This window comes from Allomuricauda sp. NFXS6 (assembly GCF_040148835.1).
GTDB lineage: Bacteria > Bacteroidota > Bacteroidia > Flavobacteriales > Flavobacteriaceae > Flagellimonas.
Genome location: NZ_JAGEMG010000018.1, coordinates 1 through 41,100 on the forward strand (window position 1 = coordinate 1; position 41,100 = coordinate 41,100).

At 41.5% G+C, this 41,100-nt stretch carries 37 protein-coding genes and 1 tRNA gene; 14 read left to right on the forward strand and 24 right to left on the reverse strand.

All coding sequences use genetic code 11. The features are described from left to right. Positions 1–143: 143 nt before the first annotated feature. The 8 genes from J4E06_RS18030 to J4E06_RS18065 all read right to left on the reverse strand — a co-directional run bounded on the left by J4E06_RS18030 (position 144) and on the right by J4E06_RS18065 (position 10,088). Positions 144–2,759, reverse strand: a complete 2,616-nt coding sequence (locus J4E06_RS18030; protein WP_349525384.1) for a M14 family metallopeptidase — start codon at positions 2,757–2,759, stop codon at positions 144–146. 134 nt (positions 2,760–2,893) lie between these two features. Next, on the reverse strand, positions 2,894–3,301 hold the full coding sequence (gene arfB / locus J4E06_RS18035) for an alternative ribosome rescue aminoacyl-tRNA hydrolase ArfB (protein WP_349525385.1): 408 nt from the start codon (positions 3,299–3,301) through the stop codon (positions 2,894–2,896). Continuing rightward, on the reverse strand, positions 3,279–4,280 hold the full coding sequence (locus tag J4E06_RS18040; protein ID WP_349525386.1) for an ABC transporter ATP-binding protein: 1,002 nt from the start codon (positions 4,278–4,280) through the stop codon (positions 3,279–3,281). The genes arfB and J4E06_RS18040 overlap by 23 nt, the downstream gene beginning before the upstream one ends. A gap of 138 nt (positions 4,281–4,418) precedes the next feature. Further along, positions 4,419–6,575, reverse strand: a complete 2,157-nt coding sequence (locus tag J4E06_RS18045) for a prolyl oligopeptidase family serine peptidase (protein WP_349525387.1) — start codon at positions 6,573–6,575, stop codon at positions 4,419–4,421. 77 nt (positions 6,576–6,652) lie between these two features. Next, positions 6,653–7,666, reverse strand: coding sequence for an aspartate-semialdehyde dehydrogenase (locus J4E06_RS18050; RefSeq protein ID WP_349525388.1), 1,014 nt, complete (start codon positions 7,664–7,666; stop codon positions 6,653–6,655). Positions 7,667–7,856: 190 nt separating this feature from the next. Next, positions 7,857–8,264, reverse strand: a complete 408-nt coding sequence (gene mscL, locus J4E06_RS18055; RefSeq protein WP_349525389.1) for a large-conductance mechanosensitive channel protein MscL — start codon at positions 8,262–8,264, stop codon at positions 7,857–7,859. Positions 8,265–8,341: 77 nt separating this feature from the next. Then, on the reverse strand, positions 8,342–9,451 hold the full coding sequence (alr, locus tag J4E06_RS18060; RefSeq protein ID WP_349525390.1) for an alanine racemase: 1,110 nt from the start codon (positions 9,449–9,451) through the stop codon (positions 8,342–8,344). Further along, entirely contained in the window at positions 9,444–10,088 is a 645-nt protein-coding gene (locus J4E06_RS18065) for a thymidine kinase (protein WP_349525391.1), read from the reverse strand. Before J4E06_RS18065 ends, alr begins: the two co-directional genes overlap by 8 nt. Before the next feature lie 156 nt (positions 10,089–10,244). On the opposite strand from J4E06_RS18065, the gene J4E06_RS18070 reads away from it, so the two are divergent. Both J4E06_RS18070 and rsmI read left to right on the forward strand, forming a co-directional pair. Next, a complete protein-coding gene (locus tag J4E06_RS18070) occupies positions 10,245–10,934 on the forward strand; it encodes a DUF8457 domain-containing protein (protein ID WP_349525392.1) in 690 nt (229 codons plus the stop codon). 48 nt (positions 10,935–10,982) lie between these two features. Beyond that, on the forward strand, positions 10,983–11,657 hold the full coding sequence (gene rsmI, locus J4E06_RS18075) for a 16S rRNA (cytidine(1402)-2'-O)-methyltransferase (RefSeq protein WP_349525393.1): 675 nt from the start codon (positions 10,983–10,985) through the stop codon (positions 11,655–11,657). On the opposite strand, the gene J4E06_RS18080 is transcribed toward rsmI, so the two are convergent. The 5 genes from J4E06_RS18080 to J4E06_RS18100 all read right to left on the reverse strand — a co-directional run bounded on the left by J4E06_RS18080 (position 11,654) and on the right by J4E06_RS18100 (position 14,275). After that, a complete protein-coding gene (locus J4E06_RS18080) occupies positions 11,654–11,851 on the reverse strand; it encodes a helix-turn-helix transcriptional regulator (RefSeq protein ID WP_349525394.1) in 198 nt (65 codons plus the stop codon). The genes rsmI and J4E06_RS18080 overlap by 4 nt on opposite strands. Further along, entirely contained in the window at positions 11,848–12,258 is a 411-nt protein-coding gene (locus J4E06_RS18085) for a hypothetical protein (RefSeq protein WP_349525395.1), read from the reverse strand. The genes J4E06_RS18080 and J4E06_RS18085 overlap by 4 nt, the downstream gene beginning before the upstream one ends. 88 nt (positions 12,259–12,346) lie before the next feature. Beyond that, positions 12,347–12,931: a Crp/Fnr family transcriptional regulator gene (locus tag J4E06_RS18090; RefSeq protein WP_349525396.1), complete on the reverse strand. Its 585-nt coding sequence runs from the start codon at positions 12,929–12,931 to the stop codon at positions 12,347–12,349. Positions 12,932–13,011: 80 nt separating this feature from the next. After that, the gene (locus J4E06_RS18095; RefSeq protein ID WP_349525397.1) at positions 13,012–13,593 is read right to left on the reverse strand and encodes a hypothetical protein; all 582 of its coding nucleotides are present in this window, start codon (positions 13,591–13,593) and stop codon (positions 13,012–13,014) included. A 79-nt stretch (positions 13,594–13,672) separates the two neighbouring features. Then, positions 13,673–14,275, reverse strand: coding sequence for a carboxymuconolactone decarboxylase family protein (locus J4E06_RS18100; protein ID WP_349525398.1), 603 nt, complete (start codon positions 14,273–14,275; stop codon positions 13,673–13,675). A gap of 55 nt (positions 14,276–14,330) precedes the next feature. Here J4E06_RS18100 and J4E06_RS18105 point away from each other — a divergent pair, with 55 nt between their 5' ends. The 4 genes from J4E06_RS18105 (at position 14,331) to J4E06_RS18120 (ending at position 18,488) form a co-directional block, all read left to right on the forward strand. Beyond that, complete coding sequence (locus J4E06_RS18105; RefSeq protein WP_349525399.1) at positions 14,331–14,753, forward strand: OsmC family protein; 423 nt, start codon at positions 14,331–14,333, stop codon at positions 14,751–14,753. A 100-nt stretch (positions 14,754–14,853) separates the two neighbouring features. Continuing rightward, positions 14,854–15,525 (forward strand): lysoplasmalogenase, encoded by a 672-nt coding sequence (locus J4E06_RS18110; RefSeq protein WP_349525400.1) that lies wholly within the window; start codon positions 14,854–14,856, stop codon positions 15,523–15,525. An 8-nt stretch (positions 15,526–15,533) separates the two neighbouring features. Further along, positions 15,534–17,222 (forward strand): single-stranded-DNA-specific exonuclease RecJ, encoded by a 1,689-nt coding sequence (recJ, locus tag J4E06_RS18115; RefSeq protein ID WP_349525401.1) that lies wholly within the window; start codon positions 15,534–15,536, stop codon positions 17,220–17,222. A gap of 6 nt (positions 17,223–17,228) precedes the next feature. Next, the gene (locus tag J4E06_RS18120; RefSeq protein ID WP_349525402.1) at positions 17,229–18,488 is read left to right on the forward strand and encodes an MFS transporter; all 1,260 of its coding nucleotides are present in this window, start codon (positions 17,229–17,231) and stop codon (positions 18,486–18,488) included. Between the two features lie 165 nt (positions 18,489–18,653). On the opposite strand, the gene J4E06_RS18125 is transcribed toward J4E06_RS18120, so the two are convergent. The 4 genes from J4E06_RS18125 to J4E06_RS18140 all read right to left on the reverse strand — a co-directional run bounded on the left by J4E06_RS18125 (position 18,654) and on the right by J4E06_RS18140 (position 22,241). Next, positions 18,654–19,427: a UDP-2,3-diacylglucosamine diphosphatase gene (locus tag J4E06_RS18125; protein ID WP_349525403.1), complete on the reverse strand. Its 774-nt coding sequence runs from the start codon at positions 19,425–19,427 to the stop codon at positions 18,654–18,656. A gap of 95 nt (positions 19,428–19,522) precedes the next feature. Further along, positions 19,523–20,296 carry an enoyl-CoA hydratase/isomerase family protein gene (locus J4E06_RS18130; RefSeq protein WP_349525404.1) on the reverse strand — a complete coding sequence of 258 codons (774 nt, stop codon included), beginning with the start codon at positions 20,294–20,296 and terminating at the stop codon, positions 19,523–19,525. A 97-nt stretch (positions 20,297–20,393) separates the two neighbouring features. Then, on the reverse strand, positions 20,394–21,728 hold the full coding sequence (locus J4E06_RS18135; RefSeq protein ID WP_349525405.1) for an MATE family efflux transporter: 1,335 nt from the start codon (positions 21,726–21,728) through the stop codon (positions 20,394–20,396). A gap of 12 nt (positions 21,729–21,740) precedes the next feature. Continuing rightward, positions 21,741–22,241, reverse strand: a complete 501-nt coding sequence (locus J4E06_RS18140) for a GNAT family N-acetyltransferase (protein WP_349525406.1) — start codon at positions 22,239–22,241, stop codon at positions 21,741–21,743. A 53-nt stretch (positions 22,242–22,294) separates the two neighbouring features. Between J4E06_RS18140 and J4E06_RS18145 the strand changes: the two genes are divergently transcribed. Together J4E06_RS18145 and J4E06_RS18150 are read left to right on the forward strand one after the other, a co-directional pair. After that, positions 22,295–23,092, forward strand: a complete 798-nt coding sequence (locus J4E06_RS18145; RefSeq protein WP_349525407.1) for a universal stress protein — start codon at positions 22,295–22,297, stop codon at positions 23,090–23,092. A 58-nt stretch (positions 23,093–23,150) separates the two neighbouring features. Next, a tRNA-Ala gene (locus tag J4E06_RS18150) sits at positions 23,151–23,227 on the forward strand. Positions 23,228–23,711: 484 nt separating this feature from the next. On the opposite strand, the gene J4E06_RS18155 is transcribed toward J4E06_RS18150, so the two are convergent. Next, complete coding sequence (locus tag J4E06_RS18155; protein WP_349525408.1) at positions 23,712–24,572, reverse strand: helix-turn-helix domain-containing protein; 861 nt, start codon at positions 24,570–24,572, stop codon at positions 23,712–23,714. A 119-nt stretch (positions 24,573–24,691) separates the two neighbouring features. On the opposite strand from J4E06_RS18155, the gene J4E06_RS18160 reads away from it, so the two are divergent. The 3 genes from J4E06_RS18160 (at position 24,692) to J4E06_RS18170 (ending at position 27,790) form a co-directional block, all read left to right on the forward strand. Then, entirely contained in the window at positions 24,692–26,056 is a 1,365-nt protein-coding gene (locus tag J4E06_RS18160) for a nucleoside hydrolase-like domain-containing protein (RefSeq protein ID WP_349525409.1), read from the forward strand. Between the two features lie 10 nt (positions 26,057–26,066). Next, positions 26,067–27,104, forward strand: a complete 1,038-nt coding sequence (locus tag J4E06_RS18165; RefSeq protein ID WP_349525410.1) for a DUF1593 domain-containing protein — start codon at positions 26,067–26,069, stop codon at positions 27,102–27,104. Between the two features lie 194 nt (positions 27,105–27,298). After that, on the forward strand, positions 27,299–27,790 hold the full coding sequence (locus tag J4E06_RS18170; protein ID WP_349525420.1) for a DDE-type integrase/transposase/recombinase: 492 nt from the start codon (positions 27,299–27,301) through the stop codon (positions 27,788–27,790). Positions 27,791–27,978: 188 nt separating this feature from the next. Here the strand turns inward: J4E06_RS18170 and J4E06_RS18175 are convergent, their stop codons facing one another. After that, entirely contained in the window at positions 27,979–28,833 is an 855-nt protein-coding gene (locus J4E06_RS18175; RefSeq protein ID WP_349525411.1) for a CPBP family intramembrane glutamic endopeptidase, read from the reverse strand. A 79-nt stretch (positions 28,834–28,912) separates the two neighbouring features. Beyond that, positions 28,913–29,782 carry an RluA family pseudouridine synthase gene (locus tag J4E06_RS18180; RefSeq protein WP_349525421.1) on the reverse strand — a complete coding sequence of 290 codons (870 nt, stop codon included), beginning with the start codon at positions 29,780–29,782 and terminating at the stop codon, positions 28,913–28,915. A 225-nt stretch (positions 29,783–30,007) separates the two neighbouring features. On the opposite strand from J4E06_RS18180, the gene J4E06_RS18185 reads away from it, so the two are divergent. Together J4E06_RS18185 and J4E06_RS18190 are read left to right on the forward strand one after the other, a co-directional pair. Continuing rightward, complete coding sequence (locus J4E06_RS18185) at positions 30,008–30,439, forward strand: hypothetical protein (protein WP_349525412.1); 432 nt, start codon at positions 30,008–30,010, stop codon at positions 30,437–30,439. Positions 30,440–30,675: 236 nt separating this feature from the next. After that, the gene (locus J4E06_RS18190; RefSeq protein ID WP_349525413.1) at positions 30,676–31,386 is read left to right on the forward strand and encodes an SDR family oxidoreductase; all 711 of its coding nucleotides are present in this window, start codon (positions 30,676–30,678) and stop codon (positions 31,384–31,386) included. Here the strand turns inward: J4E06_RS18190 and J4E06_RS18195 are convergent, their stop codons facing one another. The 4 genes from J4E06_RS18195 to J4E06_RS18210 form a co-directional block, all read right to left on the reverse strand. Beyond that, entirely contained in the window at positions 31,387–34,119 is a 2,733-nt protein-coding gene (locus J4E06_RS18195; RefSeq protein WP_349525414.1) for a PD-(D/E)XK nuclease family protein, read from the reverse strand. A gap of 63 nt (positions 34,120–34,182) precedes the next feature. Then, the gene (locus J4E06_RS18200) at positions 34,183–35,541 is read right to left on the reverse strand and encodes an OmpA family protein (RefSeq protein WP_349525415.1); all 1,359 of its coding nucleotides are present in this window, start codon (positions 35,539–35,541) and stop codon (positions 34,183–34,185) included. A 123-nt stretch (positions 35,542–35,664) separates the two neighbouring features. After that, the gene (gene kbl / locus J4E06_RS18205) at positions 35,665–36,858 is read right to left on the reverse strand and encodes a glycine C-acetyltransferase (protein ID WP_349525417.1); all 1,194 of its coding nucleotides are present in this window, start codon (positions 36,856–36,858) and stop codon (positions 35,665–35,667) included. A gap of 197 nt (positions 36,859–37,055) precedes the next feature. Continuing rightward, on the reverse strand, positions 37,056–40,214 hold the full coding sequence (locus J4E06_RS18210; protein WP_349525418.1) for a UvrD-helicase domain-containing protein: 3,159 nt from the start codon (positions 40,212–40,214) through the stop codon (positions 37,056–37,058). 89 nt (positions 40,215–40,303) lie between these two features. Here J4E06_RS18210 and J4E06_RS18215 point away from each other — a divergent pair, with 89 nt between their 5' ends. Continuing rightward, positions 40,304–40,912, forward strand: a complete 609-nt coding sequence (locus J4E06_RS18215; protein WP_349525419.1) for a superoxide dismutase — start codon at positions 40,304–40,306, stop codon at positions 40,910–40,912. The last annotated feature ends 188 nt before the right edge of the window (positions 40,913–41,100 follow it).

The window sequence follows — 41,100 nt, forward strand, 5'->3', positions numbered from 1 at the left end:
TAGGCCTCACTTGAGTCTTCAGATGAAAACACCTAACTTTATTCATGAAAAAACCTGTGAAGAAAACTCCACAGGTCTATTAAATAATTATACTTAAAAACTGTCAACCTATTTTAGGACGACACAGACTAATATATTTTCTGCTATTCCGAAGCGCCTTCGTAAATCGCATTAAAGATCAGCTTGTAGGTTCCGCGCGGTTGCGCCCTAAATTGTGGTCGGAACGCAAACAAGATGGCAGCACCTTTGCCGTATTTGGCTTTTACCATCGCAGGTTTTTTAGCGATATATCGGTCTTCACCCATGGCCCAACCGCTCATCAACAAGTCTTTGTCCGCGTAAGTGGCAATTACCTCAACCTCGGGCTCGGGAGCATCTGCAATATCCTCTTCACCGCCTTCCCCGGATTTTCTTTGTTTGTCTATCCTGAAAGCCCTACTTCTATTAAAGGAAACAGCAACCGTATCCTTCATGCCAAAAGCCAATGGATGCGAAGTATCCACACCAGCTTTGATCAATGATCCCGGAATAAAGAAGTCGTTGCTATCTGCACCAGCTACGGCATCGCGCAAGGGCAATCCAAATTGTTCGATTACAAAATTACTGGCTTCATCAAAAGCGATCAAGGTTCCGCCTTCGTTTACATAATCACTAAGTGCGACCGAACCTTTAAGGCCAATTCCGCCCGTGAACTTTTCGGGCATGCTCAAATTACTGTGCCCGTGCAAAATGGAACCTGGTCTTTGCGATGGGATAATGATGGCATCATACTGGGACAAATCTTTGGTTTTGATATCGGCATCGTGCAGGGTGTCCATATCAAATTCGTATTCATCCATTATGTAGCGTGTCCATCCTTCGTCCATATTGGCCACCCAGGATTTGTACAAGCCTACTTTGGGCAAATGGATTTTTTTCAATTGCACCTCTGGTTTAGCGGACAAACCTGTAAATTCAAGACCGTACTCATCGGCCAAGGACTCCATCATTTCTTTATTTCCGGAAACAATGTAAGAACCTGCTGGGAAAGTTTCTTTGCCCACTTTAAATTCGGTCATGCTCTTGTATGCTGTTCCTCCCGCTTTCAACACTTTGTTAGTGGCAACCACTGAAGCGTTGGTGTTAACGCTAAGTGCATATCCAAAAGAACCATTTCTATTTACATCACCTTCGTAATATTTTACAAGACTTGTTACTTTTTCCGTAGGAGCTTTGAAGGATTCAGCAATTTTATCCACATCAATTCCCATTTGCATGGGCAAGGTCCATCCGGCCAAATCGTAAGGTGTGTCCGGAGGCCCACCTGGATATTGAAAACGTGTAGGATAGTTTTGTTTTTCCATAAGATCTAATAAATACGGTCTAAAGGCTTGTGCCGTGTAAATCACATAAGACCCTTCTTCGTATTCTTTTCCATTGACCGTAAAGTCCCTGGTTGCTTTTTCAATTTCGATTCCACCTTGGAGCAATACGTTTACCAAGTTTACGGCCTCAAAAGAATCCCACTGCTCTTTACTGATGATATAGGCGAACAAACCTTCGGATGTTCCTTTTTCAACAGCAGATTTACCCATTTTATAAATATTGTGCAGGTAATTGCTCTTTCGGTCTGCCGCAAGGTCCAAAGTGGCCCAAGTGGCCGTTAGCATATAATCAACTGCATCTCTAAAGTGAGATTCGCCCCCTTTCCATGGATCTGGGTACATAATGTCCGTTCCATCTGTTGGTGTGCCCCCAGCTACTGTCTTTGGAAGTTTCTCAGGATCGTAGAATCTTGGGGTTGGGGTGGTGTGCCCCGTTTCCGTTAAAATACCGATCATGTTATGGTAGTAAGGCACCGTACGCCCACCGCCGTTCCAGAACATGGTGTAGAAGTTGTCGGCAATGGCCCCTGGCATATTTTCCAATGAAAAACGCTTGGTCATGGCGGAACCTACCTCGCTAACACCTGCTGTGATTGCTGGATGGATTCTTGGGTTTACCGGATCCGCGTAGGGAGGAAGTGAAATCTTTGTCCAAGAAGGAGAAGATTGGTGGTGATTGTAAACGATCTGTGGATACCATTCGTTGTACAATATTTTGGTCACGTTATAGGTTTCTGGCATTATGTTCATAAACCAGTCCCTGTTGTTATCGTGACCCATGTAGTAGTGATACAAAATCGGAGGACGGGAGGTTTCATAAGCTGTACCTTGATTTTTTCGGTACCAGTCCACTACAATGTCCAAACCATCGGGGTTCATTACCGGCATTAAAAGGGTAATCACATTTTCCCTGATTTTTTGCATTTCCGCCGTTTCGGATGTCGCTAGGGTATAAGCCAGTTCGGATGTCATTTGTCCGTGGGCCAGCTCCGTGGAGTGCATTCCACCATCTACCCAAACAATTGCCTTACCTTCTTGTGAAAGTTTAACGGCTTCTTCGTCGTCAACTTGAACGCGGGCAAGTTTGGTGCTGATGTCTTTCCACTTATCAAGTTGGGCTAAGTTTTCTTCCGTGGAGATGAACAACAGGTACATTTTACGACCTAAAACGGTCTCTCCAATCTCAATTTTTTTAACCCGGTTGGAAGCAGCGTCCAATTTGGACAGGTAATCTTCAATTTGGGAATAGTCGGCTAATTTGTAATCGGCCCCAACCTTAAATCCATATACGTCTTCGGGGGAGGGAACATTTTGTGCTACGGCAAACGCAGCGCAAGACAAAGACATCACTGCAGAGAGCAGCAATGTTTTGAAGTTTGCTGTTTTAGAAATCATTTTTTTGAATTAGTTATAATTTGACTGAAATTTAAGCATTTGAAATGAGGATATTAAATCCAGCTCTCCAGAATTGCTTTGATCTCTCCTTTTTTGATGATTTTTAATCCAGTGGATTGAAATAGGACAAATCTTTATTTCCCCAAATCAGGTTTTTTGCGGTATGCTTTTTTCTCGGCGGTCTTCTTTTTGGACTTTATCCGTTTTTCTTTCGAAGACCTGGTCGGTTTGGTCGGTTTTCGTTTCTTGGGAATGGTTACGGCTTTTTTGAGCATTTCAAAAAAACGTTTTACCACAAGGTCTTTGTTTCTATGTTGACTTCGGGCTTCATCACACTGAAGAACAATGGCGCCCTCATTGGTCAGGCGCGATTTTAATTTTAATTGAATTCTCTGTTTTTCCCTGTCGGATAACCCTTCAGAAGCAGGCACATTAAAAGTAAGCTCCACTTTGGATGAAACTTTGTTTACGTGCTGTCCGCCCGCTCCGCTACTCCGCATAGCCTTAAACTGTAATTCCCTATGTATTTGTTTTTTGTCCAACTTGGAGTCTTCTGTTGATGGTTTCCAAAGATACATTAAGAAAAATGGTCACTCCCTTTTCCTGTTTTTTATCGGAATTAAAAAAGATGACAGTGCCATCATCGGCAACCCCTTCGTTTAAGTGATGGCTTCCTTTAAAAAAGGAATGAATCACCGATACTTTTAGTCCTGAAGAGTCAGAAAATTTGAATTCATTTGGGTAGACTAAAACGGAGGAGTCGATTTCCGCGTAAGACTTTAAAAGCTTTATGGGAACCTCGTTCACTTGCCCAAACAATGAAGCCGTGTAGTAGTTGGGAGGTTTTTTGTACAAGTCTTGGGTATTTTGATTGGCAATAATGTTTCCCTTCTCCAAAATTAGGGTACGCTCTGCAAAAGGGAGCACATCACTTGGGTCGTGACTTGCGGTTAGTACAGTTATGCCTTGTTTTTTGAGATATAAAAATAGATTTCTTCGGAGGGAGTTACGTTTAAAGTTATCAATATGGCCAAAAGGTTCGTCCAACAGCAAAATTTCGGGCTCTTGGGCCAATACGCGAGCAAGTGCCACGCGTTGCTGCTGTCCTCCGCTAAGGTATTTCACCTTGGTTTTGGCAAAAGGTTTCATTTCAATCAAATCCAAGAGTTCGTTGATTCTTTCTTCGTGCGTTTCACGCTCAAAAACGGAAAGAAATTGACCAATGTTTTCCTCAACAGATATGAAAGGCATCAAGTCAAAATCCTGTGCCAAATATTTCATGTAGGCCTCACCGGGAACCAGATTAAAATTGGGTCCGAGGGCTTCAGTGTCTCCCCAAAAAACCGAACCCTCTTCCACGTGTAGGAGACCATAGATAATTTTTAGCAAGGTGCTTTTGCCCGAACCACTTTCCCCCATCAATGCCACGTGCTCCCCTGGGGATACTTCGAAAGAAATATCCTTTAAAATAGTTTGGTCTTGATAACCGAAAGAATCTATTTGGACTTTTAGCATAAACATGTAAAAAGCTGTTCAGAAGCTACGTTTGTAAACCTGAACTTGTTTCAGGCTCTCACATTACTTTGTTTTTAATGTATGAGATTCTGAAATAAATTCAGAATGACGTTTTAAGTTACTTTCTGAACAGCCTATAATATATCAATCTTTAAATTCTTTGAGTACGGCCTGGTTGGGTAATTCATCGTATCCCATATTATAAAAGGTAAACCCAAAGATATCAGCATATTGCTCAATGGTTTTGCTCACTGGTGTTCCAGCTCCATGCCCTGCATTGGTCTCTATTCGGATAAGGGTAGGTTGCTCACCAGCTTGTTTTTCCTGTAGTTCTGCCGCAAACTTAAAGCTGTGCGCAGGAACCACACGGTCGTCGTGGTCTCCGGTTGTCACCAAAGTAGCCGGATATGCTGTTCCTTCTTTTACGTTGTGCACTGGGGAATAGCCTTTAATATATTTAAACATTTCTTCGTTATCCTCGGAAGTTCCATAATCGTAGGCCCATCCTGCTCCTGCGGTAAAGGTATGGTAGCGCAGCATATCCAATACACCGACCGCTGGCAATGCTACTTGCATTAGGTCGGGACGCTGGGTCATAGTGGCACCTACCAATAAACCTCCATTGGAACCGCCACGAATGGCCAAATATTCTTTGGAAGTGTACTTGTTGTCAATCAAATATTCAGCGGCGGCGATAAAGTCATCAAAAACGTTCTGCTTTTGAAGCTTGGTGCCTGCAATGTGCCATTTTTTACCGTATTCTCCACCTCCCCTAAGGTTGGGAACGGCATATACACCGCCTTGCTCCATCCAAACGGCATTTACAATGCTAAAGGACGGTGTTAAACTAACATTGAAACCGCCATAACCATAAAGGATGGTGGGGTTTTTACCGTTAAGTTCCGTTCCTTTTTTATAGGTGATGATCATCGGTACTTTAGTGCCGTCTTTTGAGTTGTAGAACACCTGTTTTGATTCGTAATCATTTGGATTGAAATCAATTTGAGGCTTCCAATATTGCTCGTACTCGCCAGTCTCCACATTGTATTTGTACAACGAGCCCGGCGTGTTATAATTGGTGAAGGAGAAATAAAATTCCTTGTCCTCTTTTTTGCCGCCAAAACCTCCTGCGCTTCCCACGCCGGGCAAGGTTACTTCGCGGACCAAATTTCCTTCATAATCATACTGAAGCACTTTGGAAATGGCATCCACCATATATTCGGTAAAGAAATAGCCTCCACCGGTACCCGCAGTCAATACGTTTTCGGTTTCTGGAATCAGGTCTTCCCAATTATCGGGCGTAGGGTTGGAAGCATCCACAACCACCACTTTTTTGTTGGGGGCCTCACGATTGGTAACCAAATATAATGTAGCGCCTTCGTTGTCGATAACGTAGGTGTCGGAATCGGTATCGTCCAAAATAGTGATGAGTTCTGGATTGGTTTTAGAAAGGTCCATCATAAACAATTTGTTGCCAGATGTGGAAACTGATGCTGAGATGAACAGGTATTTTTGATCTTCGGAAACGGAACCGCCAACGTAGCGGTGCTTTTCTTCAGCTGTACCCCCAAAGATGATTTTGTCTTCTGATTGAGGAGTGCCCAATTTGTGGTAGTATAACTTATGTTGGTCCGTTTTTGCGGAAAGTTCGCTTCCCTCAGGTTTGTCGTAGCTGGAATAGAAGAAACCATCGTTTCCTTTCCAAGAAACACCACTAAATTTGATATCAATCAAAGTATCTTCTACAATTTCCTTGGATTCTGCATCAATGGTAATCGCTTTTCTCCAGTCGCTTCCTCCTTCGGAAATAAGGTAAGCAGCTTTGGAACCGTCTTTGGTGAAGCTGAGCCCCATCAAGGATGTGGTGCCGTCCTCAGAAAATGTGTTGGGGTCCAAAAAAATTTCTTCATCGCCATCATCCTTTTTACGGTAAACCACATATTGGTTTTGTAACCCGTTGTTTTTATAATAATAGGTATAGTCACCTTCCTTGAACGGAGAACCTACTTTTTCGTAGTTCCAGAGTTTTTCCAATCGGTTTTTTAAGTCTTCCCGGAAAGGAATTTTTTCCAAATACCCAAAAGTGGCCGAATTTTGTTTTTTTACCCAAGCTTCGGTCTCTTCGCTACGGTCGTCTTCCAACCAACGGTAGGGGTCGGGGACTTCGGTTCCAAAATAATTATCTACGGTGTCAACTTTTTTGGTAGCGGGGTAGTTCACGGTTATGGGGTCTCTTTTTTTAGTTTCTACTTGGCAGGCTGCAAATAAAACCAGTACAGCCAACAGACTTATGTTTTTCATGTTTTCTCGGATTGATTCCGATAAAAATACCATAAAAGACACAAACCAATTGGCTGCAATCGCTGCTTTAACGTATTTTATGAAATTGCTTCAGAGGTATTTGAAACCAAATTATTCTCCACCAAATACTCCGCAATCTGAACGGCATTGGTAGCTGCCCCTTTTCTGAGGTTGTCCGCTACGATCCACATGTTCAACGTATTGGGTTGGGTTTCATCCCTGCGGAGTCTGCCGACAAAAACATCGTCCTTACCATTGGCAAAAACAGGCATGGGGTAGGTGTTGGTTTCAGGATTGTCCTGCACCACGATTCCGGGGGTTTCACTAAGCAGTTTTCGAACTTCGGCCAAATCAAAATCGTTGTGGAATTCGACGTTCACCGATTCTGAGTGTCCGCCAGCGGTTGGAATACGAACGGCAGTGGCAGTAACAGAAAACGTTCTGTCGTCCAATATTTTTTGTGGCTCACGGGCCAATTTCATTTCTTCTTTGGTGTATCCGTTTTCCAAAAACACATCGCAATGGGGTAATGCATTGCGGTTGATTGGATGAGGATAGGCCTTTTCGCCCTCGATTCCTGCAGCTTCGTTCTCCATTTGCTCCACGGCCTTAACCCCGGTTCCAGAAACAGATTGGTAGGTGGAGACCACCACACGTTTCATCTGATATTTTTTGTGCAAAGGGTCCAAGGCCAATACCATTTGAATGGTGGAGCAGTTAGGGTTTGCTATGATTTTGTCATCAGCAGTCAATTCATCGGCATTGATTTCCGGCACCACCAATTTTTTGGTCGGGTCCATGCGCCAAGCGGATGAGTTATCGATGACTGTTGTACCCACCTCGGCAAATTTTGGCGCCCATTCCAAAGAAGTGTCGCCCCCTGCGGAGAATATGGCAATGTCCGGTTGGGCAGCAACAGCGTCTGCCAATCCGATTACGATGTGCTCTTCATTTTTATAGGTGAGTTTTTTACCTACGGAGCGCTCCGAAGCAACCAACAACAATTCTGTAATAGGGAAGTTACGTTCTTCCAATACTTTCAACATTACTTCGCCTACCATTCCGGTGGCTCCAACAACTGCTACTTTCATTATAAAATTATTTCTTGTCGCAAAGGTACTTTAGTCAGCGACTTAAACAAGCTTTTTAATCATCAATCAATAAAAAATAACAAAATGTTATAAATAAAACAACCATCAACATGTTAGCGAAACACATTGATGGTTTTAAAGGTTATTGTGATGTAGCGGCGATACCGAAACTATTCGGTACCAACGATTTTTATTTCTTCAACAAATCGCGGATTTCTGCCAACAATTCCTCTTGGGTTGGTCCCTTTGGAGGTTCTGGAGCAGGCTCTTCTTTTTTCTTCATTTTGTTCACGGCTTTAACCACAAGGAACATAACAAAGGCCACGATGATGAAGTCGATTACATTGGTTAAAAATGCGCCGTAAAGTACCGCTATTTCTCCAACAATTTCACCTGCATCATTGGGCGTACCTTCGGTAATCACATACTTCAGATCGTTGAAATCTGAATTGAACAATAAACCGATCAAAGGTGAAACTATGCCTCCCGTGAACGATGAAACCACTTCTTTAAAAGCGGCACCCATGACGAAACCTACGGCGATATCCACCAGGTTTCCTTTCATGGCAAACTCTTTAAATTCTTTTACAAATCCCATTTTTATAGTTGAGTATTGGTTAATCAGAGACAAATTAAGCAAAAAAGTGGTTGACTTAACCCATCAATCTTAGAAAATCACTGATGTACAACGACTCTTTTTACACGTTGTGATATGGCCGTTAGGATTTCATACGAAATTGTGTTGGCGGTTGCAGCAAATTTTTCTGCGGATTTTTCTGGACCAAAAACGATGGCTTCATCGCCTTCTTTGCAATCAATCCCCGTAACATCTACCATAATCATATCCATACAAACATTGCCCAGTATGGGTGCTTTTTTTCCGTTGATGATTACGGAACCCCTCCCTTTTCCGTACTGTCGGCCAATACCATCGGCATGCCCAATAGGCAAAGTGGCACTTTTTATGGGTTGGTGGGATTTAAAAGCCCTATTGTACCCTACCGATTCGTGGGCTTCAATCTGATGGATTTGCGAAATAATGGTTTTTAGGGTGGCCACAGGTTTTAATTGCGCATCCACTTCGGCTTCATTGCCATATCCGTACAGCCCTATTCCGCTGCGGACCATTTCAAACTGCGCTTCGGGGTAATTGATGATACCCGAAGTGTTGAGCATATGTCGAATTAAAGGGTAGCCCAAGGCTTCGATGAGTTTGCTGCTCAAATTTTTGAAGGAGTTGATTTGCTTCAAACTAAAATCCCTTTCATTGGAATCTTCGGAGGCGGCCAAATGTGAAAATGTGGACACTATTTTGATGCATCCGCTGTGCTGAGTTGCCTTGGCAATAAAGTCAACATCATCTTCAGCAAAACCCAAACGGTTCAATCCCGTGTTGAATTTAATATGGACGGGATAGTTAGACTGTTGCTTTGCTTTGGCAACTTTAACGAATTGGTTCAAGATATGTTTGGAGTATAGACTTGGTTCCAAGCACCGGTCTATCATTTCTTCAAAATTGGACACTAAAGGGTGCAACACTAAAATGGGTGTTTTGACACCTGCATTGCGAAGCAAAACCCCTTCGTTTACATAAGCCACGGCCAAATAGTCGGCGCCCAATTGTTCCAGTTTTTGGGCAATGGTCACCATGTCGCTTCCGTAGGCAAAGGCTTTTACCACGCCCAAAAACTTGGTTTCGGGTTTTATTTGGGACCGCAAGTAGTTGTAATTGTGTTCCAAGGCCGAAAGGTCCAGAATCAACGTAGTTTCCCCGACCTTACCCATTGGTTTTCTTGTTTTTGGCGTTCACTTCTTCGGAATCCACATCCATTTCTTTGATTTTTTCACGCAGCATGGCCTTATAAAATGCAGCTCGGCTCAATGGTTCGTATTCTTCTGTTTCTCCCAAAAGCACCAAATTGTCGTTTAAGGACTTTCTAAAACTATAGTTCGCCAAGTTTCCGGTTCGCGTGCAAACGGCGTGTACCTTGGTCACATATTCTGCTGTGGCCATCAATGCCGGCATTGGCCCAAACGGGTTGCCCTTAAAGTCCATGTCCAAGCCAGCTACTACTACACGAATGCCCCTATTGGCCAAATCGTTGCATACGGTCACGATTTCATCATCAAAAAATTGGGCTTCGTCAATACCGATCACATCACAATCGTCTGCCAAAAGGCGAATATTGGCAGCAGCTGGGACAGGGGTGGACCTGATTTCGTTGGAATCGTGGGAGACCACCATATCTTCATGGTAGCGGGTATCCACAATGGGTTTAAAAATTTCCACTTTTTGTCTGGCAAATTGAGCCCGTTTCAATCGCCGGATGAGTTCTTCGGTCTTTCCGGAAAACATAGAGCCGCAGATAACCTCAATCCATCCAAACTGTTCTTTAGGGTTGACCGTGTTTTCGAGAAACATACCGTATTTTTGAAAGAAATTGTTTGTTTTCCCGTTATATTGGGACGACCACAAAGCTACTAAAAAATTGCACCCCTGTTTTCAATAAGATTTTAACCTTTTGTTGATAGGGTATTTGTAAAATCGTTATATTTTTATAGGTAAAGAATAAAAGCTATGATACGGAAATTGAGGGAAGAGTTGATTAAGTTGTCCACTGAGATAATCACGGCGAGGGAGGATACCGATCTTGCGGCACTTTATGAGAAGTCGAAAGAGATTTATGAGAAGTTGGCCGTGTTAAAATTCATAGATGAAAAATTGAGCGATGTTGAGGTAGACGTTTCCCAAAACGTGATAGCCTCTAGGTTCGAGAAAATGGCCAATGCCGTTTTGAGCGGAAACACTTCGGTGCCGGAAAGCAATCCGCACCAAGAAGATATTATGACGCCCGGGATGGATACCATTAAGGATATGGTTTCGGAAATGCCCTCCAACGCTGATTTGGAAAAGGTATTTGCAGAATTTGTGGCCAAACCCGATTATATGAAAAATGATAAGGAAAACCTGTCCCCAACGGAAAGCGCTAACTTCTCGACACAAAAGAAGAAGTCAAAATCGTTGAACGATAAGTTGGCCAAAGATCTTCAGGTTGGACTTAATGATAAGCTTGCCTTTGTAAAGCATCTCTTTAATAATAGTATGGAAGATTATACCAGGGTGCTTTCCCAACTCAACACTATTGATACCGAGGAGCGCTCAATTGCCTTTATCAACAATATGGTGAAGCCCGAGTACAATAATTGGGAAGGCAAGGAAGAATACGAAGCTCGCTTTATCGCTTTAATTGAGCGTAGGTTCGCATAAATCTATTTTTCCAATTTTATTTTCATCCCAAGACCGTAACTTTGGTGTATGGGAAAGCTATACTTGGTTCCAACACCAATAGGAAATTTGGAGGACATGACACTTCGCGCCATTAAGGTGCTAAAGGAAGTGGATGTGGTTTTGGCGGAAGACACTCGAACCAGCGGTAAACTGCTAAAACATTTTGAAATCGCCACCCCTTTGCAAAGCCACCACATGCACAATGAGCACAAGCAGGTGGATTCACTGGTGCAAAAGATGAAAGAGGGCTCTACATATGCCTTGATTTCAGATGCCGGCACCCCAGCTATTTCCGACCCCGGATTTTTATTGACGCGCGCTTGTGTTGAGAACGATATTGAAGTGGAATGCCTACCAGGTCCCACTGCTTTTGTACCCGCTTTGGTGAATAGCGGTTTGCCGAATGACCGATTTGTTTTTGAAGGTTTTTTGCCCATAAAAAAAGGCCGCCAGACCCGACTTTTGGAACTAGCCGAAGAAACCCGGACCATGGTTTTTTATGAATCGCCCCATAAGCTCCTTAAAACCTTAACGCATTTCGCCGAATATTTTGGGGAAGATAGGCCTGTTTCGGTTTCTAGGGAATTGACCAAATTGTACGAGGAAACCGTTCGGGGAACCCTTGCAGAAGTTTTGGAACATTTCAACAACAAAGCTCCTAAGGGAGAATTTGTGATTGTGGTCGGGGGACGTAAAGATTAATCCTCATCAACAATAAATAATTCTTCCACGGGAAGATTAAACAATCTGCCCATTTTTAACGCCAGGGTAACGGAAGGATTAAACTTATCTTTTTCTATGGCATGAATGGTCTGCCGTGAAACGCCCAATTCTTTGGCCAACTCTGCTTGGGTCATATCCAATCGTGCTCTTTCTACTTTTACCAAATTCTTCATGAATGAGCTCTTTTTTTGAAGTAGAATATGACCAAAAACAATATCATGAACAATGATAAAACCATGTCTAAACTGACCTCATAATCGACATTGAAAAGGAATATGCTCAAGGCGACAATCAATAAGAGAATTACAGCAAATTGATAGGACTGTAATCGAATTAACTTAATATAATCATCTTCAACCTTTTCTTTTGAGAACATATAAATCAAAAGACCGACTAAGGGCAGAACATCAAAAACAGAAAAAAGTGTATTGCCCAGAAAATCTTTAACAAAATGATGTGTGCCTGATGGAACACCTTTGAAACCATCCATAAAGGGATCTCCACCCACTAAAAAAAATGAAATAAAGAAAATAAATAGACCAAGTCGTTTGCCCCAATTTGGTAATATTTGAAAATCCATTTGCTAGTATTTTTGTCTAAAAGTAAATAAAACTTTACATTTTTACAAATAGTATAGACTTTTATGATTTTTCCCTCTACTGAAAAACTCAGTAAACTTGAGATGCCCTCAATCTGCTAAAGGTCTCTGGTTTCATGTTAAGATAAGATGCTAGATATTTTTGAGGAATCACCTTTAATTCATCAGGACATCTTTGCATAAATGAAAGATACCGCTGTTCCGCGGTTAGGGTTAACAGTTCCACCTCTCGAGATAACCTGCCAAATAGCACTTCCTGAAAAAAATGATGTCCCCATTCGTAAAAAGAAGGATGATTTTGAAACAGGACAAGATAATCTCTTTTGGAAATGGCTAGAAGCTTTGATGGTTTTAGGGCTTCCAAGAAAATTTTTGAGGGCTCTCCCCTTACAAAAGAGTCAAAAACGCCTGAAGGACTTCCTGTGTAGGAGAAACCCAAAACTACTTTTTCACCTTTTTCGTTCAATATATAAATAGCCTGTACGCCACTCAGTACGATGTAGAAATTCCGTTCAATGCTTCCCGCTTCGGTTATTAAGTCGTATTGCTTAAAGGTTTTTATGGACCAAAGTGATTTAAACCGCTCTTCCTCTTCCTCGGATAGTTGTATGTTGGGAAAAAAATTCTTCAATAGTAAAAAGGCATCTTTGTCCATAAGACCCAAAAATATACTTTCTTTAAAAATACCATATTGAGGATATTTTGGGCAAGTTTATCCAAGGATTTAGGAAGTAATTACTTTTCCAGCTCGTCCAAGATTTCGCTTATCTGCACCATGTGCCGCTCTAGATGACATAGAAGGAACTCGAAACTTTCGGGCAGATAAAAACTGACCATAGGGCCGATTGCCGAAGCAAACTTTACCTTTTTGACATCTTTTCCCCTGCTGGTTAGAATGGATTTTTTTAAATGTCCGTACAATTCAAAGAATGTATCAAAAACCTCCTCTGCCCCTTTGTCGTTTAATTTTTCCATATCAATTATGGGCTCAAAACGTTTTAGGGTTTTCATTTTCCATTTTCTGATATTGTTCTTGGGTCGCTGACCTTCAATCACAAATTTTTGCCAAGCCCGGCATTTGAATTTTGTTTGTTCATCTTCAATGCTGGGCAGGTTGGGAAGTATTTCGTTAAACTTTTTATGGTAATGGCCATAGGCGATATTCAGGTGTAAAACGACCTCCAATATGCTCCAAGTTTTGGGATTGACTCTTTGGGTTAGCTTTGCTAAAGGCAAACCCTTAAGGTTTTCAACTGTATTGAAAATGGCGTTTAATCGCTGGATTTGATTTTCTGGGGTAAGTATCAATTTTGCCATGGTTGCAGATATTTGTTGTTCATGGCAAATTTTGGACAAACGGCCGACTTAAATGTTGATGCAGGTCAAGAAAAGCAAATCAATATTTAGACCCATCATGCTTCCCTTTTTCCCAACCCACTTCACCTAAATATTTTTCTGCACTTTCCAAGGCGCCATCTTCAATGTTGGTCCCCATGGAGTCGTTCCAGCGGTTCAGGTAGCCAAAAAGTGATATGACCCCCATCATTTCTACAATTTCACCATTGTTCCAATGTTTATGCAACTGCTTTTTAATATCGGCATTAACGGTATTTGGAACTTGTGATGCAGCTAAGGCAAAATCCAGCGCAGCTTTTTCCGCATCGGAGAAAGCACTATGTGTTCTGTATTCCCAAATGTTATCCAATTGTTCTTGTTTGGCGCCATATCGTTCGGCTGCCCTAATGGCATGTGCTTGGCAATATCGGCAACCCGTTGCATTGCTGCTTACCCAGGCAATCATCCGTTTTAATGCAGAAGTAACTCTGCCCTCATTGGCCATTACCGCTTTGTTCAGATTAATGAAGGCCTTGGAAATCGCTGGCCTGTGCTGCATGGTCAATACGGAATTGGGGCAAAACCCAAGTGTTTCGTTAAAGAACTTCGCTAGTTCCTTTGTTTCTTGGTCATGATCGGGGGAAAGGGGGTTTACTAAGGCCATGGATGATATTTAATATTGTATTTTTGAATTCTACAAGAAACAAAAATTATATTTCATGACAAATCACATAACTACTAGATGGTTGGGTGAAATGGCTTTTGAGAGCAATAACCCTTCTGGACATACTGTACGAATTGATGCAGGAGAAGAAAGCGGTGGATCGGGCGCAGGATTGCGTCCCAAAGCACTGATGTTATCCAGCTTGGCAGGCTGTTCAGGTCTGGATGTCGCATCACTCATCAAAAAAATGAAGCTGGAAGTAGATGATTTCAAGATTGAAACCATCGCCAACCTTACCGATGAGCATCCAAAATATTACGATTCCGTGGTAATTGAGTATCATTTTACGGGGGCCAACCTAAAAGAGGACAAACTTAAAAAAGCAGTAGATCTTTCCGTGGAAAAATATTGTGGTGTGATGGAAATGTTCAGAAAATTTGCCAAATTGGATATTGAGATTTTTTATCATAACAAATAGGCCGAACACAAAGGACAATAACCTCTAGTTCCTTTTTGATGATATGGGTTTTCTTTATGGAGCCTATATTGTTCGCTGTCAACATTAAAATTGAAATAAAATGTGGCTAAAAAAGAATGGGTTATATGTATTATTGGGTGTTTCTGTCGTCCTAGCGATTTTAGGGGTTTCCACTGCAAATTTTATTTTTAAGTCCGGCACGGCCGGGATGGGGATTCTCGTAATTCTGATTCTCTACACGCAGTTTAAGAAAAGTGCCAAGGACACTTGGATGATTTTGGGCGCATTTTTCTTTTCCATCATAGGAGATTGGTTTTTATCCCATATGAACGGGGACAGCCTTATGTTTGTAAAGGGAATCGCCCTCTTCTTTTTGGCACATTTGGGTTATTTGCTTTATGCCCTGTTCAATGGTCGAATCAAGGGAATGTTCACAGTAATTTTATTGGTGGCATATTTGGTGTTTTTCTTTTTGGTACTGTACCCCACCTTTACAGATGTACCTTTAATGATAGCCTCTTTGGTGTATTTGCTCATTTCCTGTTTTTCTCTGGGAGCGGCCATGGGAATGAAAGGTGATCCAACGGCGAAAAGAAGTTTTATTTTTGGGATTGTTCTGATAATTTTCTCGGATACCATAATCGCCTTTAAAGAATTTGTGGATTATCATACGTTTGATTTTCTGATTACACCGACCTATTATTTAGCCCATATTTTTATCACATTTTCGCTCATCAAAAGGTTTGAAAGCAACGTCCCGATAACAAAATAACACCTACTATGCGCTGGACCATAAAGCCAAAACCCACACAAGAATCCATTGACCATCTTACCAAAGAGTTAGGGGTAGATGATTTAGTTGCCCAATTATTGATTCAACGGGGCATTACCAATTATGAACAAGCCAAGGCATTCTTCCGACCAGAATTGAACCATTTGCACGATCCTTTTTTAATGAAGGACATGCACAAGGCAGTGGAGCGGATAGAGCAAGCCATTGCGAATGATGAAAACATTATGGTTTATGGTGATTATGATGTGGACGGAACAACTTCGGTGGCTTTGATGAGTTCCTACCTCATGGAAACCTATCCTAATGTAGCTACGTATATTCCCGACCGGTATTCGGAAGGATATGGCATTTCGTTTCAAGGGATAGATTTTGCTGCGGATAATGACATTAGTTTGATGATTGCTTTGGACTGTGGGATTAAAGCCATTGGTCAGATAAAATATGCGAAGGAGAAAGGAATAGATGTGATTGTGTGTGACCATCACAGACCAGGGGAAATTTTGCCGGATGCAGTGGCCATTTTGGATCCAAAGCAAAAAGATTGCGAATACCCATACAAAGAACTTTGCGGATGTGGGGTCGGTTTTAAATTGATTCAGGCCTTGGGTTCCAAGCAAGGAAAAACCATAGATGACCTTATACTTTATCTGGATTTAGTGGCGACCGCCATAGCGGCAGATATTGTTCCTATTACGGGCGAAAACCGTGCTTTGGCTTATTATGGCTTGATGGTCATCAATGAGAATCCAAGAACGGGAATAAAAGCTTTAATAGATCAAACTAAAAAGCGGGAACTCACTATTACTGATGTAGTATTCATTGTTGCACCACGCATCAATGCTGCGGGACGTATGAAGCACGGCCAACATGCGGTTACGCTTCTTACTGAAATTGATTTTGAAAAAGCGAAACACTATGCTTCAGAAATAGAACTATTCAACACAGAGCGAAGAAGTTTGGATAAAGAAATCACCGAAGAAGCCCTGGTTCAAATCCAACAAAACCAAGAAGAAGATAGGTTTACATCCGTTGTATATAATGAAAACTGGCACAAAGGGGTGATAGGGATTGTAGCATCTCGATTAACGGAAACCTATTACAGGCCAACTTTGGTCTTTACCAAAAGCGGGGATAAATTAGCGGCTTCTGCCCGTTCGGTAAAAGGGTTCGATATTTATAACGCTTTGGAAGGCTGTTCCGATTGTTTGGAACAATTCGGCGGACATATGTATGCGGCAGGACTCACACTGTTGGAAGAGCAGTACGAAGCCTTCAAAAATCAGTTCGAGAAAGTGGTATCGGAATCAATCGACCCAGAACTACTAAAACCCGAAATTTCTGTAGACGCCAAAATGGAAATGAATCAAATCACACCAAAATTGATGCGGATTCTGAAACAATTTGCTCCCTTTGGTCCCGGGAATATGACCCCCATATTTATGGCTGAAGGGTTAAAAGATACCGGATATGCCCGCGGAGTTGGTGAGGGCGAAAAACATTTAAAATGTAGTTTATATCAAACAGGTTCCAATCCAATTGGAGGTATTGGGTTTAATTTGGGCAATAAATTAGAGCGGGTGAAGAGCATAAAACCGTTTGATGCCGTATTTTCGTTGGACGAGAATGAATGGAACGGAACGGTGAGCCTTCAACTAAAACTAAGAGATATTCGCTAACATTTTATGGACCCCTACGCAGCACTCCGCTATAAGGAATTCAACATATTTTTGATTGTACGCTTTGCTATGGTATTTGCATGGTCCATGCAATTTATCGTGATTGAGTGGCAAGTGTACTCGTTGACGAAAGACCCACTTTCCCTTGGCATTATTGGATTGATGGAGGTAATTCCCGCAGTGAGCATGGCCCTATTTGCCGGACATATTGTAGATCAGAAGGAAAAGCGAAACCTATTGATTACTTGTATTGCGGGATTCTCGGTCATCAGCCTGGGGCTTTTTTTGTTGAGCTGGCCCGGGCTTGAAGAATCATGGGAATCAAAAACAATTTTGTATTCCATTTATGCCTTGGTGTTTTTAGGTGGGTTTGTACGGTCTTTTTTGGGCCCGACCATATTCTCATTGATTGCTTTGATCGTTCCCAAGAAGATATATCCCAATGCAGCTACTTGGAGCAGCTCCACTTGGCAATTGGCATCGGTTTTGGGCCCTGCATTGGCAGGATTTTCAATTAGCTGGATAGGAGTGCATTGGAGCATGTGCGTCATTTTTGGCTTCTCTTTGATGGCACTAATTTTCCTTTTTCAGATTCCCAAAAAACCTATTATGAACCCAAAAATTGGGGAACCCGTTTTCCAAAGTTTACGGGATGGACTCAAATTTGTTTTTGGCAACAAGGCGATATTTGGAGCGTTGACCTTGGATATGATTGCGGTACTTTTTGGCGGTGCCGTAGCACTTTTGCCCATTTATGCGCAGGATATTTTGCATGTGGGTTCCGAAGGATTCGGAATTTTGAGGGCGGCTCCTGCTGTTGGAGCTTCCATAACGATGTTGGGCTCAACACGGTTTCCATTGCATAAAAAAGCAGGTAAAAAATTACTGATGGCGGTTTTTGCTTTCGGTGTTTGTATTATCGTGTTTGGACTATCCGAACTGTTTTGGTTATCCGTAATAGCCTTGTTCCTCAGTGGTGCAGTGGATGGCGTTTCGATGATTATACGGCAAACCATTCTCCAACTAAAAACACCTGATAATATGAGAGGCAGGGTTGCGTCGGTGAACTCGATGTTCGTAGGGTCGTCCAACGAGTTGGGAGCCTTTGAAAGTGGAGTGGCAGCGAAACTGTTAGGAACGGTTACAGCAGTAGTCTTTGGTGGGTGCATGACGATTTTAACGGCAGGTACAACGGCGATTGTTTCGCCAACATTTAGGCGATTGGACCTTCAAGACGATATTGATTTACACGAAAAGGAAGATTAAGTTTCAAAGGTAACGTGCGTTTGACATAAAGAATTTGTTAATCATTTGGTGATTAATAGATAGAGCTTAATTGTCAGGTCGAGCGCAGTCGAGACCCTGTTTTTATGACTTCTCGACTGCGCTCGAAGTGACAGTCTACCTTAAAAGTCCAATATTTGACAGACTTCAATTTCTTGTTTCAAACTTTTGTAAGCTTAATTTTTCGCCATCAAAAACGGCATAGGTAAAATAGGAAATCCAGTCTCCTAGATTGGTATAAGTGGAATTTTCATTGAGTTTGATTTCCAAAGGCAGATGGCGATGTCCGAAAATAAAATGGTCGTAATGCTGCTCTTCGAGTTTCCGTTTTGCATATAAAATGAGCCATTCTTTATCCTCTCCCAAGAATTTGGCATCGGCTTCGCCGGAAATAATTTTGTTGTTCACGGATAGATGCTGTCCCAAGCGGACCCCAATATCAGGATGGAGCCATTTAAAAAACCATTTGGCCAAGGGGTTGGTGAACACTTTTTTCATCCGTTTGAAACCTTTGTCGTGAGGCCCCAACCCATCACCGTGCGCGATAAAAAAAGAGGTGTCATTGATTATAAACTGCTGAGGTTTATGGTAAACAGGTATGTTGAGCTCTTCTTCGAAGTAGCCGTTCATCCAAAGATCGTGGTTGCCCACAAAATAGGTGATGGGTATGCCCATGTCCGACAGCTCAGCTAATTTCCCCAGTGTGCGCGTAAAACCTTTGGGAACAACTGTCTTGTACTCGAACCAAAAGTCAAAAAGGTCGCCCATTAAAAAAATAGCGGCGGCATCATCCTTAATGGAGTCCAGCCAGGCCACAAATTTTTTCTCACGCGGCAAGCTGTCCTTTCGGGTAGGCGCCCCAAGGTGGTTATCGCTCGCAAAATAGACTTTTTTGCCTTTAGGCAGGGCAATGTTCTTCATTTATTTTTTATAACGTCTGTTGCTACGTATTCTGTTGACCACATACACTACGATTACGAAAAGGGCCAATAAGGGGAACAATAAATCAGTCATAATTACTTTTGTTTTTTAAACTTCTCCAATGCGTTTTTAGTATTCGGAGACAGTGCCAATCTTCCAGAAGCTTCGGCGCGTTCTAATAATAGGTCGTCCCAATGCTCGGTTCCTTCCCAAAGTACTTTTTTCATTTCGGCCAGAGCTTCGGGGTTGTAGGTTGCCAGCTTTTGGATGTGAATGTCCAACTCTTTGTCCAATTCCGAAATGGAATCGTACACTTTAGCAAATAAGCCCTGTTCTTTGGCCCAATATGCATTTTTCCACTCCGTTGGGTATAAAGTGAGTTCGGCCAAAGCCGCTTTTCCCATTTTGCGTTCCACGGCAGGAGCAATCACAAACGGACCGATTCCGATGGAAATTTCGGAGAGTTTGATGGCAGCTTCGACGGTTGCGTGTACATAATCACAGGCCGAGGCCAATCCGACCCCGCCACCTACGGTTTTGCCTTGAACCCGACCGATAATCGGTTTGGGACATTTGCGCATGGCGTTGATGACATTGGCGAACCCGCTGAAAAACTCTTTGCCCTCCTCCAAGTTGGAAACGGCCACCAATTCATCAAAAGAGGCACCGGCGCAGAAAGCGTGTTCTCCTTCAGATTTTAAGACGATGACGGAAACCTCGTCATTTTCGCCAAGCTTTTGAAATTCCTTGGCGAGTCGGGCCAAAAGTTCAGAAACAAAGGAATTACTGGCAGGGTGACCAAATTCGATGGTTGCAACCTTGTTTTCTATTTTGGTATATAAACTTCCGTTGGCTCTATCTGTGGACATTGTTTTCAATTAACAATTAACAATAAACAGTTATCAGTTATCAGTTATCTGAACGCTGAACTCTGAACTCTGAACTCTGAACTCTAACTGTGCTAAATTAAGGGTTTTGCACCAAGGGTCTGAATTTTCTTCTAAATTTCCAAACCAGGGAGAATCCGCGAATCATCATCCAGACCACAAAAGCGATCCAAATGGCATAAAAACCGAGCCCCAAATACATGCCCAAATACAGACATGGGATAAACCCTAAAAAGGTGGCGGCCAGGAGTACATTCCTTAGGTATTTCATTTCGCCCATTCCTTTGAAAATACCATCAAAAATAAAAGCCAAAGTGTTCATGGGCAGACCAAGAATAACGATGAAAAAAATACTGTAAAAAGTGTTGAGCACGATTTCCTCATTGGAGAAAAGGTGGCCAATGGGGCGGTAGAAAATAAATCCGAAGCACATGAGGGCGAGACTTACAATCATTCCATATTTGAATATGGTCTTGGCCAGTTTCCATAAGCCATCGTAATCTGCGGCACCCAAAAGTTTTCCGCCCATGCTATTGCCCGCGGCGGCATAGCCATCAATAAAAAATGCGGCGAACAACCATAGGTTGACGGCAATGGTGTGTGCTCCAATAAAGCGGTCGCCCAAGGTGGTTGCTTCACGAACGGCCAGCATCAAAGCGGCATTGAGGGCCAAAGTCCTTACAAAAAGGTTGAGGCTCATAAAAATCAACCGCTTGATTTCCTTGTTCAGCGGAAGGGTCAATTTCATACTGATGTCCGTCTTTTTCACCAATAAAATAAGAGCCAAAATGGCCATGATGGCCTGTGAAATTAAACTGGCCCATGCAGCACCTTCCAAATAAAGTGCTGGAATAAAACCATCAATTCCATAGACCAGAACAAAATCCAAAAGAATGTTGAGCCCTGCCCCCAACATGGCAATCACCATAGGGTAGAAGGTGTTCTGTAATCCGCGGAAGATGCCAAAAACCGCAAAAGTGAATAAGGTAAGCGGAAATCCCCATACCCGAATGGAATAGTAGGAAACACAATACTCCAAGATTTTTCCCGATGCATTGAAGAGTGCAAAAATTTCTTCGATTACAAAGATAGTGGTGAGCAGTACCACAATGCTTAACAGGATGTTGAGGAAAATAGCCTGTGCGGGTAGGTTTTTTACTTCGCCCAGCCTTCCAGCTCCCAAATACTGGGAAATGATAGCGGAAATAGAGCTACGCGTCTGGCCCAGCACCCAAATGAGCATGGACAAAAATGACCCTACGATTCCTGCAGCAGCCAAGGACTCCAATCCATCCACAGGAATATTGCCCACTATGGCCGTGTCCGTAATGGAGAGGATGGGTTCCGCAATTCCCGAAATGGTAGCGGGAATTGCTAGTTGATTAATGCTCTTAAAATTTACCTGTGTGCTCAAATCGAGCGCAAGTTACAGCACTAATTCATAACAATGAAAAGGATGGTCGCTTTGTTTGGGGAAGAAAATATCCCCGAGTTTTTGGTAACCTCTTTGTTCGTAAAAACGTTGGTTTCTTTTGTTCTGCGAAAAGGTGTCCAAGCGAACTGAGACAAAACCGTTTTCTCTGGAAAATGCTTCGGCAAAATCCATCATTTTTTGGGCCAGCCCTTGGCCTTGAAGTTCCGGATGTACGGAAAGACGGTGGATGTAAGTACTATTGCCGTTCGGAGTCAACCATTTCATGGGTATGTATTCCTCATCCATTAGGGTTGATATGACGATGGTACCCTGAACTGTGCTGTTTTTTTCAATCACAAAAAGTTCATTGCGCTTTATGTCTTGGATAAACGCTTCTTTGGAAGGATAGTGCTCGTTCCACTGTAAAATACCATTTTCCTGCATTTTTTGGGCACAGGCCTGGGTTATGGTCAAGATATCGGGGATTTCGGATATCTTTGCTTGTCTTATCATTGATTCGTTTCAATTAAATTGTAAATTTAAGGTTTAATCGTAATCACCAAACCATGAACAACATACTTGTACCTATTGGAACTTCTCCAGATTCTTCTCAAACATTACAATACGCTGTAGACTTTGCCTCAAATTTTGGCGCGAAGGTCTTTGTGATGGATGTATTTAATGTACCTACCGCCGTTGGAAGCTTGGCCAATGTAGAAGAAAAGGTTACCAAGAGCAGCAAGGAACATTTAAAGGCGGTCATCGATAAAGTTGACACCAAAGGAGTGGATATAAAAATGGCCACTTACAATGGCGATATTATTGATGGCCTGAAAAGCATCAACAAGGAGCTTGGTATCGACTTGATCATCATTGCACCAAAAAGTAACGATATTCAAGAGGAACTTTATTTGGGGAATACTTCGGGTAGGATCATTAAACAGACGGAAATCCCGACCTTGATCGTTCCTAAAGGAACAACATTTAAACCTGCGAAAAAGATATTGACGGCTTTTGGGTCCGGGATTTTAAAAAGAAGCAGTATTTTGACTCCATTGATCATGATTAAAAACAAGTTTAGATCGGAGGTCAGTTTGTTATTGGTGAAAAGACCAGGGTATACGGAAGATGATTTGAAGGTAAACACTGCTTTAATGGATTTAAGTTCACATTTGTCCATTACCGAAAACGGAACTACCTACTTGGGGGTAACGGAATACTTTCAGAAGGAGCACCCGGATATGTTGTGCGTGTTTAGAAGAAAACGAGGGTTCTTTAAAAAACTGTGGGAAAAGAACACCATACCAAAATCGGAATTCTTTGTTAAGATACCTGTGCTGGTGCTCAGCGTTAAAAAAGATTAAGGAAATGGCGCAATTTTTGATACTTTCGGAAAAAAGTAGTTCCTTTGCGCTCTCTTTTGGGGGATTAGCTCAGTTGGCTAGAGCGCTTGCCTGGCAGGCAAGAGGTCACCGGTTCGAATCCGGTATTCTCCACCAGTAAATACAGGGCTTCAAGAGTTTTTGACTTTTGAAGCTTTTTTTATTTGCACGCAAATTCATTTTAAATATAGCTTGGTATTATTTGTTACATTTTGGCTTACTTTGATTGTTCTTCACTGGTTTCTGAGTGCTTTTTTGTAAAAATCATATCCCTTAAACAATACAATATTTAGTATTTGCTGAATCCAAGTCCTCTAAAAGGTTGATTATCGAGAATAATAAAAAAGACCTTGAATAGGACACGCCTGATAATAGTTTTATCAAAATGTTTTTAAAAAACTACAACATTAGATGAAAATCATAACTGTAATTTACATTTTAAGAAACGTTGGGTAATCAAGTTCCTATTTTGAATTATGACCATATTGAGATGCAGAAATCGAACATCCAGATTCTATTCAACTAAAACCATCGCAAAGAGGCTAGTGTACAATGACAATATAATCTTTAAAAAAGACAGGCAATTATTGATTGAATAAGACTAAACGAACGTTTTTCTAAATTCGCGTGGAGTGCAATTGTTGATTCGTTTGAACGCTAAATTGAAACGACTCATAGAGTTGAATCCACATTCAAAGGAAATATCGGTAATGCTTTTGTCGGTCGAAACCAATTTCCGCTGGGCTTGGGTAATTCTTTCCTGAACGATATATTCATTAAGTGTCATCCCAAAAGCCTTTTTGAAAACCACGTTGGCATAGTCCGGATGCAGTCCCACCTCTTCGCCAATATCTGCGGCTTTGATCGGTCGGAAATAATTTTGGGCTATGTACATGGCGATTCGTTCTACATAACTTATTTCGCTTGAATGGATTTGTGTACCTTCATTTACCTTTCTTGGCAGAACCTTATCTGCCATTCGTATCAATCGCGCATGCATTTCGAGCAATACTGTTTCTCTTCCATTTTTTGAAGACAGGTCCTTGATCCAGTTTTTTAAAAGAAATTCATCATAAATTGATTGTTCTCCTGAATTTTCGATGAGCACTTCTCCCTTTAACACCCGGTCAACGTAAGATCCAGGAAGTTTCCATTCCAAAAACTGGGTCAAAGGAATCGTACAGACATAATAGGGAGCAGATTCATCATAACTTACAATTTGATGGGGAACGAGCCCCCAGAACAATGCCAAACTATGCTTTGGAATGGTTGTTTTGGAGCCTCGAAATAAGTAGGTCAAACTACCTTCAGTAAAATAGTTGATTTCAATTTCATTGTGCCGATCTGGTTTTTGCATCAAACTTGGCTTCCAAAGCTCACAAGTCAATCCGTAGGGCCTAAATGCATCACGCTGTTTATCAAATTTTTTTAATTTCTCGGAATACAGTATGTTATTTTCCAAATCGTATTATTTTATGTAGAAATACGAGAATAAATTTACACAATAATTCAACTCCAATAGAACAATTAATACTATCGAAATAAATTAATTGTCCGCGAAAGCTCAAATACAACGGAACAATGAAAAACATATGGATTCCTATAATCTTTCTATTCCTATTGACCTCATGCAATTCTAACCAGGCCGTAAAAAAACAGGAGCTTAAAAACATATCCTACAAACCAAGGGTCATTAACACTACCGATTTAGGTGCCGATCCAGATGATAAACAATCTATGGTGCGTCAATTGGTAAGTTCCAACGAGTTTGATATTGAAGGATTGATCGTTGCCACAGGTTGCTGGAGAAAAACGCAAAGCAATACTAAAATGTTGGATACGCTTGTGGAGGCCTACGCAGCGGCATATCCCAATCTAAATGTTCATGCAGATGGGTACCCCACTCCAAAATACCTAAAATCAATTTCTGTTATGGGGCAAACAGGTTATGGTATGGATGACGTGGGAACGGGAAAAGACAGTTCTGGTTCGGAATTAATTATTGCCTCTGCAGACAGGGACGACCCAAGACCTCTTTGGATCATGGGATGGGGAGGTATGAACACTATAGCTCAAGCGATCTGGAAAGTACGTGAAACCCGATCTGAAGAAGGATTAAAAAAATTCTTGAGCAAGCTTCGCCTCTTCGATATTCTTGGGCAAGACGATTCCGGGGCTTGGATCGCGAAGAACTTTCCCGATGTTTTCTATATCCGTGCTACCGGAGTGTACGGTTGGCAACCGCCAAAAAACGGTGATTATCAGCGTAATGACATTCAAAGTCATGGTCCACTCGGCGCTGTTTATCCAGATACCCAATGGGCCACAGAGGGAGATAGTCCCGCTTTTATGCACATATATCCAAACGGACTTAATAATCCCGAACAAATCGACCAGGGCGGTTGGGGCGGTCGATTTGACCTTATAAAAAAAGCCGGTATCAGAAGCATGTCCGAGGTGGCAAAAATCGAGAAGGATGGGGAAACAAAATATGACCCCTATTATATGTATGGCAATACGGAAGAAGGCGCAGAAGCCATAAAACGTTGGAACAAAGGCTACGATAACGACTTTGCCGCACGTATGGATTGGAGTATCATCAGTAATTATAAGGATGCTAACCACCACCCGGTTGCTGTGCTGAACGGGAATAAAACCAGAAGTGTTTTGCAAATGAACGCATCCGTTGGCGACAAAGTTGAATTAAATGCTGAGGGCTCTACGGACCCCGATGGCAATACGATTTCCTATAAATGGTCTTTTTATGATGAACCCAGTTCTTATGATGGTTCGGTTTCCATTTTGAACGACAGATCTATCAAAGCTTCAATTGAGATTCCTGAAAATTCCAAGGGCAAGAATATCCATATAATCCTCGAAATATATGATAATGGTTCTCCTAATTTGTATGCCTATCGCCGAATGATCATAAATGTCAATCCATAATACTGTTGAAATGAAAATGTATTTAAAATTAACGGTTTTAGTACTTTTTATTCATTTGGCATGCACACCGTTGGCGGCCCAAGAACCGGCCTCCAATGAAATTACCCCGGATGAGCGCTATCGAATTATCATTACATCCGATTTTCCGCCCTTTCCGGTGACCAATAGCGACCCTGATGATGTGCAGTCGATTGTTCGTTTCTTGCTTTATTCCAATGAACTCGATGTTGAGGGATTGATTGTCTCCGCGGGCACATTCGATATGGTAGCGGAAAAGAAAAATATGTTGGCCGTACTTGATGAATATGATAAAGTAGATGAAAATTTAAGAAAGTACGATGCCAAATACCCAACGGCCGATGCATTGCGTGCCGTTACCTATGAGGGAAAGGGCAATAACAATGGTATCAATATTGAATGGGGCTGTGGCAAACAACCCGTTGAAGAAATTATAGGGGAAGGTAAAAGTAGTGAGGCTTCGGATGCCATTATCGCTGCCGTGGACAAACCCGACCCTCGACCTCTATGGATCAGTGTCTGGGGCGGCCCCAGAGAAGTTGCACAGGCCATTTGGGACGTTAAGAATACACGAAGTGAAGAAGAATTGGAAGCGTTTATTGGCAAGCTAAGAATCTACTTGATAGCATGTCAGGATGCATCGCATGAATGGCTTATGAACGAATTCCCGGACCTGTTCATTATCGAATCCAGAAAGACATACCATGGTATTTTTCGAAGTGATAGTAAAGAATGGGCCGAAAAGAACATTATTAATAACCACGGACCGCTTTGTGCCATCTACCCGCCAAAAGCAATGGCGGGCCCTGGAGTTATCGAGGGGGACTCGCCCACTTTTATGCATTTGATCAGTGCCAATCGGGGAATCAACAATCCAGAGGACCCAACCCAACCCAGTTGGGGCGGACAATATAAACGTATAGAAGGAACAAACCATTGGGTCGATGGCCCTGGAGCATCGACTATCTCAAAATGGAAAAATGACTTTCAGGCTGAATTCAAGGAACGTGCTGACAGGTGTATTGAGTAATTCTCTTTAAACATTATTGATAACTGCATTTTCGATTGTTTCGTAAAACGAACGATTTTCAAGACAGTATTATTCAAAAAAGCGCTAAACTTTCTATCAAGTAGTAGCAGACTTCATTAAGACAATCCAAAGATTAAAACATGCTTTTTTAAAGCACCTATTTTTCGAATTCCCCTAGTCTTAATTGTTGATAACTGGACCGTGACTTAACGGTGCATAGGAAAAACCAGGAATGGGTATCCGACATGACCTATATAAGGACCGGTGATGGATGGATGTACCTGACAGTGATCATGGACCTGATCCATCGAAATGTCGTTGGATGGTCGATGGGCAAGACCTTGGGGACTACAGAAACCATAATTCCCGCTTGGAAGATGGCAGTAAGGTCGAATAATATCACGGACAGGCTTATTTTCCATTCTGATAGGGGCTTACAATACGCCAGTTACGAGTTTGCCGATATCCTTAAAGAACATAATGGTATAGTGGTTCAATCAATGAGTAGAAAAGGGAATTGCTGGGACAATGCCGTAGCAGAATCTTTCTTCAAGAGCTTTAAGTTCGAATGGGTGTACCATCAAAATATGGCTTCAGATCCGAAGCGGAACTATCGATATTCCAGTGGACAGAGACCTGCTACAATAAAAGGAGAATACACTCTTCATTGGACTATAAAACAGTAGAGGAATTTGAAAACGAAATGGATAACAAAAAAAGCAGCTGCAAGACTCTTATCTGATTGTCCATTTTTATGTTGCAAGTCCACAAGAGATTGCATTTGCAGAACTGGATATAACGCAACAACGTGTTAATCCGGTATTCTTCACCAAATATTGTGAAAGCACCTCATAAACGAGGTGCTTTTTTTGTGCTATAACTTTTCTTTTCCAGCTTTTATCCAAAAGTATATTGCAAAAACAGTTGTAACAATGGGAATCATGAATCCGTATTCATCTATCCAAAATGCAGTGTTTTCATTAGAAATGGTCAATGGGGTACATAATTTCTGAATATAAATATTGTGAACTGAATGATAAATGGCAGCTGGCCATAGGCTTTTGGATTTAAATGTGAAATAGGCCAAAATCACAGATATGCCTATGATCATTATAGTGAAAGCACTTGTGTGCATTAAAAGGTTTTCTCCCCTTCCGTAAATCAGATTGATGACTGGGTAATGCCAAACAGCCCAAATAACTCCACTCACCATAGCTAGGGCTTTAAAAGACATTACTTTTCTCAATTCGAATATGAGAAAGCCGCGCCAACCTATTTCCTCTCCCAAGGTAGAGCCTAAGTTTTTAACTACTCCAACTGTCAACAGTAAAATTACCATCACTGCTATTACGAGGGGTTGATTAGATTCTGCAATGCCCAGTTCGTTGCTCCATTCCGTAATGGTTTCTGGGTTCATAAAGTTTGCAAAGCCAAAAAGCCAGAGCAAAACGTAGGCAATGGAAACATAAAGTAGGGGGATTAGGTATGAGAATTTTACATATTTCAGATTCTTAAGACTCCAAGGTAAACTGGAAATAGGCCGTTTCTTGATTTTTAGGGTAAGAAAGGCTGCCAAAGCGGGAGAAATCATCAATAAACCTACATAGATACTCGTGGGGTTTAATTTTAGAATTACATAATATGCAATGGAACTAAATACAATTAGAAGTAGTAAGAAGATACCTATGGTGCTCCACGCTTCTTTCTTTTGTGTTGTTGATTTTGTCATTTTATTTTTTGATTGATTGTAATGTATGACGAGCAGGGCCAAGTTTTGTTACGATTCTGTTCGATGGTAGCATCAAACCTTATATTAGTTTATCATGAAATATCTTCCTAAACTTCTCAGGTAGTTCGTCGGTTATTTGGATGATTTTGTTCGTAAATGGATGCTCAAATTCCAGCGAATGGGCGTGTAAGTACAAGCCCTTGCCTTTTAAGATTAATTCTTCCTTGGAATATTCTTTGTCCCCGAGTATGGGATGACCCAAACCGAACAAATGCTTGCGTAATTGGTGTCTTCTGCCTGTTTTGGGGTGTAACTCTACCAAATTAAGGGTGCCGAACCGTTCCGAAGCAACGGACTCCATTATTTGATAATCTGATTCTGACGGTTTCCCATCTATTTCGGATGTTATGGTTCCATGGTTTTCCATTTCACCAATGGTAACGGCGTAGTAGGTTTTTACAATGGTTTTGTCCTCGAACATTTTATTCAAAACTCGGATACTGCCGCTCGTTTTGCCTACCAGAACAATTCCCGTAGTCGCATAATCCAATCGGTGCACAGGTTGAGGTCTGGTAGCATCCGACAACGAACTCGGTTTTAGGTTTTGAGGCAGGGCATTGGCAATGGTTTTAAATCGATTACCACTGACTTCTATACCTGCAGGTTTGTGAATGGCAGCAATGTAATCATCCTCAAACAATACTTTAAGTGGCAAATGAAGCCGCTTTTTTGTCTTTGCGTCCTTTGGAATGTAAAAACTTATATGTTCTCCTCCAGCAATCATGGTTGCTGTGGTGGCAATGGTTCCATTTACTCGAACATAATTCTTTTTTATGGCTTTTTTTAGGGCTGATTTTGTGGGGGCCACTTCAAAAATACCCACGCCGTATTCCTGTAACCGCTGTGGTGTGGAAATAATAGGAACGATATGGGTTTCGGTCGGATGAATCACACAGGTTCGATTGATAAACTCCAAGCTGGAGCCTACAAGTTAATACTTTTTGGATAGCCAATGGTATAACGCCAAGCTGAAAATAGAAAGCAAGTGTCTCCAATGTCACTAGCCATAATTGTTTATAAGACAATGAATTATAGTGCTTTAAAGGGCAATGGAGCCTGAAGATTGTAATGAAAAAAATTCATTAAATTTAATGTATACTAAAAACTATTAATTATGAAAAAAACAGCCTTATTATTTGCTTGCACACTAGTATTTTGCGCAGCCAGCGTTTTTGGGCAGGCCAGAAACGAATTGAACTTCGGATTGGTTGGTATTAATTATGAAATCCCAGTTCACAAAAATATTACAATTGCTCCGGGAGCAGGAACCAGTTTGGATTTTGATTGGTTAAATGTGGGAGTAAAAGCCAACTATTATTTTGATAACTTATTTGGACTAACCGACCCCGCATGGGACGTATATGGTGGTGCAAATGCAGGGTACGCCGTTTATATGGGTGATGGTACGGATGATAGTGACGTTGATTTTGGCTTGCAAGTGGGTGGCCGTTGGTTCTGGAACGACCAATGGGGATTATATGTAGAATTGGCAGGTGGAAATGTCGCTGGCCTATCCCCTGGAATAGGAGTGACTATGAAATTATAGAAAAGCCTAGTTCAATAAAAACGATAAAACCCTGAAAATCATCAAGTTTTCAGGGTTTTGATTTTTTACGAATATCGGGAATGAATGTCGGATTGTCTTGGAGTGATCAAATTTTTGCAATAAGTTTATTTTAATCAGCGAATTGTAGTTCCCGCTTTAAACATTAACCATCCTTTAGGATGGATTTTTTGTATTTGGCTTGTGCTTTTTTGAACTTTACTTCAAAACAAATCAATATGAAATTAGAAGGAAAAGTAGTATACATCACAGGAGGAACAAAAGGCATAGGATATGGCATAGCTGAAAGCCTGCTGGAGCAAGGGATGAAGGTCGCCGTAAGCGGAAGAAGCCAGGAAAGTGCCGATGCCGCGGTAAAAGGCTTGAACAATCCAGACAAGGTATTGGGATTGGTATCCGATGTGGCCAAATTGGAAGATGAGATAAAGGCGGTAGCTGCCATTCTCGATAAATGGGGACAATTGGATGTAGTGATGGCCAACGCAGGGGTCGGACATTTTGCGCCGATTGATGAATTGGAAGACGAGAAATGGCACCAGATGATAAACACCAATCTAAACGGAGTGTACCATACGCTAAAAGCTTCGGTGGAGGCTTTGAAAAAATCGGAGGGCTATTATATGACCTTGGCCAGTTTGGCGGGCACCAACTTTTTCCCAACAGCGGCGGGGTATAACGCCACCAAGTTTGGCGTGGTCGGTTTTACGCAGGCAGCGATGTTGGATTTAAGACAGTACAACATCAAGGTAACTACCATTATGCCCGGTTCCGTGGCCAGTCACTTTAACGACAACGAACCATCGGATAAAGATGCATGGAAAATTCAGCCAGAAGACATAGGTAAATTGGTCATCGATTTGCTAACGATGCACCCGCGAACCTTACCAAGTAAAATTGAAGTGCGCCCCACACGTCCCGATTTAAAATAACTAATCCACTTTTTCGGTAAGAGGAATTTCGGTATTACAGATTTCGCGGATAAGTTGGTACAGGTAATTTTCAAAAGTTGCGAGGGTATCTGCATTAATTTGGGTGTTCTTGTCCTCTGAAAAGCGGAACAATCCTTGACTCAATTTTTTAAAGGAGATGATTCCCGCCTGTACGTCTTTTATACCGTGTTTTTTGGAATAGAGATAGGCGTAACAAAGCAATTGGAACGCCTTGCTCTTGTCGTAATCCGTAATCAAGGTCTCCCAATCCGTTATTTTTACGTTTTTAGGCTCTACCTTGCCCGTTTTGTAGTCTATTATCCTAATGGTTCCGTCAAATTCGTCCACCCGGTCCAAAGTTCCCTTTAGTTTTATGGGAAAATCAAGCCCAGGAATGGTGATGAATTCTTCGTAGCGTTCCTCGAGCGCCAATATTTTGATTTGGTGTCGTTTGAGCTGTTTGAGTTCATTATCCAAAAAGTTGTGCAGGTATTTTATGATGACTTTGTACACCAACAGGAACTTTCCTTTGGAAACATCCACCCCAGAAAGGTTCTTTTCAAAATGATGCTGTACCACGCCCGCAACCTGTGTTTTTAGGGCCTTCACATTTTCTTCCGTCAACAGCTGATTAATGAGCGGCGTATAGAGTTGCTCCAAACTATCGTGAATAATGGTTCCGAAAGTATTGGCGGCAATATTTTCTTCCACCTCTTCCAAATCATTTATTTTAAGAATGTTTCTCGTGTAAAAATCAATCGGGTTCCTAATATAATTGGTAAATGAGGTTGGTGAAAAACCTTGTAACGCAAAAGCCTTGAGGTCTTCCATAAACTCCCCTTGTTTGTTGATTTGGATGAGAGGCTTTGCTTGAATACTGATTTTTGGAGTTGCAATGTTGTGGGTAATGTGTGATTTTAGATTTTCATCGGTCAGCAATTGCGTGATGAGACGGCTCTTTTCTCCACCTTCCAACACATCGGGTTCGGTGTTGTAGGTGATGTAAATGTTTTTGGCCCGTTGAATCAACCGATAAAAGTGATACACGTAGATGGCATCTTTTTCTTTGTAGGTAGGCAGGCCATAATCTCGTTTTACATCAAAAGGAATAAAAGAATTGTTCGATTTACCCGAAGGAAGAATACCCTCATTCACCGAAGTGATGATGACCGTTTCAAAATCAAGGTTTCTACTTTCTAACATTCCCATAATTTGAAAACCCGTCAACGGTTGACCAATAAAATCCAGGGTTTCCATATTGGCCAATTGCTTGAAGAGTTTTTTTATGGACTTGAGTTCTCCCATAAAATCCACCTTGTCCAAATACTGTTTTAATTGATTGAAAAGAGCATAAAACCGATACAGATATTCCAGTTCCAAGGCGTTTTTCTTGTCTTGATAAATAGTTTTTAATCGTTCAATAAGCAGTAAACAATTGTTGATCCAATCCATAGGGGAGATATCCCCGGAAGGAAATATGATGGACAACAAATCTTTTGCTTTCGGATATTTGGAGAGTGTATCGGTGTTAAGGTATAACAGGTTTCCTTCCTTGATATCTTGGGACATTCGTTGGGCAAAATTGCCCTGATCTTTGGACGATAGGGTCAAAGCATAGGGATTGGTGATAAATTCCAACACCCGTTTAAAGAACCAACCTCTATCGGATATATTGAGGTGCAGCTCCAAATAGTTTACAAAAAAGGAATACAGCACGGTTTTGTTCAACGGCATCCCCATCGTAATGTTTACCTCTGGAATGTTTTTGGGAATAGCATTGAGCATAGGGTTGAGCAAAGTTTCGTCTGCAAGCACCAAAGCGGTTTTAGTAAGGTCAATATTTTCTTGCTGACCTATTTGTTCCAATAACTGACCCACATATTTCGTCTGTGAGATGCTTTTGGGCACTCCGGTGATTGTGATGTTCTTTTTGGACAGAAAGTTGTTCTGCGGTTCTATTTGACCCCTGTGCTTATAATAGGGCCAGTTGTATTGATAATCTCGCACAAATAACCCCGCATCGTGAATGGGGTCGTTTAAAAAGTACGAATCGATATCCCAATAGATGTGTGCATTGCCTTGTTCCAAATAATGTTGGATAATGGTGGACTCAGCTGCATTTAGTGCATTGAAACCCACAAATATGATTGGTTTTGCATGAGCCTCCTCATAATTACCACTTTGGATGGCTTTGACCGCTTCCCGTTGAATCAAGCCTTGGTACCCTCTTTTTTGTTCGAGCAGCGCGGCGTAAAAATTTTTGTAGATGGTTTCCAGATGCTTCCAAAGTTGTAAGTAATTCTCAACGAGTTCCGTTTTTTCTTTACTCGCGGACCAATGGTTGATTTCCTTGATGGCAGAGAGGTAATTCAAAATATTCTCGGCTGGGATTAGATACCCATCAATTTCATTGAAATCCTGTAAAAGTGTTTGCCCCCAATTGATGAAGGATGTAAAATCATCGGAGTTTTCTATTTGCGATTCTTTGTAGACCTTAAAAAGGAGGAGCAGCAAATCAATATTGGATGCTTGGTTAAGGTCGGATAGTTGGCCAATAAATTCTTGAATGGATAATACTTCGGGGCTGAAAATATTCTTTTCCAGTCTACTGGCCATATGTTTTTTTAAGAAGGTGCCAGACCTTTTACTGGGAATAACAAAGGTGCAGTTGGTGAAATCCAACTGTTTGTGGTGAAGGTCATCCAGTACATATTCCAAGAAAGTATCGTGCATGGATTAAAAATAAAAAAGGCCCCGCATTTGCGGAGCCTTTTTCAAGAAAACTTTTGCTTCTTATTATTTTACCAAGTTGATTTCAACTCGTCTGTTTTGCGTTCTACCAGCTCTTGTGTTGTTAGTAGCAATTGGCTTAGCTTCACCGTAACCGATGGCAGATAGTCTATCAGCATCGATTCCTTTGTCGATCAAGAAATCTCTAACAGAGTTAGCTCTTTCTTCAGAAAGTTTTTGGTTCAAGCTTTCGCTACCTACGCTATCAGTATGACCTTCTACTGTAAACTTAGCAGTTGGGTACTCGTTCAAGATTTGGATGATATCCACCATTACAGAAGTAGATTCTGCTTTGATAGAAGACTTACCAGTATCGAACAAGATAGTTCTAGCGTAGTCGTTCAATTGTTTCTGAACTTCTTCAGTTACTTCTGGACAACCGTTGTTGGCAACAGTACCAGCAACATCTGGACACTGATCGTCTTTGTCAAGTACTCCATCACCGTCAGAATCTGGCCAAGGGCATCCATCGTTTTCAGCAGGTCCAGCTTCGTTAGGACACTCGTCATCTTTATCGGCAATACCATCACCGTCAGCGTCAGGACAACCAGCTAATGCAGGAAGACCTGGAGTGCTTGGACAAGCGTCATCTTTATCGGCAACACCGTCACCGTCAGAATCAGGACATCCGTTCATTTCTTTGGAACCAGCTTCGTTAGGACAAGCGTCCTTAGCATCTTCGATACCATCGCCGTCAGAATCAGGACATCCGTTGAATGCCTCTAGACCTGCAACTTCTGGACAAGCATCGTCTTTGTCATAGATACCGTCACCGTCAGTGTCAGTACCACCAAACTTAATGCTGATACCAGCCATATGTTGGAAATGCTTAACCAAGTAATCTTCGAAAGCGTGCTTGTATTGTGTTTGAAGTGTAAAACCTAGGTTATCGGAGAACCAAAAGTTAACACCAATACCACCATTTACAGTACCAGCACCGATTTCATCAACCCAAGTGTAACCACCACCAATTTCCACGAAAGGATCTACAACGGTGTTCCTTAGGATGTTGTATTTAATTGTACCATCTATAGCATAGTGGGAAAGATCATCAACTTCAAAATCTCCCAATTTTTCGATTCTGTTCAAAGAACCTCTTGCTCCAACGGAGAAACCATCACCGATATATTTGGATACTCCTATATATGATACAGAAGGCAATATGTTCCAGTGGTCGGATACATTAAAGTACTCATCGAACAACGTAGTACTGGAATAAGGATTATTCTCATCGTTTGTAGGATAGACGTCTATTGCATTCACCCCTATGCTAACCTGCCAGGGATTATTTTCGTCCTGCGCTTGTATGCTGTTGAACCCTACAAATACAAGAGCAACAACCAATAATTTGCTAAGATGTTTCATGCTCAAAATTTTAAGTTTAAGTGTTTATCAGCAGCAAATGTAAGTTGTTAAGAATTATTAACAAAATCTAAATTTCTTTTTTTTTGACTCATTTGCCAGAAGATTTGTTGTATTTCGTCGAATTTAGATGACATTTAACGACTTTCCTACCTTAATAAATGCATTAATTGCATGATCCAAGTGTTGCTTGTCGTGGGCTGCGGACAGTTGTACACGAATTCTTGCTTTGTCTTTTGGAACGACAGGATAAAAGAAACCGATTACGTAAATTCCTTCCTCCAAAAGCATATCCGCCATATTTTGTGAAAGCTTCGCATCGTAGAGCATTACTGGAACAATGGCCGAATCACCGTCAATAATATCAAAGCCAGCTTCTTTCATGCCTTTTTTGAAGTATTCCGTGTTGCTTTGGAGCTTATCGCGCAAGGACGTATCCGTATCCAACATTTCAAACACCTTAATGGATGCCCCAACAATGGCGGGAGCCAAGGAATTGGAAAATAAATAAGGTCTGGAACGTTGGCGAAGCATTTCAATGATTTCTTTTTTACCCGTGGTGTAACCGCCCATGGCACCACCCAAAGCTTTGCCCAAGGTTCCGGTAATTATGTCAATTCGGTCCATAACGCCTTTTTCTTCCAGGGTTCCGCGACCTGTTTCTCCAATAAAACCTGTGGCGTGGCATTCATCAATCATGACCAATGCATCATACTTATCCGCCAAATCACAGATTTTATCCAAAGGAGCCAAAAGCCCGTCCATGGAGAACACTCCATCGGTTACGATAATTTTAAAGCGTGCCCCATCGGCGTTACTCTGTTTGAGTTTTTCCTCAAGGTCGATCATATCATTATTATTGTATCGATACCGCTTTGCTTTGCACAAACGAACCCCATCAATAATAGAGGCGTGGTTCAAGGAATCTGAAATAATAGCATCCTCTGCGGTGAGCAATGGTTCAAACACGCCGCCGTTGGCATCAAAAGCGGCAGCATATAATATGGTATCCTCTGTGCCATAGAAATCGGCAATTTTCTGTTCCAGTTCTTTATGGATGTCCTGTGTTCCGCAAATAAATCGAACCGAAGACATTCCAAAGCCGTGGGTGTCCATCGTGTCCTTTGCGGCCTGGATCACATCAGGATGGGAGGATAGCCCCAAATAATTGTTCGCACAAAAATTGATGACTTCTTCCCCTGTGGAGATTTTTATCACTGCATCCTGTGGAGAGGTAATGATCCGCTCTTTCTTAAAAAGACCAGCTTCTTCAATTGCTTCCAGTTCTTTGGTCAAATGTTCTTTTATCTTTCCGTACATATCTTTAATTAACTTTACCTGTTGTGCATTTTTGTAAAATTCGTCATTTCGAGTTGATTTCACGACAGCATGAGTGAAATTTGTATCGAGAAAAAGAATTGTATCTAAAAAAGGTTCTCGATACGATTTTTCGTTCCTCAAAATCACTCGAACTGACGCCTTGAACTTTAATGTTCAAAATACACAACAGCTTAGCTTTATACAAAAATAGGATCTATTTCTTGGTCTATATAAACAATAATGGATTGTTTGATTTTAAAATCCATTGCTTTTAAAATATCGGCATAGTTTGCGATTTGTTCTTTGTGCTTGGGAGATGGCTTACCTGTCTTATAATCTACTATGATAGCCTGGTTTCCATCAATAATAATTCTATCGGGTCGAAGGGATTGTCCATCCGTGGTTAAAATTTCTTGCTCGTTCAATACGTGAAAGTTATCCGAGAACATGTCTTTTAACTTTGGGTGATTTACTACGGCCATTATTTTTTGTTTGATGTCGCTCGCTGTCTCTTTGGGAAAATGCCCCTCGATTTCCAATCGTTCGAGAACAGAATCAACATCTTCAACCGTTTCAATTTGGCTCAATGCAAAGTGAATCAAGTTTCCCATAGCAATGGCCTCTATTCGCTCATCATCCCATAAACGACCCGATTTGGTGGAAATTCTAAACCCGGCATCTTCTTTTGGGCGGGTAACGTAGGAGATGTAATTTTTGGCGGATTCCGAAGGAGAAGCCGTTGTTCCTTTTGATGGAAAGCTTCCTATGATATAAACACCGCTTTCATTTTCAGGAATGTTTTTCTGCTGCACGTACAAATAAAACAGTTCCGAGTAGGATGAAGCAGCTTCAACTGAAGCCACATCCTTTTTGCTGGTATCGGTAATCACAAACAGTCCTTTTACGGGACGGGTCAGTGCTACGTAAAGCACGTTCATGGAATCCAACAGGGTCTTTTGCTCCTCAGCTATATATTTTTGTTGGGCCACCTCATTGTACTCCAACATGTCCTTATTGTTGTTGATCAGGAATTCGTCCAAGCCTAAAGTTTCATCATCCGTGGTGGCCTGTACCCAAGCTTTCTTCTTCTTGCGTTTATCGTCCAGAACCGCATTGGCAAACGGAAAAACCACAAATGGGAATTCAAGGCCCTTTGCCTTGTGGATGGTCATAATTTTTACGGCATCCACACCATCGGGAGCTGCAATAGAAAGCGAATCCTTTTTTACTTCCCAATAATTAAGGAAGGCATACACGCTGGGCCCTTCCCTTTTTTCCAAATCGAGCACTTCGTCCATTAAAAAAGAAATGTGCGCAACGGAACCTTCATAAAGCTCAAACCGTATAATGGCGGTTTCCAAAATGGTGAGCACAGGTTCGCCTTTTAATTCATCAATATTAAAGTGATATGTACTGGCCAAGAAGACTTCAATATTTTCCAGGTTTTTACTGATGAAGTCGTGTTTACCGTCCTTATCGGTTGCCAGATACATTAATATATGGTATGCCGCTTCTCTGTCCTTTACATTTTCAAAAATGCGGAGGATGGAAACCAAAAAGATGACCTTTTCGTTTTTGCTCAACAACAATGCATCCGAAGAAATAATGGGAATGTTTTGTTGCGCCAAAAAATCAGCCAAAAGCATTCCCTTTTTATTGTCGCGAACCAAAATGCAGATATCGGCATGCGCATGGTTTTCCGAAATGATGTGTTGAATCGCCTTTAGTGTTTCATTGCAATAGGCGGCGTCCTTTTCTTCCACCTCGCTTTCTAAAAATGACATTTGGATGTAGCCCCCTGGTTTGTTGTTCGTTTTTTGATGGGAGTCGTTCAAAAAGAGGTTTCGATAATCTTCATTACTGAGCACAGATGCCACTTCGGTAAAAAAGCTATTGTTGAAGTTCACGATTTCATCATAACTCCTCCAGTTGGTATCGAGTGAATGAATGCTGGGCTGCAGCACAAATGGATGTGATTTTCCATTGATTAGATTGAGGAACTGCTCTGCTCTACCGCCACGCCAGCGATAAATGGCCTGTTTTACATCACCCACCAAAAAAAGAGAACCGCGTTCATGTTTTTCGTCCTCACTCTCCAAGGCGTTGCCAATGAGCGGTACTAGATTTTCCCATTGCATTTTTGAGGTGTCCTGGAACTCATCTATAAAATAATGTCGGTATTTTTCACCCATCCGTTCATAAATAAAAGGTACAGGCTGATTCTTGATTTCTTTTGAGAGAATCGCGTTCAGGGAAGAAATGGGAATAATGTCTCGATCTAGCTCAATATTCTTGATTTCCTTGGCGATTTCGTTCAAAACCGTCATCGGCACTATGTTGCCGTAGATGTTTTGGAGATAGGCTAGTTGATGGAGATTCTTCTTTATGAGTAAGTATTGCACTAAAACTGTAGAAGCTAAAACAGAAGAGTCCCTGTTGTCTTTGGCGTAGAGGATTTTTTTGTTCTCCCTTAGATTCTCCTCCAGCTTGTTGGCATACAGTCTTTTAGTGTCAAAAAAACCTTCGGATATCTTTTTAAAATGATTTGGAAGTGTTCCACTAGAAAAATCAGTCAATTCAAATCCTAGGTTCTCTATTTCTTGAAGCACAATTTGAGCCAGTTGTTTTACCTTTTCTTCAATGGCCTTACTTTCTGATGCTATCCTTTTTTGGATGTCCTGAAAATCCGAAATGGATTTTTCTCGCAAAGGGTTTATGTGCTCGGCATGGTTTTCCTGAAAAAGGAGTTTCCCGATTTCTACCAGATCATAAGTGATGTTCCAGCTTTTGTCATCATCAATTTTCTCTAGTGAAAAGGCAATTAGGACTTCGGTAAGTTTTTCATCATTGCCGGCACGTTCCAACAATCTTCCCACGGCTTCCTCTAACAGTAAATCCAAATTAAGCTCCACTTCAAAATTTTGGGACAAGTGCAAATCGCGGGCAAATGTTTTTATGATTTTGTGGTTGAACTTGTCAATCGTAGAAATCTCAAAAAAAGAGTAATTGTGGAGAATTCGCTTTAGGATAAGCTTTGATCGTTTCCGTAATTCTTCTTCGGTCAAAGAAAGTTCATCACAAAGTGATTGGAAAAGATCTTTCTGTTTTTCGGGGACAACATCTTGACCAAAAGCATAAAGGTTGTCCAATATCCTGGTTTTCATTTCATCTACCGCTTTGTTGGTAAATGTAATGGCCAAAATCTGGCGAAATTTTACCGCAGCATCGTTGGACAGCAACAATATAAGGTATGCTTTGGCAAGGGCATAGGTCTTGCCCGAACCTGCCGAAGCGCTATATATTTTAAAATTAGACTCCTCCAAGGATGTTTTTCCTGCAAAATAAGGATTCCTCACCTGATGTTAACATGGTTTTAGCGGAATATAAATGTTAAAACTCGTATTTTTACATGAATTAAGTAATAACCTAAAAAAACAAGATAATTATGGCTTTTGAATTACCGAAGTTACCGTATGCATACGATGCATTGGAACCACATATAGATGCAAGGACCATGGAAATCCACCATACCAAGCACCACAATGGCTACACCACTAAATTGAACGGTGCCATCGAAGGAACAGATTTGGAAGGAAAGGGGATAGTGGATATCCTTTCAGGTCTCGATATGTCCAATGCCGCCGTTAGAAACAATGGAGGCGGATTTTTTAACCACAGCCTTTTTTGGGAAGTAATGTCTCCAAATGGAGGAGGAAAACCTTCAGGGGAACTGGCTTCTGCCATTGATGAAGCTTTTGGTTCTTATGATGCTTTCAAAGAAAAATTTTCTACTGCCGCTGCCACCCAATTTGGGTCAGGATGGGCTTGGTTGTGCGTGCACAAAGGAGGAAAAGTGGAAGTTTGTTCCACTCCTAACCAAGATAACCCCATTATGCCCGGTGTAGGTTGTGGAGGTTACCCGATTTTGGGATTGGATGTATGGGAACATGCATATTATTTGCATTATCAAAACTTGAGACCGGATTACATTTCAGCGTTCTTTAACGTGATCAACTGGGATAAAGTTTCAGAAAATTATGCAGCTAGTAAATAAGAACTTGTTCAATAATAATATGAAAAGCCGTGCACAAAGTGCACGGCTTTTTTTGTTGCTGTGACCCGTCCTGAAATAAGTTGACAACAATTCGACTTATTTATGGAATCATCAACAAACAAAACAGTTAAGCGGACCCAAAAGGATTACAACTTAGGCTTTAAATTGGCAGTAGTATCCCAGGTGGA

Excerpts from the sequence above, each read along its gene's own strand:
- J4E06_RS18045 (WP_349525387.1), bottom strand. The coding sequence starts at position 6,575 with ATGAAAAACATAAGTCTGTTGGCTGTACTGGTTTTATTTGCAGCCTGC.
- J4E06_RS18190 (WP_349525413.1), top strand. The coding sequence starts at position 30,676 with ATGAAATTAGAAGGAAAAGTAGTATACATCACAGGAGGAACAAAAGGC.
- mscL (WP_349525389.1), bottom strand. The coding sequence starts at position 8,264 with ATGGGATTTGTAAAAGAATTTAAAGAGTTTGCCATGAAAGGAAACCTG.
- J4E06_RS18085 (WP_349525395.1), bottom strand. The coding sequence starts at position 12,258 with ATGGATTTTCAAATATTACCAAATTGGGGCAAACGACTTGGTCTATTT.
- J4E06_RS18130 (WP_349525404.1), bottom strand. The coding sequence starts at position 20,296 with ATGTCCACAGATAGAGCCAACGGAAGTTTATATACCAAAATAGAAAAC.
- J4E06_RS18030 (WP_349525384.1), bottom strand. The coding sequence starts at position 2,759 with ATGATTTCTAAAACAGCAAACTTCAAAACATTGCTGCTCTCTGCAGTG.
- J4E06_RS18105 (WP_349525399.1), top strand. The coding sequence starts at position 14,331 with ATGACAAATCACATAACTACTAGATGGTTGGGTGAAATGGCTTTTGAG.
- recJ (WP_349525401.1), top strand. The coding sequence starts at position 15,534 with ATGCGCTGGACCATAAAGCCAAAACCCACACAAGAATCCATTGACCAT.
- J4E06_RS18110 (WP_349525400.1), top strand. The coding sequence starts at position 14,854 with ATGTGGCTAAAAAAGAATGGGTTATATGTATTATTGGGTGTTTCTGTC.
- J4E06_RS18145 (WP_349525407.1), top strand. The coding sequence starts at position 22,295 with ATGAACAACATACTTGTACCTATTGGAACTTCTCCAGATTCTTCTCAA.
- J4E06_RS18200 (WP_349525415.1), bottom strand. The coding sequence starts at position 35,541 with ATGAAACATCTTAGCAAATTATTGGTTGTTGCTCTTGTATTTGTAGGG.
- rsmI (WP_349525393.1), top strand. The coding sequence starts at position 10,983 with ATGGGAAAGCTATACTTGGTTCCAACACCAATAGGAAATTTGGAGGAC.
- J4E06_RS18165 (WP_349525410.1), top strand. The coding sequence starts at position 26,067 with ATGAAAATGTATTTAAAATTAACGGTTTTAGTACTTTTTATTCATTTG.
- J4E06_RS18160 (WP_349525409.1), top strand. The coding sequence starts at position 24,692 with ATGAAAAACATATGGATTCCTATAATCTTTCTATTCCTATTGACCTCA.
- J4E06_RS18120 (WP_349525402.1), top strand. The coding sequence starts at position 17,229 with ATGGACCCCTACGCAGCACTCCGCTATAAGGAATTCAACATATTTTTG.
- J4E06_RS18125 (WP_349525403.1), bottom strand. The coding sequence starts at position 19,427 with ATGAAGAACATTGCCCTGCCTAAAGGCAAAAAAGTCTATTTTGCGAGC.
- J4E06_RS18185 (WP_349525412.1), top strand. The coding sequence starts at position 30,008 with ATGAAAAAAACAGCCTTATTATTTGCTTGCACACTAGTATTTTGCGCA.
- J4E06_RS18195 (WP_349525414.1), bottom strand. The coding sequence starts at position 34,119 with ATGCACGATACTTTCTTGGAATATGTACTGGATGACCTTCACCACAAA.
- J4E06_RS18090 (WP_349525396.1), bottom strand. The coding sequence starts at position 12,931 with ATGGACAAAGATGCCTTTTTACTATTGAAGAATTTTTTTCCCAACATA.
- J4E06_RS18070 (WP_349525392.1), top strand. The coding sequence starts at position 10,245 with ATGATACGGAAATTGAGGGAAGAGTTGATTAAGTTGTCCACTGAGATA.
- J4E06_RS18065 (WP_349525391.1), bottom strand. The coding sequence starts at position 10,088 with ATGTTTCTCGAAAACACGGTCAACCCTAAAGAACAGTTTGGATGGATT.
- J4E06_RS18080 (WP_349525394.1), bottom strand. The coding sequence starts at position 11,851 with ATGAAGAATTTGGTAAAAGTAGAAAGAGCACGATTGGATATGACCCAA.
- J4E06_RS18140 (WP_349525406.1), bottom strand. The coding sequence starts at position 22,241 with ATGATAAGACAAGCAAAGATATCCGAAATCCCCGATATCTTGACCATA.
- J4E06_RS18100 (WP_349525398.1), bottom strand. The coding sequence starts at position 14,275 with ATGGCCTTAGTAAACCCCCTTTCCCCCGATCATGACCAAGAAACAAAG.
- kbl (WP_349525417.1), bottom strand. The coding sequence starts at position 36,858 with ATGTACGGAAAGATAAAAGAACATTTGACCAAAGAACTGGAAGCAATT.
- J4E06_RS18175 (WP_349525411.1), bottom strand. The coding sequence starts at position 28,833 with ATGACAAAATCAACAACACAAAAGAAAGAAGCGTGGAGCACCATAGGT.
- J4E06_RS18040 (WP_349525386.1), bottom strand. The coding sequence starts at position 4,280 with ATGTTTATGCTAAAAGTCCAAATAGATTCTTTCGGTTATCAAGACCAA.
- J4E06_RS18215 (WP_349525419.1), top strand. The coding sequence starts at position 40,304 with ATGGCTTTTGAATTACCGAAGTTACCGTATGCATACGATGCATTGGAA.
- J4E06_RS18095 (WP_349525397.1), bottom strand. The coding sequence starts at position 13,593 with ATGGCAAAATTGATACTTACCCCAGAAAATCAAATCCAGCGATTAAAC.
- J4E06_RS18050 (WP_349525388.1), bottom strand. The coding sequence starts at position 7,666 with ATGAAAGTAGCAGTTGTTGGAGCCACCGGAATGGTAGGCGAAGTAATG.
- alr (WP_349525390.1), bottom strand. The coding sequence starts at position 9,451 with ATGGGTAAGGTCGGGGAAACTACGTTGATTCTGGACCTTTCGGCCTTG.